Source organism: Pseudoalteromonas sp. S3431 (assembly GCF_000690035.1).
GTDB classification, from domain to species: domain Bacteria; phylum Pseudomonadota; class Gammaproteobacteria; order Enterobacterales; family Alteromonadaceae; genus Pseudoalteromonas; species Pseudoalteromonas fuliginea.
In genome coordinates this window covers 1-57671 of sequence record NZ_JJNY01000030.1, presented here as the reverse complement: position 1 = coordinate 57671, position 57671 = coordinate 1, and the positions used below count along the sequence as shown (strand labels likewise).

Sequence of the window (57671 nt, the reverse complement as noted above, 5' to 3'; positions counted from 1 at the left end):
TATGCGCTATCACATCTTTAATTACAGCTTCTACTGAGCTTGTATTAAAATAGTTATTTTCAACGTCATAATCGGTAGGGGTAGCTATAATTACAAAATCTGCGTTTTTATAAGCTTCTACTTTATCTGTAGTAGCAGTAAAATTTAAGTCACTACGTGTTAAAAACTCACTAATTTCGGTATCAACAATGGGCGATTTTTTATTATTTAATAGTGCTATTTTTTGCTCATCAATATCTAGCGCCACCACTTCATTGTGCTGTGCTAATAGCATAGCGTTAGAAAGCCCTACATAACCAGTACCTATTACAGCAACCTTCATATTAATCCTTTAAGATTATTCATAATTAATAAGTAATAAGTAATTCTACCAGAGCCACAGCCCAATACGAATAATTAAAAACTATAAACTAGAAAATGCAAAATAGAAGCCTGCTAGTATTAGCCTGTACGTAGATTGGCTTTATTAAGCATGTATACAGTTAACTCTTTAAATTAACTATATTATCTAACTTGGTACTTGTAATTGATTTTTCAGTTTTTGCATTCCAAACTAAATCGCATATGCCATCAGTAGGATTAAAACCTGTTGGCGCATCTAACAATAATTGCCGAATTGTTTCGTGATCAAAATTATGGCATGCAATATCTAATGCTTCTATAAATACATTAAGCTCAGCCAATGGAAGCATGACTTCATTGGCGGTCATTATGCGCTCATGGGTTGTTTCACCCACGTTATCGCCAATTAATAGTTCTTCATAAAGCTTTTCGCCTGGGCGAAGGCCTGTGCACTTTATTTCAATGTCGCCATGTGGATTAGTGTCACTTTTAACCTCAAAGCCAGAAAGGCGCACCATTTTTGTAGCAAGGTCTTTAATTTTAACAGAGTCGCCCATATCGAGTACAAATACGTCGCCTCCTTTTCCCATTGCGCCAGCTTGTATTACTAATTGGGCAGCCTCAGGAATCGTCATAAAAAAGCGTGTTATATCGGGGTGTGTGAGCGTTATTGGGCCGCCCTCTTTTATTTGCCTGCGAAATAGCGGCACAACCGAGCCACTAGAACCTAGTACATTACCAAAGCGGACCATACAAAAACGTGTTTTATGCTTTACGCCTTGCTCTTGCGCTAAGCCCTGCAGCACTAACTCAGCCATACGCTTAGTTGCGCCCATCACATTAGTTGGCCGTACCGCTTTGTCGGTAGAAATAAGTACAAAATTTTCAACTTTAGCATTTACAGCAGCTTTTGCGGAATAATAAGTACCAAACACATTATTGCGAACACCTTCCACCACGTTGTGCTCAACTAAAGGCACATGCTTATAAGCTGCGGCATGGTAAACTGTTTGAACTCCAAAGGCTTTCATTACCGTTTCAAGGCGGTTAATTCGTTGCACAGAGCCCATAATAGGTATTAGCTCTAGTTCTAGGGCATTATTGCAAATGTATTCGTTGAGCTCTTTTTCAATTGAATATAAGGCAAATTCACTTTGCTCAAATAAAATTAATTTAGTTGGTTTTTGCTTAACTATTTGCCTACAAAGCTCCGACCCAATAGAGCCACCCGCACCAGTTACCATAACCACTTTTTTAGCTATATTGTCGGTCATTAAATCTATTTTTGGAGCTACAGGGTCTCGGCCTAATAAATCTTCAACGCCGACATCTGTAATTTCGGCAAGTTTAGCCTTACCTTCAACTATATCGGTCATACCGGGGATTGAAAGTACTTTAATTGTTAATGGCTCTAATTGCGCGAGTATTTCTTTTCGGCGGGCACGGGTAGCACTCGGTAATGCTAGTAACACCTTACTAACTTTACGTTTAGTGCTTAGCTCATAAATGCCTTTAAACGCAATAACAGGTACTCCCTGAATTATTGATCCATGCTTTGTTACATCATCGTCAATAAATGCACTAACAAAGTACTCAGGCCCAGCACCTAAAGCAGTTGCTAACTGACGCCCAGCAGCGCCCGCACCATAAATAATAATGGACTCTTTTTTACTTGTGGTCATTTTACCAATAATGGCACGCACCAATACACGGGCCCCACCCACTGTTAGTAAACACAACCAAGCAAATATAAAGGGCATAGTACGTGGTATATTTATACCCATAAAAAAAGCAATTAACACCAAGCTAACCGTAGTTATTACCGTACCTAGCACTATCGCCCAAATGGCTTGAGAGTTCATGTACCTAAGCACAGCTCGGTACAAACCTAAACTTATAAACGTATATAAACTAACTGGTATTAGTAGCGCTAAAAGGAGCCAATTATCTAAACGTTGCAGAGGCCCAAAGCTATCGAGCCTAACAATAAGTGCTAGCCAAAAAGCAATCACAATAAATAACGTATCAATAAACAGCGTAATAATTCTTTTTTTAGCACGTGATGCATTTAAAATAGAGTGTATAAAACTATCCACTGACAGTTCCTTTTATAATTAGAGTTCTACAAACAATTGTTATCACGAGTACTTTTTAGCGATTAGCCAAAACAATATATATAATATAAAGAGCAGTGAATAAGAGCAAATCAGAGGCCGCTAAAACTCTATACAGCTTTCATTTTTAAAGCGTAGCGACCTCTTTACTTATTTGTAATTTTTTACTTAAGTGATTATATAACCCTATTTTGCTGCGAGACTAAATACTTCTTTGATTACTTGGGTTGTTTTGGCTATTTCGGTTTCAGTCAGCGTTGGATGTACTAAAAACATCAGTGATGTTTCGCCAAGCTCTACTGCATTTGGTAAGCGTTTTTTTGGGCGCCATGGTGTGTTGTCAAACGCTTTTTCAAGATAGACTTCAGAACAACTCCCTTGAAAACACGGTACGCCGCGTTTAACAATCTCGTTAACTATACGGTCACGGTCCCAACCTTCGGCTAATTGCTCAGGCTTAACAAACATATAATGCTTATATTCAGCATGTTCGCTGTACTCTGGCACTGTAACTAAACGAATGCAGTCAAATTCACCTGCGGCTTTATTAAGCTCATCACCATATGATTGACGTGTCATAGTCCAGTCACTCATACGCGTTAGTTGTATACGGCCTAATACGGCTTGCATTTCGGTCATACGCCAGTTAGTGCCAAAGCTTTCGTGTAGCCATCTAAATCCAGGTGGATGTTCACGATTATAAATTGCATCAAAGCTTTTACCGTGGTCTTTATAGCTCCACATTGCTGACCATAACTCTTTTGAGTTAGTGGTTACCATGCCGCCTTCTCCACCCGTGGTCATAATTTTATCTTGGCAAAAGCTCCAAGCTCCCACGTGGCCAATACTGCCCACTGAGCGGCCTTTATATTTAGCACCATGCGCTTGGGCACAGTCTTCAATTACATAAAAGCCATGCTCTTTACTTAATGCCATTATTAAGTCCATTTCAGCAGGCATACCCGCTAAATGCACAACAATAACCGCTTTAGTCTTTGGTGTAAGTACAGCTTTAATACTCGCTGCCGTAATTGATTGGCTATTTAAGTCAACATCAGCAAATACAGGGGCAGCGCCCGCAGTAACAATACTTGAGGCAGACGCTAAAAATGTACGAGGCGTAGTTATTACTTCATCGCCAGCGCCTACATTTAAAGCTTTAAGTGCAAGATCAAGTGCCAAAGTGCCATTACCCAATGCAATTGCGTATTTACTCTCAGACCAAGTAGAGAATTCTTTTTCAAATTCGCGGCCTTCATAACCAGTCCAATAGTTTACTTTATTTGACAAAACTACACGACTAACAGCATCAGCTTCTTCTTGAGTGAAGCAAGGCCAAGGAGAAAATGGGGTATTTAACATGTTAAGCCTTTAAATTGATCTAACCAAATGTTAGCTGCTTGAGTATAATCGCTAGTCAAAGGATGAACTCGTGTATTTATATTAATTATACCTATAGAGTCCCATCCTAATTGGTTAGGGGCAATAAAATCTTTTGTGGGGTTATCTGCAACGTATACTATAGATTTATCAGGATGCAAACGTTGAATGGCAATAAATGAATCTGGCTGAGGTTTTCCTACACCAACTTCTTCAGATATATAAATCGATTCAAAGAAAGTTTCAATTTCTAAAGACGATATTTTTAATCGTTGAGTTATACCTCTACCATCGGTAATCAAATACATCGGTATATTTTTACTCCTTAATTGCTCAAGGATAAAGATTACGCCTTCATGTAATTTAATATTAGGGGTGTGGTACCTATAAGCTAATATTAAATGTTCCTTAAGTGTTTTTGGTAAACTATGCTCTTCAATAACGTAAGAGAAAACATCTGGAACTTTCGTTTTTACAGCTTCTATAAATGTTTTATAGGTAACTTTTGAATATAACCTTTCAATTAACTCTGATAAAAAGTGATATCCAGATAAAACGTAATCCAATTCAGAATAAAGAGTATCGTCTAGGTCAAATACGACCACATCAAAATTTGAAAGATCAGCCATTCGAAACTAAAACCTCAGCATCATAACGTAGCATCACCAACTGGTCTTCCCAATCATCTGTATAATTTAATTTTTCGTTTAAAAAAACTTCTCTTAATAAAAACTCAGGGTATCTTGCGCCAGCTGCATTACTAAGAGGAAACCCACCACCAAACCTAGGGTTAATTTCTATACCATAGATTTGATCTGTTGTTTTTGACTTAAAAACTTGTAGGGTTAAACAACCAAAAGCTGTTTTTAGTTTCGACATCGGTTCTTTAAGTAAATTTACCAGTGCTTTATTAGTGCGCCCCTTACTGATTTCCCCACCTCTAACTTCAACTCTTTCTCTGGGTACCATACAAATAAGCTCACTACTTTGAGTAAAATAAACATCAACTGTATATTCATCAAAAGCTTTATCAGAAACTATTTCCATGTACATCATTTCTGATTTTGGAACATCCCAGGCATCAAGTTCATCTTGTGATTGTAAAATACGAATATTTTGACTTAAACTTCCCGATATTGGCTTTGAAAAGCATGGAAATGCTATGTTGTTTAGTGAATAGGTAACAGGAACAGGAAAGCCAATTTCATTAAATAAATCATGGGTTAGTCTTTTATCCCTACAAGGGACAACTAGCTCACTATCAGATACAACGATTGTGATCCCTAGGTCTTTAAACTCTTGCTTATGTCTAGCAAGTTTTAATAGTTCAGTATCAATTGTTGGTACAACCAATTTTATTGATTCTTTAAAGCAAAGGCTTTTTAATTCACCAATGTACTCATCGTTAAGTACGTGTGGCAATACAAAGCTTTTACACAAAACATTACAAGCTGCTGACATATTCGGATTCATATCAGCACCAAAAACTTCACCATCAACACCTAGGTCTTCAATAGCCTTATCAAATGCTCGCACTAGTGACACTCTCCTTCCAGCTGAAAGTACAAGTACATTATTTTTCATCTTTTTTTCCTGTATTATTATCACTGCCAGTAAAAAAAGGCATGGTTACATGATCATCTGCTGTAATACCTTCTTTAATAAATACTTTTTTTACTGTCAACAAGAGTATTTTCAAATCAAGCCAAAAGCTTTGGTTGTCAACATACCAAACATCATACATAAACTTATCTTCCCAGCTTATAGCATTGCGGCCATTCACTTGCGCCCAACCGGTAAGTCCTGGTTTAACATTATGGCGCCTAGCTTGTTCTGGGCTATACAGCGGTAAATAATCTACCAACAGTGGTCTTGGTCCTACCAAACTCATATCACCCTTGAGAACATTCCATAAGCCAGGTAATTCATCAAGGCTCGAGCTTCTTAATTTGCGTCCAAAAGGAGTTAATCTTTCACTGTCAGTTAAATGAACATTATCAGCATCAATAGCATCGCGCATTGAACGAAATTTGAGCATTTTAAACGTTTTACCTTTCAAGCCAGGCCTTTGTTGTTTAAACAATATTGGTGTCCCGAGGTTTGTAGCCACTTTTCGACTGACAAAAAACATAACTGGTGATAATAAAAGCAAAGCAAAAAAGGAAGCAACTATATCAAAACAACGTTTTATCATACTATGTACTCGAACTTTTAATTTGTTTAATTACTACGGCCGGAATTCCCGCCAAGATAACGTCAGAATCATCAAATGATTTTGTAACTACTGCACCTGCGGCCACAATAATATTGGAACCAGATAAATGAACACCTGGCATAATTTTAGCCCCAGCGCCAACCCAGACGTTATCATTAATGATTACATTTGAATCTTTATGATAATCTTTTGTCCTGTTTTCTTTTAAAAACTCGTCAATAGCTATTTCACTAGACAAAATCATAGCTCCAGCAGATAAGGTAACATTCCTTCCTAATTTCACCCCTCCTCTTGCATTAATATAACAATAGTGATTAATACGTAAACCAGATAATGCTGAAAAATTTTGCGGCGAAACAATTGTAAAATCTCCATACACCCTTAAGTAAGACAAAGGAATTTTAAATATAAGCGAATAATATAAGCTCCTCACAGCTGTGAGTATTTTATTAACCATCTTATTTCCTGGTCGATTGAGGACTTAACCAAAAAGGCTTTATTTTATTTGTTACTGCATTATAGAGCCCGACCAAGGTAGCTAAATGGAATAAGTTGAAATAGTAAAGTTGATAGCCTTTAGAGCCTAAAATCATTTTTTTCCCTAAAATTACCGCTACATAAAAAAGCAATTGAGTAACAATAAATATATTAAAGACTACCGAACTACCATCGTAACCTCGTAATAAAATTAAAATAGATATGAACAAAATAATAGCCTGAATTAAGCCTGCTGAATATCTTAGAAATCTATGTGAGATCATGAAAATAGAGTAAGAAAGGCCAACCTTAAAAGGGTTAAAAACATCTGGATTTTTGTACATAAAGTGCCATGCTCTGCCAAACATTCTCACTTTACGTGAATACTCGTCACTGGTTGTTTCTCCAGCTTTCTCATAAGCTAAAGCTTCAGGATTGTAGACAGAACGCAACCCTTTCTTAACAACCATGGATGGGAACACAATATCGTGACTATACAACGGATCAATAGCTTCGTAACAACTTCTTTTTATTGCGTAAACAGCACCATTCCCTGCCGTAATGCTAGACAAAGAGCTTTCTAGTTTTCTGAGCATTAGCTCGTATTTCCAATATAGGCCCTCAGAATGACTAACATGATTATCATCAGTATTTATGTAGCATAGTTTGCCAGAAACATGTCCTACATCAGTAAAAGCTAAACTTTTAACTAAATTTTCAACTGTATCTTCTTCCCAAATAGTATTGGCATCACAAAATGCAATAACGTCAGAGGTAATAGTCTCACAGGCTTCGTTATGAGCATTAGCGCGACCTTTTCTATCTTTAGTCTGTACAATTCGTACACCTGATTCTTTATACTTCTCAGCAATTTCAATAGTAGTATCTGTAGAGTGATCAGAGGCAACTACTATCTCAAAGTTAGCTCTAGAATAATTCTGTTTTAAGCATGATATTATTGTTTTTTCTATTACTTTTTCTTCATTATGAGCCACAATTACAATAGATACTGATGGGGCGTAATTATCATCTATGGGTTCCTTTCTATTTACCTTAAACTTGCTCAAAACAACTAGGTATACTGGGTATAAAAAATAACACCACAATAACAAAAAAACCATAAAGCACAAAAGTATAAACATTTTATTTAACCCTTAATCTCAATAAACTAACTAATGAATAGATAAGAAAAGCAATTATAATTGCATAATTAATTTTCAAAAAATATGTAATGTCTTCAATCATCATAGCGAACATATAAAAAGACAGAATGATACTTAAAAAATTAATGAATAAATTTGATGAGCAATATGCTCTTTTTAGAAAGAACAAAAATAAAGTTATAAATAAAACCGTAAAAACCCACCCTAAATAGCCAAATATGTTAAATAATAGCAATGGCGCAGGAACAGCGACACCCGTATAATTATGTATAAAAGGCATATTCGTTGATATGTTCGGTATTTGGGTTACTAAACTTTCTTTGAAGCATTCCATGGAACATGCTGTGAATTCATTTAAGATTGGAATTACAGCACCTACTTTACTAATATCTAAACTATAGCCAGAGTCGTAAACTAAAAACCTGTGTGCAACCCTGCCTGCTGCATGCAATAAAACCTCAAAAACTGATGACTCTCTTACATCCTCATTTAAAAAAAGTTTGAAGGATATTAAAAACAAACAGAGCAGAACTAAGACAAAAATCGATCTAAATTTGAGACCATTTGACATAAATATTCTGATGATAAGAAAAAAGCAAATTGATAGTAAATATATTCTTAAGCCCAGTATATAACTTGTGATGAATGCTAGTCCTAAAATTACGTAAAAACTTAGACCAAGCTTATTATTTTTAATTAGCATCACTGCGAGCATGAATGGAACTACTTGCGTCATGCCCGCCGTATATAAGCCACTCCCACTGTAATAGCCATTACGATACTCTTCTGCAAAAAAAACAACATAGGCAAGGCTTGGAATATGCTTTAAAACAAATACAATAAATACACAAAAAAAGAATAAACTAAGAATTAAAAAAGCGATATCGTTTATTGAATCAGTACTATTTTTTACAGCTTCAATATGTTCATTGTCGTAAGTTAGTAACCCCAGTTGCCTAGCAAAAAATAGAGCAACAATTAAAGCGGTACATTGTGAGAAGATAAATAGTGCTAAGTCCACTTTATTTTCAACTAAGTCATTTAAAAACAACAACTCTATTGCTGGAAAAAAAACCATAAATAATGACATCATACTCAAAGCAATAATTACTCTTATATTCAAGCTAACCAACCTTAAATGAAAATGCTAACAGCTAAAAATAATAAAAAAGCTGCTAATGAAGAAAATAATCGAACAAGTAGAAGCTCATTATAAACACTTAATATTAGGTTTCTATACATGCCTAACTTAGCAAGTTTTGGATCAACGAATAAGGTTAATACCAAGGTATTAACCCCATTAAAAACAGATGATAAGCCTAGGATAAAACCTCTATTTTCAGGGTAAGTATTCAAGAGTATAATTATAAATGGCCATGCCAAGTAGTAAGGAATGTAGGATAAAAAAACGACTATATATAAACCTTTGAACTTCTTGGCGGTTCTTAATCTTGAATCCGTCCTAGGTATATTATTAACAAACTTAACTTTTTTAAAGTATGATCCATGTACCTCAACCCGCTTAAGTAGAGTTAAAAATATTTTTTCTACTTCAACCCTAAAGATGAATAATAGAAACAACATAGAGGGTAAAAGTAAAAAGCTTAAGGTAACCGAATAACTATTAGAGTAAATGCTTCCCGTGTCTGATAATGCACCGATTAATGGCATAAACATGAAAATTAATGCTCTTGACAATAAGCCTAAAGAGCTCTGAAGTATTAACCCTGATGCAGCATTATTAATCGCATAGCCTGATTTTCTTGAAATAGATGTTGAGGCTTCAATACAAAAAAGAAAAGAAAGAAGTAAAAACAATAACGCGATCACCCTAATTGCTTCCCGAATAAATATAAAGTTTTTGCGCGTAGATGCCGTAAGAAACCTGTTTTATGATGACTTTCAAAAGCTAGCAAATCAAATTTTTTTAGTCCGTTAACTATAGAGTCGTTAATACAATCCATTCTGCGGAACACTTTAATTTGATGGACCGGGTAGGAAAATCTATTCACTGCAAAACTGCCGTAAAGTTGGTACTCACTAAACTGTACATTTTCATTTGCTTTTAATATATCTAAAATGGCATCAACCCAAAATTTATTAAACTTTGCCTCAATTTCATAAATAAGTTTTTCTAATATATTTCTATTAAAAACCATCTCATTGGTCACATATGAAGGTTCTTCGAAAGAATCGAGACTTAATATTAATTTATTAAAATCAGTGTATTTATTTTCAGCAAGCTTACCTGTTGTGCTTATAGAGTCAGTTTTGAATGTATCTCTCTTTACAACGCTATCACCATCTATTATATAAACATTTTCATATCCTAGATTAAGGCAAACATGTAATTTAAGAAATTGTTGGTAATACCAGCCAACACGGAGGTTAGTATTTTTTAATTTTTCTGAAAAACTCTCAAAATCAAAGAAACTTTGATCATCGAGTATATTTATCTTATCTAAATTAATATTTTCTGAATCAGGAGTTACTAAGTAGGTACTATAACCTTTAAACTCCTCACATAAAAAACTAATCAACCTTTCATCACATTCTTTCGCAATAACCACAACAGCCGATTTTTTCATAGTATTCATTTAACACAACCTCTCTTAAAAGTATAAGCAGCTTTAATAACTTCATACTTTATTAGCTGTAGCATACTAAACGACTTTCTTTGCGGTGAAATATTGTAGCCAGCCTTAACTAATTTATTTTTAACTACTGGGTTCCACTTACCTTTTACAACACCATTTAAATAAGAAAACCCTGCTTTTTTGGTAGAATAAAAATGAGGCAAATCTCGGCACCTGTTATTCCCTTTCGTTTCAAATTCCCATGCATTTTCAGAGTCAACTAAAAGTGACCTTAGTACTTCTACATTCCATAATGAAAACACAGTCGCATTCCGGTATTCAGTAGATAGATTCTTTTTTAATATTTCTCTCGTAAACTCTTGCTTTGCCCCAACTGACTTGGTGAACTGCAAATAGTCAACATTATTATCTAATGCCCATTGGCATTGACGCATAATAAAACTATTATCAACTTTTTTATTTAAAAACAAGTCATCGAATGTCAATAAAACATATTTAGCATTTATCTTATCCAAAGATTTTAAAATATTATCCGACCAAGATTTCTCTTTACCAATTTGTAGCGGTCTAAATAAATCACTCTCAAAGCTTCTATGATTACTAGTCAAAAAAATTGGGAAGTCACAGTCATTCCAATAGCATTTATAAGCCTCTTCCAATGGTTCCCATAAGTCATTCGCGCCATCATATGTTGATATTAAGACCGCAACATTATCTTTCATTTAAATTTCACTCTATTAATTATTCAACTAAATTAACTGTCGACACACTACTTGAATCCAATGAACGCTAAAAGCGTCAAAGTAGTTTCCTATCTTTAACCTAGCAACCTAGTTGCGGTAATTATTTCTTTGTTTCAAGAACCAGTCATATGTTGTCTTGAGTCCATCTTCCAATGAAACCTTAGAGTACCAGCCTAAAGAGTTTATCCGTTCCACATTCATCAATTTACGAGGTGCACCGTCAGGCTTACTAGTATCGAACTTTATTTGACCTTCAAAACCAACCACTTTAGCAACGGTCTCAACTAATTCGCGGATAGTACAATCAACTCCTGTCCCCACATTAATGTGGCTCAACATAGGTTCAGTATTTTCATCATATGTTGTTTTAGCTAGGTTTATTATATGAATTGATGCATCCGCCATGTCGTCAACGTATAAAAACTCACGCATAGGTTTACCACTACCCCATGCGACGACTTCTGTGTCCCCGTTTAATTTTGCTTCATGAAAGCGGCGTAATAATGCGGGAATAACATGGCTATTTTCAGGGTGGAAATTATCATTCGCACCATATAAGTTAGTTGGCATTACACTGCGGTAATCTCTACCATATTGTCGATTATAACTCTCACACAACTTAATACCGGCTATTTTAGCAATAGCATAGGGTTCGTTGGTTTCTTCTAATGTGCCTGTAAGTAATGCAGTTTCCTGCATTGGTTGCTCTGCCAATTTAGGATAAATACATGATGAGCCTAAAAATAGTAATTGCTGAATATTAGCTAAATGTGCACTGTGAATAATATTACATTGAATCATTAAATTTTCATAAATAAAATCGGCTGGGTAAGTATTATTGGCAACAATACCGCCAACCTTCGCTGCAGCTAAATAAACTTGTTCAATTTTTTCATTTTGGAAAAAGTCAACAACTGCTTGCTGATTAGTTAAATCTAATTCAGATCGCGTACGCGTTATGATATTTGTATGACCATTTGCTTCTAGCTGACGAACAATTGCCGATCCAACCATGCCGCGATGACCCGCGACAAATATTTTACAATTTAAGCCTGACATATTGTTAACCTTGATTTTCTATAGAAATAGCTACGTTATGACCATGTGCTTTTAAGATCGCATGTTGTTTAGCTTTATTTAAATCATTTTCAACCATTTCCGCACACATCTTTTCAACTGTGATTTGTGGTACCCAACCCAATTTTTCTTTTGCTTTAGTAGGGTCACCTAATAAAGTTTCAACTTCTGCAGGGCGGAAATAGCGAGGATCAACTTTAACAATAACATCACCTACGCTTAAAGCTGGAGCATTATCACCAGTGATAGCGGTTATAGTCGCTATTTCTTCAAGACCTTCGCCTGAAAACTGAAGTTCTATACCTGCTTCTTTAGCTGATAGCTTTACAAATTCGCGAACAGAAATTTGCTTACCTGTTGCAATTACAAAATCGTCTGCCGTTTCTTGCTGTAACATCATCCATTGCATACGGACATAGTCTTTGGCATGACCCCAATCACGTAAGGCATCCATGTTACCCAAATATAAGCATTTCTCTAAACCTTGTGAAATATTAGCAATAGCGCGAGTGATTTTACGTGTTACGAAGGTTTCACCGCGACGAGGTGATTCGTGATTAAACAAAATACCATTACAAGCATACATACCATAAGATTCACGATAATTTACCACTATCCAATAGGCATACATTTTAGCTACTGCATAAGGTGAGCGAGGGTGAAACGGCGTTGTTTCTTTTTGCGGTATCTCTTGTACTTCACCATACAGTTCAGATGTTGAAGCTTGATAAAACTTTGTCTTTCTCTCTAGGCCTAAAAAGCGAATTGCTTCTAATAAACGTAAAGTCCCCATAGCATCAACATCAGCGGTATATTCCGGGCATTCAAATGAAACGGCTACATGAGATTGTGCACCTAAGTTGTAAACTTCATCAGGCTGCACATCTTTTATTATACGCGTTAGGTTTGATGAGTCAGTCAAATCACCGTAATGTAGGAAGAACTTTTGATTTTTTTCATGGCTATCTTGATAAATATGATCTACACGTTCAGTATTCAACGATGATGCTCTGCGTTTTATACCATGAACTTCATAGCCTTTTTCTAACAATAGCTCGGCTAGGTATGAACCATCTTGCCCTGTTACACCGGTTATTAAAGCTACTTTATTCTCTTTCATTACTTAATTCCTTTATCGACGGCTAAATTTTAAAATCTAGTCACTTTATATGCTTATATTAAATTATAAATGCTGAACTTTTTCTAAACTATTTGAAACCAATTGAGTCGCTTTTAAGTATGTATCGGCTTCAGCATAACAGCGTAATTCAGGTGCGTTCCCTGATGGACGGAGGTGAATAATTTGACCATCGAGGAATGTTATTCTTAGACCATCAATAGTATTCACATTTTCAATTGTAAAATCCTTAAAGCCTATTGCTGCTAATAGTTTTTCTGGTTCTTCCGTCGCTTCAATTATAATTTTATTGCTTTTATTGGTTGAGAAATTTTTGATTCGATCACTCGCCGTAAAGCGCTTTGGTAATTTTAACTGGATAGTCGCTATGCTATCTGGTTGAGCTAGCAATGTTAATACTGGCAATAAAGCATCTCGCGTTGGCAGTGCAGTTAGTAATTTACCATTAACTTCTATATTTGAACCCAGTAAATAACCACCGTTCGCTTCAAAACCCGCAACACGGGTAAAACTTTCTCTCAATTTAGAGAACTCTGCGATTACATATGGCGAACCTATTTTTGTTCGCGTTACATACTTAAAACTTTCGGACTTCTCAATTGCTGTATTACAGCTAACTGGTACAGCCAACGCTTCGATATTAAGTAACTGACTTGTGAGTAACCCGAGCGTATCACCACTTAACCAATTACCATTCTCATCAGCTAGAAGCGGGCGGTCCCCATCACCATCAGTTGAGAATATTGCGTCAAAGTTATATTTTTTTGACCAATCCAATGCTTTTTTTCGGTCTTCTGCAGAAACTGCCTCAGTATCTATTGGTACGAATATATCACTTCGTTCTAAGCTTTTAACTTCAGCTCCTAAACTTTCAAATAGCACTTTATAAATATCACGACCCGCGCTTGAGTGCTCATAAATGCCTATTTTTTTTCCAGCAAGTACATCGTGTCTAAAGAGCTCGCTGTAGCGTTGTATGTAGGCTTTTTTGGCTGCATCACTTTTATTTAGATCTTTTAGGTTTTCATTTAACCCTGTAAATTCTATCGTGGCACCTAGAATAGCTTGCTCATCGGTTTTGCTTATTTCCCCATCAGGTCGGTAAAACTTTAAGCCGTTTCGGTCAAAGGGTATATGACTTCCTGTAACCATTATAGATGGAATATTATCCTTCATTGCTTGATGAGCGAGTGCTGGCGTAGGTATGACTCCGTAGTAGACAACATTTAAATCAAGTTGTTTCAAACCTTCTGCACACGCTTGTGCCATTGCGTAACTGCTTGGACGATTGTCAATAGCGATAGCAACAGTATCAAAACCAAATTCCATATCAATTGACTTTATAAACGCGATTGAAAAAGCTGCGCAAACGTCAGGAGTAAAGTCCGCAACTAACCCACGCGCTCCACTTGTACCAAAAGCAATACCACTTTGTTCAATTACGATATTAGTATTCATAATTTACCCTTCCACTCTGCCATAGCGATCTTCAAAACGTACGATATCGTCTTCACCAAGGTAAGAACCTGACTGTACTTCAATCAATTCCAAATCAACTTTCCCTGGGTTTTCAAGGGCATGTACTGCGGTAATAGGAATATAAACTGACTCATTTTCTGTCACAAACTGCTCTGTGTCGTCAATTTGTACTTTAGCTGTACCTGATACAACTATCCAATGTTCTGCACGGTGGTGGTGCATCTGTACTGAAAGTTTAGCCCCTGGTTTTACTGTTATACGTTTAACCTGAAAGCGCTCACCACTGTCGACTGAATCATATTTACCCCAAGGGCGGTATACTTCACGATGCATGGTTGCTTCTGAACGATTTTCAGCTTTTAATTGCTGTACGATCGATTTTACATGTTGTGATTGATCTTTGTGTGCTACAAGTACGGCATCTTTGGTGTTTACTATGACTAAGTTTTCAACACCTACGGTGGCAACAAGTTTGTCTTCACCAAATACAAGTGTATTTTTTGTATCGACTGCTTTTACATCGCCTTTGAATGCGTTACCGTTTTCGTCTCGCGCAGACACTTCCCAAAGTGCAGCAAAACCGCCTACATCACTCCAGCCTGCATCCATAGGAACTACAACTGCATCTTTTGTGTGTTCCATTACCGCATAATCAATCGATTCATCTGGGCATGCTTCAAACTCTGTTTTATCCACTCGTATAAAATCTAAATCATTACTTTGAATTTTTATCGCTTTTTCGCACGCTTCATAAATATCCGGACGAAACGTTTTAAGCTCATTTAGGTAGCGACTTGCTTTAAATAAAAACATACCGCTGTTCCAGTAATAATCTCCACTTGTGATATATCTTTCTGCTGTAGCTACATCTGGTTTTTCGACAAAGCTATTTACAACAAAGCCCGTTTGATATCGCTCACCGCGCTTGATATAACCGTACCCTGTTTCAGGTTTGTTACCAATAATTCCAAATGTAACTAATTTATCTTGCAAGGCAAGTTCTGCCGCTTGATTAACGCTGTGCTGAAATGAGGCGATATCTTCTATTACATGATCAGCTGCTAGCACTAAAAGTAGTGGGTCTTCGCCCATCTCAATGGCCTTGAATGCGGCAAGTGCGATTGCAGGTGCCGTGTTGCGACCTACTGGCTCTAGAAATATACCAGAATGCTCAGCACCTAACTGGCGAAGCTGTTCTGCTGCAATAAAACGATGCTCTTCATTACAGATCAACATTGCTGGGCTATGGTTTAAACCATTTAAGCGATTTAAGGTATTTTGCAGCATTGTATGCTGGCCGCTTAACTTTAAAAACTGTTTTGGGTAGTTGCTACGTGAAAGTGGCCATAAGCGTGTACCCGAACCGCCAGCCATAATTACTGGTGTGATCATAAATATTCCATATAAAAATTAATTAAACTTGATTAGGTCTAGCAAAATGCTTTATCGGCTTCTTTCTCTTCTTGAAAGTACCATTTAGAGTGAAGGTGCACATTTTTATCCTGCAACAGTTTATCCTCTTCAAACCATTTATAATTCGAATGTTGTTCAGTAGGTAATGAGCTCAAGTCGCAGTCCAATAATATTTCATAAGCTAGTACTATATAATGTGTTCCAAAACTTTCACCTGATACGTTATCATCGTATAAATGTTGGTATACACCTTTAAAGCTAGAGCTAATCAGAGCAGAGTTAAGTTCCGCTTTAATTAATCGAGCAAAAGCTACTTCAAGTGCTTCACCTTTTAACACTCGACCCCCTGGGACAAACCAAAAGCCTTGTGCAGGTTTATTCAATCTCTCACCTAACAGGATATTACCATCGCGATTTCTAACGATTAAATCTATCGAAATTAGAGGCGTTAACTCTACTATTTTTTTAAAGTCGTTTAGTGAAAGCATAAATTCAGTTTACTTATTCTATTTAATCAGCCTATTGCTGATTTTGATACAACCAAAAGGTCAAACTTTATATCGAAATCCGCATATTTAAGAAGGTAGAAATAACGAATAAGACTATAATAATGGAATAATGCAAGGATTGGAAAATGCATCTTTTCAACTTAGTATCTCAGTGATCATTTGACCCACTGAGACACTTTTTTCTAAATTGGGACAGTCAATTTTGACTATCTTATTGTAATACCTTGTTTTTATACTTTTTATAAAAAGTGCCCAATAGGCCCTTTATATTTTAATAATAAAGAGTTAAAAATTATTTATCACTTTTGTATTCGTAGTTGTAGTAGCCATAATACCCATAGGCGTTACTCGCTTTTTTAACTACGCCGTTAAACACCAAGCCTTTCACGTCTATGCCATTTTGTTCAAAGCGATTACGCGTTAGTTCTATTTCACGCAAATGGTTTTGACCAAAACGCGCTACAAGCAAGGTTGTACCGGTATGGGCACTTACAATGGCAGGATCGGTTACTGCAAGTATTGGCGGTGTATCTATAATTACTATGTCGTAAGCGGCACTAACTTCTGCAACTAGTTTGCTAAAGTTACTATGCATTAATAGCTCAGAAGGATTAGGTGGTACTTGTCCGCGCGTAATTACACTTAAGCCATCAACCTTGGTCGGTTTAGTAACTTGCTCTAGGTTTAAACGGCCCGATAGGTAGTCACTTAGGCCATTATCCCACTTTAAGCCAAACTGGGTTTGTAAGTAGCCTTTACGCATATCGGCATCTATAACCAATACCTTTTTGCCACTTTGAGCCAGTACAGCCGCTAAATTTACTGATACAAACGATTTACCTACGCTTGGGCTTGGGCCCGAAATTGCAATAATATTATTTTTAGATTCCATCATCGCAAAGTGTAAGCTAGTACGCAGACTGCGTAGTGCCTCAATAGCTAAATCGGCGGGGTTATCAAGTGCAAGTATCGACTTAGGTTTATTTACTTTGTTTTTGCGTACCTTTGCGGTAAAGCCGCTTAGTTTATCTTGGTAATCTGAGTGCGGTACACTTGCGTAAACAGGTATACCCAAGGCTTCTATTTCAGCAGGGTCTTCTACCCCTTTATGTATGGCTTTTTGTATAAGTACAATAGCTATAGCCAACATGCCACCTAGCATAGTTGCCATTACAACAATTAATGCTTTTTTAGGTTTTACGGGTTTACTGGTATTTACCTCGGCGTAGTCAATTACTCGTACATTACCCACAGTGCCTGCACGTACTATATCAAGTTCCTGTGTTTTACTAAGTAATAGTGTGTAAATTTGGTTACTTACTTCAACATCACGCTTTAAGCGCAGTAGCTCTTGTTGAGTTTCGGGTAGGTTACCTACCTCACCGATTAGCTCGTCTTTTTGCTTATTTACAGCCGCTACTTGCTCAATAATACTTTGATATGCGGGATGGTCCTTTTTAAATTTGCGCCCTAGCTCTAAGCGTTTTAAGTTAAGCTCTTGTAGTTTAGTTTCAAGCTTTACAACTTGCTCAAGCACGCCTTGCGTTTCAAGCGTTATATTTATTGATTGGCGTTTTATTTGGTAGTCGTTAAAGCGTTGCTCGGCAAACTCAAGTTGTTTTTTTATCTCTGGCAATTGCACTTCTAAAAATTCGAGTGACTTTTGCGCCTCTGCGCTGCTACGCTCAACATTACGGCGTACATAAATAGCTGCCACTTTATCTAGCACTTTTTCGGCATAGCTTGGTTTAGTACTTTGTAAGCTTAAGTTAATAATGCCTGAGTCTTTGCCTTTTTCACTTGCACCTATTTCTGCTTGAAGGTCTAAAATAGTATTCAGGCGATCTTTACGGGTAATTATAAACTCCGTACTTGGGCGTGCATTTAAACTGCGTATGGTTAAGTTAAATTTACCATTAGTGAGTTCTTCACCTACTTTGCCACTTAATATTTGTTCGCCATTATCATTTATTAGCACAACACCGTTGTTATTTTGCACTATAAGCGTAAATTCTTGCTCTATAGCGGTACGTGGTACATCAAACCTAAATACGTTTATGCTCTCTCCGCCCCAGGCGTAGCTGTTAGCGCCAAAACTTGGCTGGGCTAAATCGCCCTCTTCCATTGGGGTATATTTACGGTAAGCGCGGCTACCTATAAACGGGAATAACTTAGGCTCTGCTGTTACATCAAGTTTTAATGTATCTACCGCTTCACCTATAATACTGCGCGACTTTAATAGCTCAATCTCTGTTACCGCAGCCGATGTACTTTCAAACATGCCAGCCATGTCGTCAAAGCCCGGGACTGAGCCACCGCCATCTTCAACTTGTATCATGGCTGTTGCTTGGTACACTGGCGTGCTTAACACGGCATATACAACACCTATAAACATAAATAGTGCGGTAATTCCCACAATAAAGTATTTTCGGTCGAGCAATGTACCTAACAATGCCATTAAATCAATTTCTTGCGATGGCTGTGCTGTGTTATTAGTGCTTTTATTATTCGCGCTATTAGCGCTGTTATTCGGCTGAGCATTCATTAAATTAGCCATTCCTTATAAATACTTTTGCCAAGCGCTACACGCGCTGTCGATTAATGTATAAACGTGCTCAAAAGCCTCTTGGCTTTGGCGGTATGGGTCGGGTATTTCGGCGTTATTAATCCATTTTCCTAGTAAAAATGTTTTACCGCGCGCCTCGGGGTAGCGCGCATGTACGTCGTTTAAATGGCGCTCTTCCATCACTAGTATTACGCTGTTTTGCGCTACTAAGCTTGATGTAAGCTGCTGCCCTTGGTGAGCATCCATATTAACACCATGAGCGAGTGCTATTTGTTTGGCTTTTGCATCTGCGGGTTTGCCTTCAAGCGCTGTTAAACCCGCTGATGATACTTTAATATTTTTACCTTCGAGTTTTGCTTTTAATACATACTCACCTGTTGGGCTACGGCAAATATTGCCGGCACACACAACTAAAACAGAATCAAACATCTTAATAAATCCTTAGTTGTTAATGTCGTTTAAATTATCAACAGTCGCTACCGATGGTAATAATAAACTAATTACACGGTTCCAACGCGCAAGTGGCGCTGATGTTACATAAACTATATCGTGCGGTTGTAGTTCAAATTGCTCAGCCAATACCATTGCGGCTATATTTTTTGCATGCAACTGGTAAACATTAGCAATAATACCGGTTTGCTCAACATTACTTTTACGCAGTACAAATACACCATTAGCATCGGCTGTATTTTCGTTCAAACCGCCCGAATCGCTTAGCGCTTCGGCCAAGTTTAAGCCATAACGATTAAGGGTTACTGAACCGGCTCTTTTTACATCACCTAATACAAACACTTTTTGTGCGTCGTTACGACTCACATGCACTATATCGCCGTTTTGTAATAATCTGTTTTGCGAAATGTCACCATGGGCATAAAAATCATCAAGTTTAATAACTTCTGTTGTATTGCCACGGGTAAACGTTACTGTTCGCCAATCTGCTTCTTCTGTTAAGCCACCGGCTTGGCTTAGAGCATCTATTAAGGTAAGTGGAATTTCGGTTACTGGGTATACACCGGGCTGTTTTACTTCACCAGTCACATACGCTTTTTGGCTTTTAAAGCCAACTACTTTTACGTCTACTTGAGGATCTTCTATTACGCGGCTTAAACGTTTTACCAGCTCATTACGAACCTCACCAACCGTTTTACCTGCGGCAGGAATATTGGGAGCGTATGCGTAGGTTATTGTGCCATTTTTTTGTACACGGAAACCGTCAAATTCGGCCGTTCGCTGTACAGCAGCTGGTATTGTTAGCTCAGGATGATCCCATACACCAATGGTTAGTACGTCACCAACACCTAGTTTATATTCGTAGTTATTTACATTTAAACCCGCGGTACTCGAAAGTGGTTTAGCTGCTATACGCGCTTGATTTTGTTTATTTATTAGTAGCGAGTCAATTATTTGAATGTTTACTTTTTCGAGATCTTGTTCAAGGTTTTGTGTTTGCTCGCCTGAGTCTATACCTTCAAAGTGGCTGCCAGGTACTATTGTACAGCCGGTCATGCTTAGTATTGCGAGTATTGATGCGAGTGATTTACAGCTTAACGCCATTGTAGAATCCCAATTTTTTAATATTTCACTTACTCACCGACCTTGGTGAGCACTTGTATTTTTAACTGGCTAATTAAAGCATGGCTATAGTAGCGGCGCAAGATACGACTGTTCAGTAAACACGCAACCAGTTAAATAAATGTGAAAAGCATACCCGCAAAAAACCTCACTAGTATATTATTCTTAGGTTTTCACTTTCGGTTAATCTTTCTATCTGTAGTTAAGAGTTTGCGTACTGATTTATTTTAAACCTACAATCTCAGTGCTGCGTTTACCTTTTAACTAATATATTTACTGGTACTGTTAAATGAGCTGGTATACATAATTTTAAAATAAAATAGCTTTTTTAGCGCCACAAGCTTTAACCAGTACTTTAGTGAACAACTTAAAGACACTTTAACCTATTGATTATAAAAGCCGATTATTATTATTTCTTATTAATCAGGGTTACATAAAACAAAGTGCTAACTTTCTATAGTAAAGATTTAATTTGGTGGGGGCAGATTGTACTTGGTTGGGTCAAACTGCGCAAATAACACAGAGAGTTAAGTTTGGGGGTTTATGTGTAGGCAAGCTAAGCTTTTGTAAAAACTCTATCTCAACAGGCTACTTTCACACTAATTCACCTGAACTCTGGTTAATAAATTTGCTAAAACACTGAGTTAAAAGTATTTAAATTCATTTATTTCTAACCAGAGATTTTCAGTGAAAACAAGGCTGCATATATTTGCAGCCCTATATACTATATTGGTTTAAATATAATACTCATTAGAAAATTTCAATGCAGCTACAACTAATTTTTTTGCTACCGTTAATGACGATGCTTCTGCGTAACAACGAAGTTCGGGGGCATTACCTGAAGGTCTAAGGTGCACTATTTCATCATTAATTAACGTTACTCTTAAACCATCGGTTGTATCAATTGCTGAGTGTACTTGCAATCCTAATCCAGAAGTCAGTACTTCAACATTTTGTGTTAACACACTAATCAGCTCACGACTTTTATCGGTAGGGAAGTTTTGTAACCTATCACTTGCAACAAATCGATTTGGTAATGCTAATAGCTGATTTGATATACATTTGTTTTGAGCCAAAACTAACAACGCTGGTAGTAATGCATCTCGCGTTGGCAATGCCGTTAATCTTTTACCATTAACCTCAATATCAGAACCAAGTAGGTAACCACCATTTGCTTCAAAACCAGCAATACGAGTAAAATGTGCTTTTAATTCATTAAACTCTGCTATTACATAAGGCGAGCCTATTTTTGTGCGCGTAACCTGTTTAAAACTATTTGATTTTTCTATCGCAGTATTACAGCTTACGGGTACTGCCAGTGCTTCTATATTTAATAGTTGGCTTGTAAGCAACCCTAGAGTATCACCACTTAGCCAGTGACCTTTTTCATCAGCTAATAATGGACGGTCTCCATCTCCATCGGTAGAAAATATTGCATCAAAGCTGTGCTCTTTTGACCAGTTGAGCGCTTTTTCTCTATCCTCATCCGACACAGCTTCTGTATCAATAGGTACAAAAACATCACTTCGCTCTAAACTAATTACATTGGCACCGAGGCTTTCAAACAATGGTTTATAAATATCGCGCCCCGCACTTGAATGCTCATATATACCTATTTTTTTACCTGCCAATGCGTCGCTATTAAATAATTCGCTGTAACGCTGTATGTAAGCACTTCTTGCTGCCTGACTTTCACATAGCTCTGCTAAGTCTTGACTCAGCGTAATAAATTCTACCGATGCACTTAAAATACTTTGTTCATCTATTTTAGTAATTTCACCATCAGGGCGATAAAACTTTAGGCCATTTCTGTCAAATGGTATATGGCTGCCTGTTACCATTATGCATGGCATATCATCCAGCATTGCTTTATATGCTAAGGCTGGTGTAGGTATTACGCCGTAATATATTACGTTTACATTAAGTTGTTTTAATCCTTCAGCACAAGCTTGTGCTATGGCGTAGCTGCTTGGACGGTTATCAATTGCTAGCGCGACTGTATTAAAGCTAAATTTTGTTTCAATCGATTTAATAAATGCGATTGAAAAAGCTGCACATACATCTGGAGTAAAGTTAGTAACCAGCCCACGTGCGCCACTTGTGCCAAAAGCAATATCACTTTGCTCAATTATGATTTTTGTATCCATAATTTATCCTTTTACTCGCCCGTAACGATCTTCAAAGCGCACTATATCATCTTCACCTAGATACGAGCCTGATTGAACTTCAATAAGCTCTAAATCAACTTTCCCTGGGTTTTCGAGTGCATGCACCGCTGTAATGGGAATATAAACCGACTCATTTTCTGTTACAAATTGCTCTGTGTCGTCGATTTGTACTTTAGCGGTGCCTGATACAACAATCCAATGCTCTGCGCGATGATGATGCATTTGTACACTTAGCTTAGCGCCAGGCTTTACCGTTATACGTTTAACTTGAAAACGCTCACCATTATCAACCGAATCATACTTACCCCAAGGACGATATACTTCACGATGCATGGTTGCTTCTGAACGATTTTCAGCTTTTAATTGCTGTACGATCGATTTTACATGTTGTGATTGGCCTTTGTGCGCTACAAGTACGGCATCTTTGGTGTTTACTATGACTAAGTTTTCAACACCTACGGTGGCAACAAGTTTGTCTTCGCCAAACACAAGGGTATTTTTAGTATCAACGGCTTTCACATCACCAGTAAATGCATTGCCATTTTCGTCTTTAGTTGATACTTCCCACAACGCAGCAAAACCACCTACATCACTCCAACCTGCATCCATAGGCACAACAACCGCATCTTGGGTGTGTTCCATTACGGCGTAATCTACTGATTCATCAGGGCAAGCTTCAAATGCAGCTCTATCTACACGAATAAAATCTAGGTCGTTAGACTGTATTTCAATTGCTTTTTTACAAGCATTATAAATATCAGGACGAAACGCTTTTAACTCGGCTAGATAACGGCTCGCTTTAAATAAGAACATACCGCTATTCCAGTAATAATCACCACTGGCAATATAGTGTTTTGCAGTTTCTAAATCTGGTTTTTCAACAAAGCTGTCTACTACAAAACCTGTACTAAACTCTTCGCCACGTTTTATATAGCCGTAACCTGTTTCTGGTTTATTGCCAACAATACCAAATGTGACTAACTTACCTTGCTTTGCAAGCTCTGAGGCTTTGTTAACGCTTTGATGGAACGAAACGATATCATCTATTATATGATCGGCAGCAAGTACAAGCAGTAATGGGTCTTCGCCTTTTTCAATTGCTTTAAAGGCAGCGAGTGCTATTGCAGGGGCTGTATTACGCCCTACTGGCTCTAAAAATATACCGCTATGCTTTACACCTAATTGACGTACTTGCTCTGCGGCAATAAAACGATGCTCTTCGTTACAAATTAGCATAGCTGGACTATGCACAAGACCATTCAATCGACTTAATGTATCTTGCAGCATCGTATGTTCGCCGCTTAGCGATAAAAACTGTTTTGGGTAATTGCCACGAGAAAGCGGCCATAAGCGCGTGCCTGAGCCACCCGCCATTATAATAGGTGTAATAGTCATAATGCTGCCTATATTATTTAAAAAGTTCGTCCAACCAAAGGGACAAGGTAAGAGGTACTGTGGAAATATTGCCATTCGATAACTGCTTAACAAACGCGCTTTTTTTATTTGTACTCCACAAATTACAATGGGTTCTATCTAGAATATCAACGGCTGTAATAGGTTGATGTAATAATATATAAGGGTTAGTAGTTAATAAATTATAATTTAAGCTTAGAGTCTCCCAAGTCCTCATTGTTAGACCTGATTGTCCTTTATGATGTATGTCTATAATAAAACAACTATTAGAAAAAACATCACTCATCTTATCTCTAGTAATAATATCAAATGTAAACCACTCTTTAGGGCACTTCCTTATGTAAGGGTCAAGCAAATAAAATACAATAAATTGTATTTTGCTCTGAAAGTAAATTTTAATAAAGGATGTAGTTAGAGCGTTTTTTTCATTTTTTAACAGATTGTATAGTAACTTTGCTCTATCACCATGGTGGCTACCGATGAAACTAAACTGATAAGTATAGCTAGATTTTTCACATGAAGGTGCTTGCGTATTATCATCCGAATAAAATAACGGTACGTAATCTAACCTATATTGCTGGCAATCAGCAAAATCGAATGACATAGCTTTATCTGCTAATTCAGCCAATTTAACAAAGCCTTTCGAGTTAGCAATAGAATCCCAACAATACACTATGACACGAATATTAGGATTCAAACTCTTTATACTCTGTATAAAAAATGGAGAAATAGAAGTACCTTTAATAATAAAGATAGTAGTAATATCATGTATTAAAGAAGTTAATTGGTCGAGTAATTGTTGACTATAGCGACGTGAAATATAATCGTTATAGTTAGCTACGTTATATTTAATTAATGCTTTTTCAATAGAAGAGCATAACGGCCTGTCCGAAAAAGAATGAACCTTAGCAAAACGTTTTTCAAGTTGGTTTTCTATTAATGCTTTATAATCAAAAAAATCAGGGCAAATTAATACTACATGACTATTTTTATTCATGAATTGCTAACCATTTTTTTTGTTCAAAGTTATAAGTTTTAATAACTTTTGCAGGGTTACCTACTGCAATTGAAAAAGCTGGAATGTTTTTAGATACCACTGCATTAGCGCCAATTATTGCATTTTCTCCAATAGTAACACCAGGCAAAACAACAACACCTTCTCCTAACCATACATTTTGCTCTATCACTACTGGTGTACTCGTTAGTGGTCTATCTTTGCATATGACTAAAGGATCTGAGTGTAAGTTACCACTGTAACCACCATGATTAAGATCAGTAATAAACACTCGACTAGCTATTAAAACGTTGTTGCTAATTATCACACTTTTTAGAGCGGCTATATGTACCGAGTCATTAACTTGGCAATTATCACCAATAGTAATGTTAATTTCACCATGCTTCCCATGTGCTTCAAAGCGACAATAGCGACCAGTCGTAAATTCTTTACCAACAATAATATTTTGTTTACCACGGCACTCAAATGGACGCCGAATTATTTTTGCTTGCTTAAATAAAAAATAAGTTAATACTTTCTCATAAATTAATGACAAAACACCAAAAACACCATAGTGTTTAATTAAATCAACCAAAACCTGCTCCTTTACAAAGGTAGTGTATTAAGTTCGTTATAAACAGCAAGAGTGTCTTGATAGCATTTCTCCCACGAAAAACGATTAGCCTGCTCAAGCCCTCGGAGAATAATATCCTTGCGTGTATGTTCATTGTTCAATGTACAAAATGCTTGGTTAAAACTCGCTAGGTCGGCTTGCTTAGTTAGTATAGCGGCAGAGCCTGCAACTTCAGGGATAGAAGAAACATTGACTGCAATAACAGGACAACCTGAACGCATAGCTTCGATAACTGGAATGCCAAAACCTTCATAACTAGATGGATAAAAGAGGCAATGAGCGCGATTGTATACTTGATTAAGCTCTTCATCGGTTAAACGACCAAGCCATTTATAGCGTCCTGGAATTTTTGATTCGAGCAACTGAACTTCCTCGTCCGATAACTTTCCCCCACCAACAATAGATAGCATTAATTCAGGTTGGTGTTTTAAGGTTTCTACGGCTAAGGTAAAATTTTTATACCACCCACGAGCACCAATAAACACTACTTCATTAGTTTTTTCTACACTACTTAGACGATGGTAATCAGGAGAAACCCCATTGTAAACTACTCTAATTTTTTTGGGGTCAATAGGGCAAAATTTCATTAGATCATCGGCGGTGTTTTGTGACACACAAATAACTAAATCACTATTACGTATAGCCCTGAATTTTTGCCAAGAGTGCATCCATTTAGCAGGACCTTTTCTATAAAGCTCATAAGTAAAATCGTGTACCGTGGTCACTGTTTTCACTTTTTGTTTGGCTAAACGATAGTGAGTAGAGTGAAAAACCGTATCACTAGTAACATCCTTAAGTACTACATCTCGCCATCGTTCCTGCCATTTAGGAATATGACAACTCACTTTAGTATTTTCACCAAATAACGGGATATTACCTTCTTTATCTTTAAATTTAATATAGTTAAGATTGATTTTATTTTTTTGCAACAAAGTCAGTATTTGAGCGAAATAAACCGTACAACCTCCATTATCTTGTAAGTTTTCGATTATGCCATCAACAATTACTTTCATTTTTTTCCAACTTAATTTTTGATTTTTGAACAGTGAAATAAAATATACTTATCAAAAAAATATACATCAAAGGACTAAAGTAGCCTACGCCACGAATAAAAAACTCAAGAAAACTAGCTAAAAAAATGGCATAAAAAAATATATCCATTTTATCAAACGATTTTTTCTTTCTCAGCCTTAAGAATATTCTTAAATAAAACACTAAATAACAACATAAGAATGCTATACCAAATACACCAAACTCCCCAACAAGTTTAGGTGCAGTTGCCCCTCCATCAAACTGGTTAATGTTAAAACCAAGCAATGAATAAAGTTTGTCCGATACAGACCCCGAAACGGTTGTAACGCCAAATTGCTGAAAGCCTCCACCAAGATATGACTGAGTAGTTAATGTTTCAATTGCATTTTGCCAACCCTGAAATAAAACCAATACAGACAAATTATCGTTATCACCAGAAAGCACAAGCCGGTCAGTAAAATAACTCAAACTATCAATACCAAATATGGCAATTAAAGCAGCTAAAAACAGAATGAATAACGAGATTGCAAATATCAGATTGTGTCGTGTCGAAATAGTAAAAGCTAACATTACCCCTATAAGGAGAGTTAAATTTTGAATATATCCAGCCCATCCACCTACAACGAGTAGCAGCAACAAAGCTTTATATCGAGAAAGTGTTAAACAGAAATAAATTAAAAATGGAGTAAGAACTAATGCAAAATGCGAGGGTTCTAAAAACAAAAATGTTGGCTTTGCTAATCCTGTAGCTAAAAAATCTATTTTTGTAAGACTAATCAATCCATTTATTAACAAAATTATAAAGCTAACTTTAACAGCACCATAAAAGTGACTGTTCTGGGAGTTATATTTTAAATATAAAGCAGCCAAAAATGCTGACAGCGCCACAATAAATAAGCAAGCAAAGCTGAAGATAAACCGATTAGTATCAATTTCAACCAACATTGGTAGTTGTTGGTTTACAATAAACAGATGTAATGTGATAGAAAAACAACAAAAAAAGATCATTAACAATACAAAAATAGTACTTCGTTCGAATTCTAGCGTTCTATTTAAATAAAAATAAATACCCAGAATAAATATAATGCACAAAGAAGCGGCAACAATACCAGGCGTAAAAGATGATTGTCCGAGTAATATCATTGTCAATGAAGGAAAAAATAGCACCATTGAAAATATAAAAAACATTAACAATGCTTCTAAATTACTATTCTTACATTTTAAAACCATCCGCCATCCCTTTTTTAATCGCCTTTTTTATTTCAGAGGGGGCTGACATCAACCTAATACTTCGGGTTAAGACTGTATAGGCTAAACTAATATATTTTTTTATACCTTTAATATTTTTACGGATAAAGTAAATTCGATTGCGTGAAAGGTGATAGGCACCAAAATAAGATAAACCACCTCCAGTTGAACTACCTACTTTATGATGAATAACTACATTAGGTAATAGCTCAACCTTATATCCAGCTTGGTTACAACGAAATAAAAAGTCTGTGTCATCATAATAGGCAAAATATTTTTCATCCATACAGCCAACTTTCCCAAGTAAAGATGCTGTCACTATTAAAAAACAAGTTGGAGCATAATCAAATGCAGCCCGTTGAATACTGTTCGGAATATACTCGCCATCTATATTATAATGCGGGGCTACAGCTTTAATAGTGTCGATATACCCGCCAGCGTACCATATTTTTTTTGCAGGATAATTTAGAATAACTGGACTACACATATCAAGCATATCGGAATCCATACTGTTTACTAAACTCGAAAGTACATTTTTATCATCGAAGATTAAATCATTGTTAATAAATAATATCAGGTCACAACCATCATTTAAGGCGGCATTTACTCCCTGATTGTTTCCCGCAGCAACTCCTACATTGTCGCCTTTATTATCAATAAATGTTACTGAGATTTGATAATGCTCGGCTAACTCACGAGCCTTTGCCAAAGGTTCAGGGACTGTACTATTATCAACAATATACACTTGGTACTGTTCATAACTTTGACAAGATAAACTAGTGAAAAAATCATCTAAGACATCTGGTGCATTAAACAAAACAGTGACTAAACCCAATCTTTTATATTGATTCATAGCTAACTTTTTTCCAAGATTTACTTTCATGACAATAACGTTTGATAATTTTTGCAGGAGCCCCTGCTACGATACAGAAATCAGGCACATCTTTTGTGACAACTGAGTTTGCTGCGACTACTGAATTTTTACCGATACAAGCACCAATAATACATACATTTTCACCGATCCAAGCCCCTGATTTAATAAGAACATTACGATGGTATTTTACAGGTTGGTGAATTATCGGTACTGAAATCGATTCGTAGTTGTGTAAATTATCTGAAATATAAACTTTATCAGCAACTAACACTGAATCTTCAATTATCACCTTCCTAACAGCAACAATATGAACATAATGGCCAATGTAACAATCATTTGAGATAACAAGCTGTGGATCATTATCATCAATTTTAAGCGCTAATAGCCAAGCATCAGGCATAAATGATGTTCTACAACCTAAATCAATATACTTCGCACCTTGAATATTTCTAGGCTTGTAGATAGTCGTTTTTTTACCAAATGACTTGAAATCTCGCTTAAATAAAATATTCCATAATAATAGGTAAATACGACGATTTACTTTATAGATAAACTCATACATGTGAATTATCAACCTTGGATAAATATTCATTTAAGCTAATATCATCGAATTCCCACCACGGAATATTAGTTACCTCAGGTTGAGTTCGATACTTAATTATCTTTGCAGGGACTCCGGCGACTATAGCGTAGTCATCAACATTCTTAGTAACGATAGAACCGGCAGCAATAACAGCACCATTACCTACAACAACACCATCCAAAATGATTGCATTTAATCCAATCCATACATCGTTACCTATAGTGACGGTTTCTGATTCGAGAAATGGTTTTGATCTTGAAAAATGCCTATAAGGAAAAATAGTATTACTAGAGAAGGTTGATGGGTGTGTAGAAACCCAATCAAGCGGGTGTAATCCAATGCCAATTTTAACGCCATCAGCAATAGAGCAATAACTACCAATTATTGCGTTGCTCACAGTTCCCTTACCAGCAAAGTAAGTGTATTTCCCTATTGATGAGTGGGATATATCTATTTTTTCAAAAAGTATTGTCTTGTCCGCAAAAATAGAACTTTTATTTAACTTTTTATAATAATTAGACTTTATCACAACTAAGGAATCTCTAATTAGTTGCTTTAGTTTCATTAACAATACCTTTAACTTTCGCAAAATATTTACTCATATAGTACCCAGCAGCAATACTTACAAAGACCTGTGTTAATTGCAAATAGATGCGATATTCATCACTTACATAATCAAAGGAGAAAATTGAGATTACAGCTACTGAAGGTATTAGCAGAAATGACAAGAATATAAATAAAGCACTTTTATCTAAAATAGTTTCTTTTGAGTATTTTATTGCATACACCAACATAATGACTAGTGCAGACAGTATTGTTGAATATGCGATACCTATAGCTCCAAATTCTTTCACAAAACATATTGAACAAACTAAATTTAATACACCTTCAATAACCGGGAAGTGTGCAATTTTAAGCTGATGGCCATTGGCAACTAACTTCATACCATAAGGAGCAATAACCATTCGAATCGAAAATGCGACTAATAAATAGTTGAAATAGTTATTAGCAAGTTCACCATTACTGTCGCCAACCCAAAGCTGAAGAATTTGCAAAGAAATATAATTAGAAATGTTAACACCCAAAAATGTTGCCAATGCAAAAATTATTGACAATGACATAACAAGCTCATCAACTCCCTTTTTATTATCTGCCCCATTCAACTTTACTATTGGTTGAATAATCGGGTTAACAATCGCACCTAATAGACCAACGATTGCATTCACCATGGTCATTGCTAATACAAAATAGGGGAGATTTTCAAAGTCATAAATAGAAACAACGAAAATACCTATTCCTGATATAAGAAACTGAGCAAAATTCCAAATAGTTAGCCCACCGAAGAACTTAATAAGTTCGTCAATTTTACCTTGCAAACCAAATGAAAAATGATGTTTTTGAAAAGTACGAAACTGTTTGTACATAAATAGATATGAAAGCACATTAATCACAAAGTAACTGGATGCAATGGCAATTAAGCCATAGTCGGCTAAAAATACTACTGCTATACCAATAAACACTCTGGATATAAGATTAATATTTGCCGTGACATAGTTTTTTTCTATGCCTATGAAGTAACCAATGACTACTGTAGAAAATATACCGAGAATAAATGAACTGAAAACCAATATGAATGAGATTATTGAATCAAAAACAATATCATTTGGGATGTTGGCGAATATAGATTCAAAGTTTACTATAATGACAGTTAACAACAGCAAGAAAAATACAAAAATACACAAAATGATATTAAAGTAGTTATTAATAACTCGATTTAACCCTAGCTCATCATTGTTAAACTTGAACTGAGAGGTAAAGCGGCCTATCGTTATTTGCCCCGCCACACCAAAAATGCTCACAGCAATACCCGCCTGTAGGCATATTGACCAAACTGAAAACTCTTCAAAGCTTAGTGTATTTATCAAAAATGGGGATATAACAATACCTAATATTACATTAGAAAAACCATTGATTATATTAGCTAAAGAATTTTTCAATAAACGATTAAACCCACTCATTAATTGATACTTAACACTTTTGTAAATTCAACAATCATTTCTTGTAAATCCGCTAATACATTTTTAGGGCTGTAGTTTGGAATTATATGACTTATTAATGCTATATCAGTTGGTGGAAAGACCTCATTTGGAAAATCTATTTCATGCCATACAATTTCACATTGTGTATGTTCTTGTAGCATGTCTGCAATTTGTTGTGCTGTTATATTATAACCCGCAGCAATGTTAATTATTTGGTTATCGCATTGTTCACTTGAGGCAATTGTAATACAACAAAAAGCAACGTCTTCCACTGAAACATAATCTTTAGCATACCCCTTAGGAATATACATATCTACTTTTCTATGATTAATAGCATTACGTGTGATAGCAGGTAAAAAAAGAGGACTGTTTAACGCCACGCCATACACATTACTCGGTCTTACGATACTAACGTTACGACCACTTTTAAGGCATAGCTCTTCTGCTACTAACTTTGTCAAATTGAATAGTCGCCTATTATCATCTACACAAACAGTTAAGTTTTCATGTTCACTTGATAGTGCCTGGTTCATGTATACGCGAGTAGAGGAGACGTAAAGTAAGCGCTCAAACTTTGCTTGTTGTAAAATCTGCGCAAGTAAACTGACATTGGCCTCCAAAACAGAAAATGGTGTGTTTTTACAATCACCAACACCAGAACAGTAAATTACAATTCCTAAGTCGGATTCAAAAATTGCACTATCACCTCTTTTGGGAACGTTAACTGTATGCCCTAGATCATTTAGCTGATTCACTATTTCAGAACCAATAAAACCACGCCCGCCAAATACCGTATACAATGCCATTATTTATCCCACCCATTTATTAGCTTGTCTTTAATCTCGCTAAATGTTGGCTGAATTTTATCTTTATCAGACAATAGTGGATTATTAAGTGGCCAATGTATTGCTAATTCAGGGTCATTCCATAATAAGCCACTTTCGTCATTTGGATCGTAATAGTCGGTACACTTATACTGAAAGTCAGCGGTTTCACTTAATACACAAAAGCCATGAGCAAAACCAGGTGGAACGTAAAATTGTAGTTTGTTCTCACCAGTTAATAAAACAGCTTCGTGCTGACCAAATGTATCTGAGTGTGGACGTAAATCAACGGCAATATCAAACACCTCACCTTCGGTAACGGATACTAATTTCCCTTGAGGTTTGTTTTTTTGAAAGTGCAGGCCTCTTAATACCCCTTGAGTTGAGCGGGAGCGATTGTCTTGCACAAAATCTGCATTTATTCCAGCGGCTTTATAGCGTTCTGCTTGAAACATTTCATAAAAAAAACCTCTTTCATCACCGAAAACTTTAGGCTCTATGATGACTAAATCTTTTATTTTGGTCTTAATAACGTTCATATTTTTATCTTTTAATAACTATTTTGTGATGTTCAATAAATATTGACCATAACCAGTTTTTGCCAAGTCATTACCTATACGATAAACTTGCTCTCTAGTTAACCAACCTTGCTGTAATGCAATTTCTTCTAGGCAAGCAATTTTAAAGCCTTGACGTTTTTCAACTGTTTGAACAAATTGGGATGCTTCTAGTAGCGAATCATGAGTACCAGTATCAAGCCATGCAAAGCCTCGTCCCAATTGTTCTACGTTTAAGGTACCTTGTTCTAAGTAAGCTTGATTTACGCATGTTATTTCTAGCTCACCACGTGATGATGGCTTAACATTCTTAGCTATGTCGATAACTGAATTATTATAAAAATATAAACCAGTTACTGCCCAATTCGATTTAGGATTTTTAGGTTTCTCTTCTATGGACAATGCTTTAAAGTTTTCGTCAAACTCTACAACACCAAATCGTTCAGGATCCATTACTTGATAACCAAAAACACTCGCGCCAGTTAAATTTTCAGCAGCATGTTTAAGCTGTTTACCAAATGCCTGTCCAAAAAAGATGTTATCACCTAAGGCCAAGCACACGTCATCTGTGCTAATAAAATCTTCACCTATAATGAATGCTTGTGCTAACCCATCAGGAGAAGCCTGAACTTTGTAAGTAAGGTTTATACCAAACTGAGAACCATCTCCCAATAAACGAATAAAGCCCTCTTGCTCTTCTGGTGTTGTGATAATTAATATTTCATTAATACCAGCCAGCATTAATACTGATAATGGATAATAAATCATTGGTTTATCGTAAATCGGTAATAGCTGCTTCGATACACCTTTTGTTATTGGGTGCAAACGCGTACCAGAGCCACCCGCTAAAATAATCCCTTTCATATTATTCCTCATTCTTATTAATTAAACTTCCTAAACGTTCACGCTGATAAGAACCATCTTGAACATTTTTACACCACTGCTGATTATCCAGATACCATCGAATAGTTTTTTGTAAGCCTGTTTCAAATGTTTCAACTGGCATCCAATTTAACTCACTACTCATTTTTGATGAGTCTATAGCATAGCGTCTATCGTGACCTGGCCTGTCTGTAACATACGTAATTTGATCAGCATACTTTGCTTCTTTCGGCACTAAAGTATCTAAAATACTACAAATAGTTTGTACCACTTCAATATTTTGCTTTTCGTTGTGACCACCGATATTATAGGTTTCACCGACTTTACCTTCAGTTACTACTTTATATAAAGCACGCGCATGATCTTCTACATACAACCAATCTCGAATTTGGTCACCTTTACCGTAAATTGGTAATTCTTTACCTTCAAGTGCATTCAAAATAACCAGTGGTATTAATTTTTCAGGGAAATGATAAGGTCCATAATTATTAGAGCAATTAGTAACTATTGTAGGAAAACCATATGTTCGTAACCAAGCTCGTACAAGGTGGTCACTCGATGCTTTACTCGCTGAGTAAGGACTACTTGGAGCATATGAAGTTTGCTCGGTAAATAAAGGTAGTTCACCCGTTTGCTCATCAGGATGTGGTAAATCCCCATACACTTCATCAGTCGATATGTGGTGAAACCTAAAGTCTTGTTTAGCCTTATTTTCTAGCGAATTCCAATAATCACGTGCTGCTTCCAATAAATTATAAGTGCCTACAATATTAGTTTGAATAAACTCGGCTGGCCCTGTAATAGAACGATCGACATGGCTTTCTGCGGCTAAATGCATTACTGCATCTGGTTTGTGCGTTACAAACAACCGATCAAGCTCTATCCGGTTACAAATATCAACCTGCTCAAAAGTATAACGTTCACTATTATCCACCGATTTAAGCGATTCTAAATTACCTGCATAAGTGAGCTTATCAAGGTTAATAACTGAATCATTTGTATTATCAATGATATGACGGATAACAGCCGAACCAATAAACCCTGCACCACCTGTAACTATAATTTTCATACAACCTACTTTTAATTCGTAAAAACTTAACGACCCATTCCAAATATTACTGTTTTAACTGTCAGTAATAATATTTTCAGATCTAACATACTCGAATGATGCTTAATATAATAAATGTCATATTTGTGTTTCCAAACAGCGTCCTCAACTGACGCTCCATAAGGATATCTAACCTGAGCTAAACCAGTAACGCCCGGCTTAACAGCATGACGGAAACGATAATATGATATCTCTTTTTCCAAGTCTGCTATAAACACCTCTCGCTCAGGCCTGGGCCCTACTATAGACATTTCACCTTTGAGAACATTAATTAATTGTGGTATTTCATCAATACGTGTTTTTCGAATAAAATTTCCAACTTTTGTTACTCGCGCATCATTTTTACTAGCCCATTGAGCGCCATTTTTCTCTGCATCGTTCCGCATAGAACGAAACTTATACACACAAAACTCAACATTGTACTGACCCGTTCTTTTTTGTTTAAAGAAAATAGGGCCGGGGCTTTCTAATTTAATAAAAAGAGCTGTTAATAATGATATAGGTAAAGTAACAATCAAAATTAATATTGAACTAACTATATCTGTAAATCTTTTTGTTATTTGAGTTCGCTTTTGAGACAAAATTGAAAAAGCTTTTTGATGTAAAAAGTAACTGCTGTGTAATAACCTTACTTCGGTATATTTCAATCTATCATCTAAATAACTTACTAAAGGTTCAACCCATGCTCCACATTCGGTAGCTTTAACTAAAAAATCCCTCTCTTTTTCACCCAAGTCTCCGCTTTTATAATGACAAATTATTTTTTTACTAAAATCTAAAATATCATAATCATTAACAATTATATCAAAACCATAATCGTCAATAACTTCACCTATGTTGAAGGCACATTCAACTGGACAATATACATAAATAATCTTTTGTGTAAGTGCTTCTTTTTTTGATTTAAAGCGTTTGTTTAAAAAAAAGGGAATTTTTTTCATTTCACTATCATCTCGTTTTTAATTGGCATATCACTCTGCCTCATAGATTAACTTTATTATATAAATCATAATGATATGATAAAAATAGGATTGACTAATCATTTTTTATAAAGTACCGAGTTAAAACAATCATTATTGAAAAGAAAGCACCTATCATTGTACCAAGTATAATTATCAGTACTCGTTTAGGTTTAGACTTCGTTTCAGGAACTAGTGCTGGATCAACTGTTTTAAAAACATATTCATCACGCACTTCAGCAAACATGATGGTTTTAGCTTGTTCTTCAACCAGCTTATATAAAACAGCGCGTATATCTGCAATTTTAGTTTGTTCTAATTGCCGAGTTAAAAACTGAGTGCTTTTATTAGCCTCAATAACATCTCGTGCTTTCATGGTTTTATTTATGTCTTCAACTAACCAATTAATCCATTGTTGTGCAATAAAAGGTGATACGTGTTCAATGGAGAGAATTACCATCCCAGTTTCTTTATCCGTCTTTATTGCAATTAATTTAGTAAACTCTTTGTATGCTTCTTGCATTGACGGCTTTGGTTTATAGGGTGCTTCAACTTCTCGTACCCATTCCCTTAAATTCACGTCATAAATTTCATCATCGTAAATCACTTTATTTTCTAATAGATTCCAAGATTTAGCTGCCATCAAATCACGTAAAGCATCGTGATTTTGTATAAATTCAGTAGTGAATTTACGTGATTTCAACACTTCAATCGCCAACTTGGTTTTAGTATCTGAACTTCCACCCAGACTAACGCCAGCCAAACTTGCTAATCCACCAAATTGACCTGCCAGACCACCTAAACCACCTGACTGCTCTTCTTCAGCAGGCGCTAATAAAGCCTCTGATTTGTAAATATTCGGTTGGCTTATTGCATATATTACTGATGCAACGGAAAATGCAGCGGTAATACTTATTATTAACCATTTTCTTTTCCATATTGCAGAAAATAGTCCATGCAGATCTAATTGCTCTTTCGTAGTATTTTGATTGTCAGTCTTTTGCATTTTTTCACTTACTTTATTTTGTATATAAACACCTCCAAAGCATATAGCAAGGAGGCCTAATTATAATAAATTAAAGACTACCAATCGCAGCAACTGCTACACCTAGCTGATAAAGAATCTGCGTTGCTGTGCTCCATAGCGTTAGCTTATCCATATGCCCTGCATCCATTGGTATTACTATTGTGTCACCTGGTTCTAACTGGTCAGCATTATTTGCTGCAAACCAGCCACCTGTATTAGGGATTTTTACTGAACCATTGGCTTTAATAATATAAATACGGTCTTCAGCCGCACGCTCTTTAAGGCCACCACTTAGCGCTATATAATCATCAACACTCACACCAGCTTGATAAAGGTGAGACGTAGAGTAATTAACTTCACCTATGATGCTTATAGAATCACGCTTACTTGGTACATAAAGCGTATCACCATCTTGTAATACTAAATTTTGCTGATTACTCACTATACGAGGAAGATCGATAACTAAACGCCCTACAGCTTCAACATTTGCTAAATCGTTTAACAGTTTATCCATTTCATCATAAGAAAGGGTATTGCCGCTTACGGAGTTTTGGAAGCTTTTTGATGCAATATCTCGTCGAAGTTCTGTAGACAAACGAGCTAGTTGCTCTTGTTCCTGTTTTTTAATCGATTTACGTGTAAATACCGCAGCTTTTTGCTCTGCAAATTGAGAGAAGCCACCTGCACGCTCTAATAAATCAGTTAGTTTTTCACCGCGACGAATAGTATAAGTACCAGGGAATTTGAGCTCACCTTTTAATTCTACTTTTACGTTTTCTTGCCAGTTGGGAATGGCGAAAATATTAATGCTATCTTTACTGCGTAGTATAATATTATTTTGTAAGTCACCTTTCATGGCGCCTTCAAGATCAAACCTTACATGTTCAACCTGAGATGCATTACCAGACACGATGCGTGTAATTTCTGCTTGCTTAATAAAGGCAGACTCTAATAACCCACCTGAGGCTGTCACTAAATCAACAACTTCGCCGCCCACCGTTAACGGGTAAATACCTGGATAAGTTACATTGCCACTAATTTCAACCAATTTCATTGCTTCGCTAACAGAAGCTTGTTGTTTAAATTTAGCAATAATAGGCGCTAATAAGTTATGGCGACTAAATGACGCATACTCTTGAGCTTTAAGCTCTTGTTCTTCTTCTTTTGCTTTACGTTTAGATATTTCAGCAATAGTTAAAATTTTATTGTCTTCAAGTACAAGCTCTTCGTCTTTTTGATTTATACCTATATATTTTTCGAACTCTTTTTGTTCAAACTTATGCCATTGCTCTGCTTTAGTTTGCTGCTCTTGTTGCTCTTGGCTTAATGCCATATTTGCTAGCGCAGACAACTCAGCTTCTTTCTCTTCAAAGCGGCTAAATACAATTATTTTATCGTTTGCTTTAAGCTGTAGGTTATTTGCGGTGTTTTTAACTATTGCTTGCGCTATATCAAATTGGTGCGCTTCTATGTCACCATTAATATTTGTTTCACGAATAAGTAAGCCGTAACTTAAATCTGCTTGTGGGAGTAAGTCGCCACGTACTGATTTTAGAACGTCGGAAATACGTTTTCCTTGGTACCATTGATAATTACCCGGGCGCGCTACTGCGCCAATCAAGCTAATAGTGTTTTGGTATTGAGAGCTAACAGTGTTAAAACGAATGCGGTCGCCATCTTGTGGAATATAATTAATTTGCGGTTTTGAAAAATCTACCGATAGCACTTCTTTACGATCATAGTTAAAGCGCTCTACCACTGCATTTTTAGCATAAGCGTCTGCCTTAAGGCCACCTGCCATAATTAGCAATTGCTGAGCAGTCTCACCTTTTTTAAGTTCAAATATAGCGGGACGTTTTACTGCACCTTCAACGATGACCTGTGATCCTACTGATGGTATAAACACAACATCGCCAGGCTTTAATACGATGTCGTTACTGCTATCGCCATTAATAAGTAAGTCGTAAAGGTCAAAATTTGCTACAACCTTGCCTGCGCGTTTAACTTGAATATTACGCAGTGAAGCAATATCAGACACGCCACCACTTACAAATAATGCGTGCGAAACAGTTGTTAATGAAGAAACACTGTAGCTACCAGGCTTATACGCTTCACCTAGCACTAAAATGCGCATACTGCGAAGTTGACCAAGCGATACAAATGCTTTTACACCAATAACTTCTTGCTCTACTTTTGCATTAATTAACTCTTTTACTTCAGCAAAAGTAAGGCCAGCCACTTGAACTGGACTTAAGTCAGGAATATTAAGTCGCCCTTCACGGTCAACGGTTATGTCGAAGCTTTCACTTTCTTTACCATAAAAATTAATTCTTAGTTGATCGCCGCGTCCAATTAAGTACGTATCAGGAACAGCTGCATTTTCACTTGGCATGAATGTTGTAGGTTCACCTGCAAATAACGCATAACCAAAAGGCTTTATTTCGTCTACTTTTGGTTTAAAGCGCTCTTCATCTGTAAGCTGTTCCGGCTCAGATTCTGAGCGTTGGCCGATAGTCGGCTGTTCAGTTTCAACCTGTTCGCTTGATTGATTTGTACCTGTGATTGTAGATAAGTCAACACCGTACTGTTTTGCGAGGGCTTCTTGTTGCGATTTAGGCAGCTTTTTAAACTGCTCCAATTGTGACGCTGTTGGCGTTAAAGCCAATGCACTAAAACTGCACAATAGAACAAAAGCACTAAAAAATTGAGTAAATACTTTCACGAGTAGGTATATCCCTAGGTCTACAACCAAAATTGGTCGCCATAATACATTATTTAGTAGCAAATAAAAAAGGGACTTTCGTCCCTTTTTGTCACTTAAATGTCATTTCTTTAGTTACATTGGTTAAAAACTGTAAACTAACGTGAATGACGTTTCAGTATCAGTGCTTTCTTTATCATCAGCAACATCTGAGTTGTTGGTAACATTAAAAGCAACTTTCATTTGTAATGAGCCATTAATTTTTGCAAGTAGTGCAGTTTCTGAACGCGTTTTAGTGTTTGTATCACCATACTCCACTGCAATTAACTGAGTAAAGCGCGCATTATCAGAAATCTTCCAGTTATAATCTAACTTACCTAGAGCAATCACCTCACCTTCAAACTCACCAGCAAGTAAATCGCCGTTGTCGTCAATTTCAGTGCTGTCATCTGGGTATTCGAAATATTTATAACCTGGACCAATTTCAGCACTTAGCCACATGGTTTTTTCGTTTAATAAACGTAAACCATAACCAGCAGAAATTACTGATTCACTTCGGTATGCGCCAAAGTAATCTGACACGTGTGAACCATAAATGAATAAGTGAGCATGCTTTTCATTTAATTTGTAATTACCTTGCGCAGAAATAGAGTATTTTTCGTTGGTACGCTGCTTATCTTTATTACCGTCAGCATCTTCAACTTCATCTTCTTTGAAGATTCCATCGATTTTATACTCATTGTTCCAGTTTTCTAGATTGTGCTGTACTTTAATACCACCTTTAAGCGTGGTTGTTTCTGTATTACCACTGGTAATAATAGCACCAAGCTCACTGGTAACTTCCCACGTTTTTTGCTCTGCATCTTCGGCAAATGCGTTAGTTGCAGCAGAGGCTGCAACTAACATTGATAAAAGCTTTAATTTCATTAAAAAAATAACCTATTTAAAATTAGTCTTGCTTGTGTAAATGAACATCCATTTGTGGAAATGGAATTGAAATGTTTGCGTCGTCTAATGCAATTTTAATATTTTCCATTAGCGAGAAATATGTTGGCCAGTAATCCGCACTGTTAACCCAGGGACGCACTACAAAATTAACACTCGAATCACCTAGCTCAGATACAGCAACTGTATAAGCTGGATCTTTAAGTAGACGTTCTTCTGCATCTAACACTGATTTTAATACTTCTTTTGCTTGACGTAAATCAGCATCGTAACCAACACCGATAACTAAATCGATACGACGAGTAGACTCACGTGAGAAATTTGTAATAGCACCCGACATAATTTGTGAATTTGGCACAATTATTACTTTATTATCTGGAGTGCGTAGTTCAGTTGAGAATATTTCGATTTTTTTAACAGTACCCATTTTACTGCCTGCTTCAACAAAATCACCTGATTTGAATGGACGAAGTAAAATAATTAGTACGCCAGATGCAAAGTTAGACAATGAACCTTGAAGCGCTAAGCCAACAGCTAAACCTGCGGCACCTAAAATAGCGATGAATGACGTAGTTTCAATACCAATTTGCGAAAGTGCCATTAAAATAGTGACAGCAAATACAAGTGTATACACAATGCTTGAAACAAATGAGCCAACCGCTTTATCTACGTTCTTTTTAGCAAAACCTTTTTCAGTTAAGTTAGAACAAAACTTAGCAATACGACTACCAAGTAAAAAGATAACAAGCGCAACAACCGCCTGTATACCGTAATGTAAAATTAGGCCTGAGTTTTCGTTCAGCCAGTTTAATATTGAATCCATAATCACTCCAAATAGTTTTCATTAAGCGTTTTTCCAGCCAACATTATACATTCATTTACAATTTATTCTCAAAAAACAATGAATTTTCACTATAAAAAACGCTATGTTTATATAAATTAATATATAAAAGCGACAATATGTTTCATATTTATTGAGTATTTATCGGTTTTTTAGAAGGTATGCGCTGTTTCTTAATCATTCGCACTTACTAAGAAAGAAAGTAAGACTTAAATATTTCTTCTCCCTTTACTAATCCCGTTCGTTACACGTTTTGCCCCCAGTTAAATGGCCTAAAGTAGCCATATTTAAGCACTAATCAATCACCACCTTACATACTGTATTTTACGCATTAATTATTTTTTTTGATTTTTTTCACTTTTAGACTTCACAAGATTTATTATTTTATGTATTATGCGCGCCACACCAAACAAGGTGTGTTGTGGCGGTTGTAGCTCAGTTGGTAGAGCCCCGGATTGTGATTCCGGTTGTCGCGGGTTCAAGCCCCGTCAATCGCCCCAATTTTTCTCCTTTTTTATTTTTTGTATAATCATTTTCATATTATTTCCCCAGTAATTTTAAATAACTAAAAATACAATCTATTCCCCCCTGCACTTACTTGTCTGAACAGCTAGACCAGTTCTAAACCAATTTTATTAAAACATGACTAATTTACCGAATTAAATTACTCTAAAATGTTGTTAAATTTTATTTAGAATAACGAAATTTATGCTTTGTTATCAAGCTGTTTTATTATCGCTATAATAGGTCACTAATTTTATGCTATTGATTTAAAAAGCTGGAAGATATTAACATTTACATTTTTGAAATAATGTTTTCATTTGCTTTACATGCCTATAAAAAGTGCTAAATTATTACCTACTACCATCATTTTATTAGGGCTTGTTTATCTTTCGAGGTTAGATTTGCAGCGGCGTGTTTGGTTTTTAAATAAGGCCCGTGAGCATGACTGGGCTGCTTTGCTCGGTTTTGATTTATTCTTATAGGGGTGTAAGCCATTAGAGTAACGCAGGAGCAGTTACCGAGCCCACTAAGCTACAAACCTTGCGCCGCGATTAAGTCGCCCCTAGATAGAACAAATTTCAATCCGCAAAGGTCAACTGACCCTAATGGCAATAAAGCAAAAAATTTCTTATAGGATATTCGATAAAACATGATTAAACAGGCTCTAGCACATTTACTGTGTGGTTTTTTAACTGTAGTTAGTGTTAGTGCTCTGGCTAAAAATGACGAAAGCTACGCTAAATTGTTAACTGAACTACAACAATTAATTTCTGATCATAAGTTTCAACAAGCCTACAAAATAAGTCATATTGAAAATCAATATTTAGGCGAGCCTGCTTTTGACTTTTTATTAGGGATTTCCGCACTTAAAACAAACCAACCAGCTACAGCAGTCTTTGCTTTTGAACGTGTAGTTGAGGCAAGCCCGCAATGGTACGAAGCTCGCCTACATTTAGTTCGAGCTTATTTAATGGTTAAAAACTTACCCGCAGCAGATACTCAAGCGCTAATACTTATTAACGCGGCTAATACACCTAAAAATATAAAAACGAGCGCGCAATCACTACTTGATGCTGCCATTGTTGAACAGCAACGTGCAGGGCGCTCTTATACACAAAATATTCAACTGGCTTTTGGTGTGGATGACAATGTAAATGCAGGCACAGCCGAAGATACTATTATCATACCTAATTTAGGCGAATTTTTACTGTCGCCAGACAGCAAAAGTACTGATGATAACTATATGCAGCTTAACTATAGAGGGAGCTATTCTCATCCTCTGGACCAGCAAAGCTTATTAACGTTAAGTGTTAATACTGCATGGTATAAGTTTGAAGCGTTAGAGCAATATGACCGCGTTAACACACACATAAATGCAGCTTATAAACACAAACAAGATAAGCTAAGTTGGTATGTACAAGCTGGTGTAACACCATTAATACTTGATGGCGAACTTTATAGAACAGAATCGTCGCTCGTAACAGGGGCTGATTTTAAATTATCTAAAAAGTCTCGCTTATTTGGGGCTGTTTCTTTTGGTGTAATGAATAATAAACTTGATGAAAAACTCGATAACACATTTATTGCACTAAACGCAGGAACTAGTTATGTATCTCAACGCTGGTTCCAAAGTGTGAGTATTAATATCAAAACTGAAAATGCGGATGTACCTGCGGGTAAATCAAATAGTCGTAATATACTTGGCATGTATTATCAGGCTAATTCTCAGCTTGCTGAACATTGGCAACTACTAACACTTGCAGGATATCAGTGGATTGATTACCAAGATGAACATCCTTTATTTTTAAAAGACCGTGAAGACAATTTACTGATGCTTACAAGCACCATACGTTATTTAATAAACGACGATTTAGCTATACAACTGGCGGCCAATTACCAAGATAAAACCAGTAATATATCTTTATTCGAATATGACCGCTTAGATGTTAACTTAAGCGTTTCTTACTCATTCTAATTTAAGGTACTTATGAAACTTTTACTCCCTGTGATAACAACCTTACTTTGTGTGAGTTTTAATGCACAAGCCGTCAATCCTGCTGGTAAAACGATTCTTGCCCGAGGTACTGTTTTAGCTCTAGATGCTAACTCCGAACAGCAAAGACAATTAAAACGCAGAGACACTGTATTTGGTGTAGATCGCATAACTACTGGTGAAAGAAGTAAAGCTCAGTTTTCAATGTCTGACGGTGGCTTGATTGCGCTAAAAGAGAATTCGGTGCTCAATATTGCTAATTATGAGTTTGATAGTAATACCCAACAAGGCTCTGCGTCAATTGAATTACTTAAAGGTGGTTTGCGTTCGATTTCGGGAGTGATTAAAAAAAATGGTGGCTCTTATAGCGTAAAAACCCCTGTTGGATCTATTGGTATTCGCGGTACACATTTTGAAGTTCAGTTGGTTGAAGGCGATGTGTTTTTAGCTGTTTGGGACGGCGCAATAGATTTAACACTCGAAAACCAGCAAGTTGTTTCTTTAGGCAGCGATGAAGCGTTTTCCTTTGCGCAAATAACGTCTTCTGGTGAAGTATTCACAAGTATTAGTGCGTCGCGCGTTTTTGATCAAAATATAACAAGTATCGATAGCCCAAGTGAAAGTGAGGATGAAGAAAGTGAACAACAAACGGCTACTGCCTCGCCCGATCCTGTTACTGAGATTGTAGTAGAAAGTAACTTTGATTCAGAGACAGTTATTATTGCTGATGTTTATTCTGAACAACGATATCAAACGGTTAGTGATGTATCTTTGGTTGATCAAATAGCACAACGCCAAGGCGTTTTTAACTATCAAGCGACAAGCTTTGGAGTGAATTCTAGTTTAGGTGCAGTGACTGACTTTGCAATGACCATGGCGGTTGATTTTGATAATGGTACGGTGCCCGAGGGTGAAATTAGCTTTAGCGATACTGGTGGTAATTGGTATGCAGCTTACAGCGGCCTAATAGATATAAGTAAACTTGATTTAGCTGTTACCTTTGCATCTCATGGCAATAACAAAGCGGCTGGCGATATTGAGGCGATTTTTTTGAATGGTTTAGATACGATTACCGGCAATTTTAATCTCAATGAAATAAATAATCCTAATGTAAATGCTAATGGCTCCTTTAGGTTAGAACCATAAACACATTGGACACAGCGCTTTTTATTATGGAGTATTTAAAATGATAGCAAAAAATATATTTTTGCTTGGTGCCATGGCGTTTATATTAAGCGCCTGTGGTGGCTCAGAAGACACCACTGCACCAGAAGCTTCACCAAGTTCGAGTAACGAAGCAACACCTCAGCCTATTTCAAGTAACCTCAACTTAACGGGAGTTACTGCTAGTAATCAATCGACCAAATTTAAAGTTTCAGGTGTTTCGACGTCAAGTAGAGCATTTGTTAGCGATGTAGTTGCTAATTCACAGGCTGATATTATATTTGCGCAAAAAAATGAAGTTGTGCAAGGTAATGTAACGTTTTCACTTGCGGTTTCAGATCCCGATGGTATTGCTACAGTAAGCTTGGTATTACCAAGTGTAGATAAAAGCATCGCACTTTGTTCTGAACTATGTGGCTTAAGCTTTGAACAATCAATTATCGGCTTTAACCCTTATTTTTATGGTGAAAAAGCGGGCGATCTTCGTTTAGAAATATGGATAACCGATAATTTAAATAACCAAGTACTTGCTGACGCGACTACATTTAGCTGGCAACCCCATCAAATTGAAGGCGTTACGGCGCAGCGTAATGATCAAAGTATTGATCTTTCATGGCAAGCCAATTCAGACCTCAATCGCTATAACGTTTATTTAGCAACTCAAGCTGGTGTGACTCCTGAAAATATTAATACGCTCGAAAATGGGCAACAATTTCTAAGCTTATCCAATTCAGCTTTTAGCTTTGATGGATCGCTTGTTGATAAAAGCTATCAAATACTGATCACTGGCATTGATGGCGGTGGCGAAAGTGGTTTCGCTGAAGCAATAAATATAGCCCCTATTGGTGGAGAACTAAATTTTGCCCCGAATGCGCAACCCGATCAATTTCTAATTAATGAAGATGAAAGCCTACAAGGCAATGTAGTTGCTAATGATACCGATCAATATATGGGTGAATTGCGCATAAATTTAGATGCGCTAGTGCAACCACAGCACGGTACGTTAAATATAAATGAGTCTGGTGAGTTTAATTACACACCAACGGCCAACTTTAATGGTGAAGATGCTTTTAGCTATCAAGTGGTTAATGAGCTTGATATGACAGACATCGCTGTTGTTGAAATTGTTGTTAATCCGATAAATGATGCACCTATTGCACTTGATAACAGCTATAGCATTCCACTTGATGGTAATTTGAATATTGCATCACCAGGCTTACTTGCCAATGATAGTGATATTGATTTAGATAGCTTAACGGTTGATACCTCACCTATCACTGAACCAAAAAGAGGACGTTTGACTTTACGCGCAGATGGTAGCTTTGAATACCTTGGTGAAGTAGATATGCGCGGGGAGGATAGCTTTCAATATCGTATTGTTGATAGTCAAGGTGAGCAAGCTATTGCCAATGTAGTTATCATCGGCGCAGCTGAAAATATGCCACCGATTGCGACTAACGATAGTTATAGTTTAAGTGAAGACAGTACATTAGTTGTTGAAGCTATTGCTGGTTTACTTAAAAATGATACAGATCCTAATAATGACAACTTTTTTGTTGATGAAAACTTTATTGTTGCGACTGTTCATGGCCAATTATTACTTGCAACTGATGGTAGCTTTACTTATATACCCGATGCTAATTTTTTTGGTGTAGATCAGTTTCAATATCAAATAATTGACTCTCAAGGTGCTACAGCTCAAGCCAGCGTAACGTTAACAATTAATAGTGAAGCTGATAATCCGATTGCCCAAAATGATGAGTATTTATTCAGACCGAATAAGTTGCTTGAAGTTAACGTTGAAAGCGGCCTGCTAGTTAATGACATTAATATTGAAAGCGGTGATCTTTATGTTAATACCGTACCGGTTGTGGCTGTAAAAAATGGCGAGCTTAATCTTAATACTGATGGCTCTTTTACTTATCAACCGAATCAAAATTTTGTAGGTGTTGATAGCTTTACTTATTTAGTTTCAAATGAACAAGGCCTTGCGGCGAGTGCTCAAGTAATATTAAGTAAAAGTGGTGTGAATACTTTGCCAAGCGCAAATAATGATACCTTTACACTAAATGAAGATAGTCCAGCGACGTTACTTGATGTACTGGCTAACGATAACGACTTAGATGGCGATGTAATTAGTATATCTCGTATTGAAAACACGATTGGCCAAGCTGTTATTGTCGATAAAAAAATAGAATTTACACCACCAGTCAATTTTAATGGTGATATAACGCTAACTTATAGTATTACTGATGGAAACACCTTAGAAAGCACCAATGCTAATGATACAACCGCAACAGTAACAATCACGGTTATCCCAGTAAACGATGCGCCTATTGCGAACGCAGATACAGCAACAATGGCCGAAGATGCCGCCCCACTACTAATTAATGTGCTCGCCAATGACACCGATATTGACGGAGATACCTTAACAATAACCTCTGCAGCTACTGACTCAGGGTCGGTATTAATTGTTGGTAATCAACTTCAATATACACCTGCTATAAATAGTTATGGCGCAGCAACCGTTTTATATTCTGTAAGTGATGAAAACCAAGGCACTGCCTCGGCAAATTTGTCGATTACAATCACACCTGTAAACGATGCGCCCATTGCAAATGCTGATACAGCAACAATGGCCGAGGATGCCGCCCCGCTATTAATTAATGTGCTCGCCAATGACACCGATATTGACGGAGATACCTTAACAATTACCTCAGCGACCGCCGACTTAGGGTCGGTATTAATTATTGGCAATCAACTGCAATATACACCCGCTGTAAATAGTAATGGCGTGGCAGCCGTTTTATATTCTGTAAGTGATGGAAACCAAGGCACTGCCTCGGCAAATTTGTCGATTACAATCACAGCTGTAAACGATGCACCTACTGCATCAAATCAAACATTTAGTGTTAGTGAAAATTCGACAGACGGTGACGTTGTCGGCACCATTGTTGCCAGCGACATTGAAAACGAAAATTTAAGCTACACACTGGTCAGTGGCGACATAGGTTTGTTTAACATTAACAGCAGCTCTGGCCTATTAACAGCAAGCGGCCCGAGCCCTTTTAATTATGAAAATGCGACTCAGCATTTGATAACAGTAGCCGTTGCCGACGATGGTACTCCTAATGAAACAACTTCTATTAATATTACTGTTAATGTAATTAATGCTGACGACTACCTCATACCTGTCGAAAATGAAACTTTTGGACGCCCTGTGACTGGTGAGTTAGAGCTGTCTAATGTTTTTTCAAACGGTGAATTTAACGACAGTATTGAGTTAAATAATAATCTTTATTTTGTCGGATTTAGTCAAAACACAGACCAAGATATTGTCATTGCTTCATATACTAATAATGGTGCGGCCAATAATGCGTTCGATGAAGATGGCATAAAAATACTGGATTTAGGGCACGATGAAAAAGCAACGGCCATAATTTCAGGTGGCGGTGACTTGTTTATCGCCTTTTCTAGTTTTGATGGTACCAACACCGAAGCATGTTTATTAAAAATGAGCGTTACAGGCGTGATAAGCAACACCTCAGGTGACAATAATTCAGGTATTCACTGTACTAAAATGGCAAGTACGCTGGTTATTAATGATCTTGAATTTAGCGACAATAAAATTCAAGCTGTTGGCAAACAGTTTAATGGCAATGACGATGATAGTTTATGGATAAAATATGACATTTCGACATTAGCTTACGAAGCGTCTAGCCCTAAAATTAAAGATGTAAGTGGTCAACAACGCGATGATGAAGCATTTGCCATTAAAAACTTTAATGGTTCTGATCTTATGGTTGTGGGGAGTGTTACCAGTGCAAACGGTGATAAAGATGCATTAATCCGTTACCTTATTTCAGATGGTGAAAATAACGGTAATTTTAATGATTATAATGCACTTAGCATCGATTTATCTGGGAATAACACCGACGATGAACTCTTTGCACTTGGCGGTTTAAATACAGCTGATTTTACCGCCTTTGTTGGCGGATATACCACTCGCCATTCAGGTGAAAAAGAAGCTGTTGTTCTCGCTATTGATAAAAAAGGCGATTTGGTAACGAGTATAGGTAATCATGGTATTGCCGTTTATGACATTGATGGTAATACAGGTGCTGGCAATGGTGGTGCTGAAATTACTGGCGTAAAATATGAACCTATAAATAATCAAATTACTTTATCGGGCACAACGGGGAAAGGTGAGACTGAAAAGCTGTTTTCTACGCGTATTTTAGCAACCGATGGGGCACTTGATGACACCTACGGCATTAATATTATTTCGGATATTAACGGTAAACAAATAGCTAATGCTGCAACAATAGATTTAAACGATACGCTTTGGGTATCAGGCATCAGCGATGATTCAAGTAGTCAGCCATTTATTGTAGCAATAGACAATCACGCGGCATTGTTTACTGGCTTAGCAGGATCAGGTTACCTTACATTGAGCAACTTAGGGACTGACTCTAACGATCAATCAAAGCAGGTGATACAGCTTAGCCATGGCACCCATGCTGGTAAATATATTATCGCATCAACAGCTCAGCAAGGCTCCGTAATTAAACTAGTATTAACGCGCCTAACCGTTGCCGGGCTGTTAGACACTAGCTTTAGTGAAAGTGGGCACAAGCAAATTGCAATCGACTTAAGTACATCTAATTTTGCATTAATTGAGCAAAATGATGGCAAACTTATTATCGCGGGTTCGCGTAAAACTGAAAATAATGAAGAAGGTTTTGTAGCAAGAGTAGATCAAAATGGTTATTTTGATACAGACTTTGCAACAGAAGGGATTTACGCCACTACAGCCGTAACGACGCAGAAGCTCAATCTAACTGACGCAGCACTGGATAACGATAACGATATTATTGCCGTAGGCTCGTTAACAGTGGCAGATACACCGAGCTCATTTGTTATGAAGTTAACGCCAGAAGGCTCACTGGAGAGCGACTTTGGTAACAATGGTAAAATTATTGGAACCGCTTTCGAATCCTATAAAACTGTTTACATTGATAATAGCGATAAAATTTTTATTGGCGGAAAAGTTGTTTCGGGTTCTGATTCTCAGATACTAGCAGTAAAGCTAAGTGTTGATGGTGAACGCGAATTTAGCTATATAGACTCTGTAATGAGTTTAGATAACGACGATAGAATAGTTAAAATATTTGCTGATACCTTAAATAATCTGTATTTAATTGGTAATGAAACGAATACGCCAAACCAAGCTGTCATTGTTAAATTATCATCAGCAGGAATAAAAGAGACTAGTTTTGCTGAAGGTGGAGCTGGGCAGTACATACTGACGCAAACCGGTGACACTAAGGTAAAAGATGCCGCGCTTGATAGCATGGGTAACATTGTACTAAGTGGTATGGGCAATAATAAAGGTGTGTTAGCGCGCATTTTAAGTAATGGTGTATTAGATGGCACATTTGGCCACAACGGTGTTGGTTTTTACAAGGCCGAGCAATGTGCAAATGAACAAGTATTTACATCAATGATTTTACAAAGTGATACCCAAGTTATTGTTAGCAGCACCTGTAATAACGGTACTTCTAATAATATAAGTGCATCTAAGTTCAATTTTTATGTTGATGGAGTTACACCTTAATTTATGAGAGTTGAACTTTTTGGTGTTAGGGGCTCAATGCCCTCAACAGGAAAACATACGCACATTTTTGGTGGTAACACATCTTGCGTATATATAGAGCAGAAAAATGGCAAATCCCTTATTTTAGACTCAGGTACAGGTATTGTTGAACTAGGTAAACGTTTAGTGGTAAAAGCGGAACCTATCGCTATATTACTGACACATAATCATTGGGATCATATTCAGGGTTTCCCCTTTTTCACCCCTATTTATCAATCTAACCAAAATATAACAATAGTGGCTGGAAATGTAGATGACGAAGAAAGTAAAGATGCCATACTAAAACAAATGAGTGGCTCTCAATTTCCGGTTAAATACCAAGAGTTACCTGCAAATATTACGCTAAATACGACATTGTCGGCTAAAAAAACATTTAGCCTTAATAGTTTTTCAATTTCGACTGCGCCGCTTAATCACCCCGATGGCGGTACTGCGTATTGTGTTAACGCTGACGGCAAGAAAGTAGCATATGTTACTGATAATGAATTAAACCCCCCAGAAGATCTAAGAACCGATATCAACGAGTGGATTCACTTTATTAAAGGCGCTGATTTACTGATCCATGACGCACAATTTATAGATATCGACTTACCACTTAAGCATGGTTGGGGACACAGCACGATTAATCAAGTTGCCGATCTCGCCGTAAAGGCGAACATCAAAAACATTGTTATTATCAGCCACGACCCTGCAAGAAGCGATGATGAACTTCTAGCAATAGAAAACTCATTGCAAGCTAAATACGGTGACAAGTTACTGATAGAATGCGGCCGAGAAGGACGAGTTTTTGATTTTTAATCTATCAAGGATAAACGCCCATTAGATCTTTAAAGCCTATAATTTCCAGGCATTTTTTTATTGGTGCCGTTATAACTTTATTCATTGCATCAATAGAGTTATTTGCGACAGGAACATTAGCCAAATTAGTTAATCGTGTGGAAGGCATCATTTATGATTCTCGGCTCTTATTAACAACACCTGCAACACCTAGACATATCGACGAATCAGTAGTTATTATCGATATTGATGAAAAAAGTATGCGAGAGCAAGGTCGATTTCCTTGGAGTAGATCGAAAATAGCTGATCTTGTAACAAAACTCACCGATGCAGGTGTTATTGTTATCGCTTTTGATATATTTTTTGCCGAGCCTGAAGTAAATCCAGTTACACAAATCATTTCTGAAATACCTAACTTATCAAAGCAATATAGCTTACCACTTGCCAAAATTAAACAGCAAGTAGACGCCGATACCAAGTTTGCTAACGCACTTGCTAAAAATGATACCGCCCTTGGGTTTTTACTAACCGATGACCAACTTGCAGCCCACAGTCCACCCAAAAAAAGCAGCGTTTTATGGCAAAATGCTGAACATGCGAACTCACAAATAAGTGAGTTTTCGGGGGCTATTGTAAATATCCCACAATTACAAAATGCCGCTGCTGGTATTGGTTTTATAAATGCGCATAGCGACAACGATGGCTTTATCCGCAGAGCCGCACTTATTAATCGGGTCGGTGATAAACTTTATCCCTCTTTAGCACTTGAAGTGGCTCGACTGTATGTCCTTGCTAATAAAATTGAAACGCGCTCAAATATTTTAGATGGTATTACTTTGTTTGAAGGAATTAAGTTTCAAGATAAATGGATTCAGACAGATGAGCACGGCCAAATACTCATTCCCTATAAAGGCCGAGCACATAGCTTCCCTTATTATTCAGCAACCGATGTGCTGATGCAAAGAGTTGGCTCTGATGAACTAGAAGGAACAGTTGCCTTTATTGGTACTTCAGCTGTGGGCTTAGCTGACCTAAGGTCAACCCCAGTTGGTATGCAATATCCTGGTGTTGAAGTGCATGCCAATATATTTGAAGGACTGATGCACCCAGAGATACTGCCAGCCAAGCCCAACTGGTCTTTAGGTGCGAGCCTATTTATTATTGCGCTAACGGGTGTCGTTTTATCACTTTTTAGCCACGGCAGAAGTGCCCGATTTATTATTTTTCTTTCGTTAACTATTACGATAGCTGTTATATCATTTAACGTGTATTTATGGTCAGTACAAAAAATTAGTTTGCCATTATTAATGCCTCTCTTACTCATAATATTATTAGCTGGTTATTACATTATTGTTGGCTCTATCGCCGAGATGCACCACAGCCGAAAAATTAAATCTATGTTCAATCAATATGTCCCCCCTGCGCGTATTGAACAACTTATAAAACAAGGCAATGAGCTATCTCAAAGCAGTGAAAAAAGAAACATGACAGTATTATTTGCGGATATTCGCAGTTTCACCTCATTATCTGAAAACATGACTGCGCATCAATTAAGCGAGTACTTAAACCAATACCTTACTTCAATAACGCAAATAATATTTGATCATAACGGGACTATCGATAAATACGTTGGTGATATGGTGATGGCGTTTTGGAATGCTCCATTAAAAGATGAAAACCATGCACAAAACGGCGTTGAAGCAGCAATGGCTATGATTAACGGTCTGACTCTCATTAATAAATTATTTGCCGAACAAAAACTACCGGCGGTCAAAATTGGTATAGGCTTAAGTACCGGTGATATGAATGTTGGCGATATGGGATCCGTTTATCGTAAAGCTTATACCGTACTAGGTGATACAGTTAATTTAGGTGCAAGAATTGAAAACTTGACCAAGTTTTACGGCGTAGCTATTCTAGTAGCTGAAGAAACAATGAATGCATGTCCACATATAACGTTTCGCTTGATAGATAAAGTGCAGGTCGTTGGAAAAACGACCGCAACGCAGCTATTTGAGCCCATTGGCTTAACAAATAAATTAGATACAAAACAATTCGCTGAAATAAAAAAATCATTTATCGCCATGACCCATTTTTATAATAAAGATTGGCCGCAAGCACTAAGTTTATTTACTGAATTACAAAGTACTACACTGTTTAGTTCGCATGTGTACGGTGTTTTTATCAAACGAATTCAAAATACTGATTTACAAGCACTCGCAAAGGATTGGAATGGTGCCTTTATTCATACCAAAAAGTAGTGGAAATATGCCGCAGCACATCAAAGATAAAATAAACCTGCATCACTTTATTGATATCAGCGTTAGGTTAACAACCGAAAAAGATTCGAGTAAATTACTCGATGATATACTGCAAGTAATTATGTCTATAGCTAATTCAGATGCTGGGACTATTTATTCGATTACAGATAACAAACAACTTAAGTTTGAAACGGTTATTAATGAATCATTGGATCTGTATTTAGGCGGTCGTTTAGGTAAGCCTGTTGATTTTCCTAATATAGATCTTTTTATCGACGGAAAAGAAAATAAAACAGCGATTGTTGCTCATGCGGTTAATTCTGGGGAAGTTATTAATATTCCTGATGTTTATGCTGCACTGCCTTTTGATATGAGCGCAGCTCGCGCTATGGATGCTCGTACAGGTTATCGTACCCAGTCAATGTTAACTATTCCCTTAAAAGATCATGCTGATGATATTATTGGCGTTATCCAGCTTATCAATGTAAAAGACGACGAAAATAATAATATTCCTTTTAGTGAGGAGCTTGTTACGCTAGTTCGTTCTTTCGCCTCTTTAGGTGCTATTTCGTTAACAAACTCTGCATTAATTAAAGATATGGAAGAGTTGTTTGCAACTTTTGCTGAGGCTATTGCCATGGCGATAGATGAAAAGTCACCTCATACAGGAGGTCATTGCAAACGAGTACCCGCATTAACATTGATGCTTGCCGATGCTGTTCATCTAATAGATAAAGGCCCACTTGCTACATTTAAAATGAGTGATGCAGAGCGCCATGAGTTAGATATTGCAGGATGGCTACATGATTGTGGAAAAATTGCGACTCCCGACCACGTCATGGAAAAATCAACAAAGTTAGAAACTATTTTTGATCGAATCAAATTTATCGATGCAAAATTTGAAATAATTAGCAGAGATTTAAAAATAGCGTATCAGCAGAAAATAATCTCTGCGATGAAAAAAAATAAGCCAATTGAAGTACTCCAATTTGAACGATTACTTGATACCGAACTGAAACAACTCGCATTAGATCGTGCATTATTACAACGCGTGAACGTTGGCGGAGAGTTTTTAGGTGAGGAAGAACAGGCACATATCCAAAGAATATCAACCCAATATCAATTAAAAATTAATGGCGAAAAAATCCCATTACTTTCTGATAATGAAGTTGAAAACTTAATGATTCGGCGTGGTACGCTTACTCAAGGTGAACGTGACATTATGAAGCGCCACATGGATATAACTAAGAATATTTTAGATATCTTACCGTTTCCAAAGCATTTAAGTAATGTATCTGAGTATGCTCTAGGGCATCATGAAAAACTTGACGGTACAGGCTATCCTCGCGGATTAACAAAAGAACAAATGTCAGTACCTGCTAGATTAATGGCTATCGCTGATATTTTTGAAGCTCTTTCGGCTGTAGACCGACCATACAAAAAAGCAAAACCAGTAAGTGAATGTTTGCATATTTTAGGCTCTATGGTTAATCAGAACCATCTTGATGCAGACATTTTTGCAGTATTTATTGAATCCGAAGTGTATAAACATTACATCAATGAATATGCAAAACCTGAGCAGCTAGATGAAGTCGACCTCGATAACCTTCCCGGTTACTCACCTATCCGTTGATCTATTTATTACAAAAGCTGGTTTGTGTGATTTAAATAATACAGACCAGTTTGTAATAAAATTAAAAATCCTCACACGTTATACCAATTCGCTTATATAGGGTCTATTTAACGTTAAGAAAATCACGCTAGAACTAGGCAAAAATTTATTATCCAAAGATCTGATTATTGGATGCTTTATTTAAAATTCTCTACCAGTTATTTTGCTAAAATTAACCTTTTTAAATTTTGAACAAAAAAATGCCACCTTACGGTGGCATTTACACACGGGGTTATTTCTACTTATAGAAATCCTTTTACTTTTTATTAGTTTTTGTCTTATTTTTTTAACAAAAAATATACTGCCAAAGGTAGCATTTAGTGCCTTGTGTGGCAACAGTAAAGGATAAAGATCATATATCTGCCACATTACTGTAATAAAAAATTGATTATAAAGATTTGCGTTTACAATCACTTGTACCCATATTGACAATATAGCTGTTAGTTTGTTTTTTGCCATAAATTAAGCGTTATAAGCAAATAAACCGCGTAAATAAGACGTTATTAAATTTTAATACACACGTACTTTTCTTCTAAGTACTCATCAAGCCCTTGATGGCCACCTTCACGCCCTAAACCTGATTGTTTAACGCCACCAAATGGCGCTACTGGATTTGATATAACACCTTCATTTACGCCGATCATACCAAATTCAAGCCCTTCACTAATTCGGTAGACTTGCTTAATGTTTTGGCTGTAAAAATAAGCTGCTAGACCAAATGGTACATCGTTGGCAAGCGCAAGCACTTCACTTTCTTCATCAAAAGGAATAACCGTTAACACTGGCCCAAATACTTCTTCGTGGTAAATATCCATTTCTGTGGTGACATTATTCACTATTAATGGGTTTTGAAAGCTACCACCTAAGTCACTATTATCACCAATCAGCGTCGCGCCTTTATCGAGTGCGTCTTGTACTAACTGCTGCACTTTCTCTTTGGCTTTAGGGTAAATGAGTGGGCCAATATCTACATCGTCTTCAAAACCATTTGCCACTTTTAACCCTGCAACCTTAGGCGTGATTTTTGACAGTACCTTGTCGAGAATATTACGCTGTATAAAAATACGGTTTGCAGCAACACACGCCTGCCCACTATTTCTAAATTTAGCCGCCATTAGCCCTTCAACAGCTTCATCTAAATCTGCATTATCAAAAATGATAAAAGGCGCATTGCCGCCAAGCTCCATTGAAGTACGCTTGATTGTGCTTGCACACTGCGATAGTAATTGCTTACCTACACCGGTAGAGCCAGTAAATGTAAACTTACGCACAACGTCTGAGTCGGTTAACATTTTGCCCACTGTTTTGGCTTCTTGTGATACAAGTACGTTAAATGCGCCTTTTACAAAACCAGCTTGATCGGCCAGATAAGCGAGTGCAATGGCGCAAAGCGGCGTATGTTCAGAAGGTTTAAGTATAAAGCTACAACCCGCAGCGTAAGCTGGCGCTACTTTACGAGTAACCATAGCAATAGGAAAGTTCCACGGCGTAATACCAGCTACAACACCTATAGGCTGCTTAAAGCTGGTTAAACGATGAGAGTCATCTGTTGGCGGAATTACATCTCCGTAACTACGTTTGGCTTCTTCTGCAAACCATTTGATAAAGCCTGCACCGTAGTTAATTTCGCCAAGGGATTCTTTGAGCGGCTTGCCTTGCTCTTTGGTCATTAACTCTGCAAGTGTTTGTTTGTGCTTTATAACTAGCTCATACCAGCGCATCAACGTTTCGCTTCGCTCAGTCGCATTCGTCTCTTTTAACTTAACAAAAGCCCCTTGAGCTGCAGTTATTGCGCTATTTACACCCTGCTCGTCAATATCGCTTACTTCAACAATACTTTTTTCGGTAGCGGGATCGTTAACACTAAAGCGCGTGTCAGTTTTATAAAATTCGCCGTTAATAAATGAGTCTGAAAAAATAAGATTACTCAAAATAAACCTCCAAAATTACGTTTTAAGTTCGTCACGCCAGCAAGCTGTGCGTCTACAACATAAATATATAATTTAAACTTTGCTGTAGACGTTGAGCTT

General features: G+C 36.9%; 46 protein-coding genes and 1 tRNA gene (1 of these 47 running past the window's edge). 7 read left to right on the top strand and 40 right to left on the bottom strand.

Annotated elements, in window-relative coordinates; translation table 11 throughout:
* The 39 genes from DO88_RS11635 to DO88_RS11805 all read right to left on the bottom strand — a co-directional run.
* On the bottom strand, positions 1–322 hold the 5' portion of the coding sequence (locus tag DO88_RS11635) for a nucleotide sugar dehydrogenase (RefSeq protein WP_033038767.1). The gene continues 845 nt to the left of window position 1, outside the view; the window shows 322 of its 1167 coding nt (coding positions 1–322); its start codon is at positions 320–322; its stop codon lies beyond the left edge, outside the window.
* 160 nt (positions 323–482) lie between these two features.
* Entirely contained in the window at positions 483–2438 is a 1956-nt protein-coding gene (locus DO88_RS11640) for a polysaccharide biosynthesis protein (RefSeq protein ID WP_033038764.1), read from the bottom strand.
* A gap of 204 nt (positions 2439–2642) precedes the next feature.
* A complete protein-coding gene (locus DO88_RS11645) occupies positions 2643–3818 on the bottom strand; it encodes a DegT/DnrJ/EryC1/StrS family aminotransferase (protein ID WP_033038763.1) in 1176 nt (391 codons plus the stop codon).
* A complete protein-coding gene (locus DO88_RS11650; RefSeq protein ID WP_050482435.1) occupies positions 3812–4465 on the bottom strand; it encodes an HAD family hydrolase in 654 nt (217 codons plus the stop codon). Before DO88_RS11650 ends, DO88_RS11645 begins: the two co-directional genes overlap by 7 nt.
* Entirely contained in the window at positions 4458–5420 is a 963-nt protein-coding gene (locus DO88_RS11655) for an ATP-grasp domain-containing protein (protein ID WP_033038761.1), read from the bottom strand. The genes DO88_RS11650 and DO88_RS11655 overlap by 8 nt, the downstream gene beginning before the upstream one ends.
* On the bottom strand, positions 5410–6030 hold the full coding sequence (locus tag DO88_RS11660; protein ID WP_157600361.1) for a sugar transferase: 621 nt from the start codon (positions 6028–6030) through the stop codon (positions 5410–5412). The genes DO88_RS11655 and DO88_RS11660 overlap by 11 nt, the downstream gene beginning before the upstream one ends.
* 1 nt (position 6031) lies before the next feature.
* On the bottom strand, positions 6032–6508 hold the full coding sequence (locus tag DO88_RS18565; protein ID WP_050482434.1) for an acyltransferase: 477 nt from the start codon (positions 6506–6508) through the stop codon (positions 6032–6034).
* A 1-nt stretch (position 6509) separates the two neighbouring features.
* Positions 6510–7670 (bottom strand): glycosyltransferase family 2 protein, encoded by a 1161-nt coding sequence (locus DO88_RS0118260; RefSeq protein ID WP_050482433.1) that lies wholly within the window; start codon positions 7668–7670, stop codon positions 6510–6512.
* Between the two features lies 1 nt (position 7671).
* On the bottom strand, positions 7672–8814 hold the full coding sequence (locus DO88_RS11665; RefSeq protein WP_033038760.1) for a hypothetical protein: 1143 nt from the start codon (positions 8812–8814) through the stop codon (positions 7672–7674).
* Between the two features lie 11 nt (positions 8815–8825).
* Positions 8826–9521 (bottom strand): hypothetical protein, encoded by a 696-nt coding sequence (locus DO88_RS11670; RefSeq protein ID WP_157600360.1) that lies wholly within the window; start codon positions 9519–9521, stop codon positions 8826–8828.
* Positions 9518–10288, bottom strand: a complete 771-nt coding sequence (locus DO88_RS11675) for a DUF6492 family protein (protein ID WP_033038756.1) — start codon at positions 10286–10288, stop codon at positions 9518–9520. Before DO88_RS11675 ends, DO88_RS11670 begins: the two co-directional genes overlap by 4 nt.
* Positions 10285–11010, bottom strand: a complete 726-nt coding sequence (locus DO88_RS11680) for a hypothetical protein (protein WP_033038754.1) — start codon at positions 11008–11010, stop codon at positions 10285–10287. The genes DO88_RS11675 and DO88_RS11680 overlap by 4 nt, the downstream gene beginning before the upstream one ends.
* Before the next feature lie 108 nt (positions 11011–11118).
* Positions 11119–12090, bottom strand: a complete 972-nt coding sequence (gene fcl, locus DO88_RS11685) for a GDP-L-fucose synthase (protein WP_033038751.1) — start codon at positions 12088–12090, stop codon at positions 11119–11121.
* 4 nt (positions 12091–12094) lie between these two features.
* Positions 12095–13228 carry a GDP-mannose 4,6-dehydratase gene (gmd, locus tag DO88_RS11690; RefSeq protein WP_033038750.1) on the bottom strand — a complete coding sequence of 378 codons (1134 nt, stop codon included), beginning with the start codon at positions 13226–13228 and terminating at the stop codon, positions 12095–12097.
* A gap of 63 nt (positions 13229–13291) precedes the next feature.
* Complete coding sequence (locus DO88_RS11695; RefSeq protein WP_033038748.1) at positions 13292–14704, bottom strand: phosphomannomutase; 1413 nt, start codon at positions 14702–14704, stop codon at positions 13292–13294.
* Between the two features lie 3 nt (positions 14705–14707).
* A complete protein-coding gene (locus DO88_RS11700; protein WP_033038746.1) occupies positions 14708–16117 on the bottom strand; it encodes a mannose-1-phosphate guanylyltransferase/mannose-6-phosphate isomerase in 1410 nt (469 codons plus the stop codon).
* Positions 16118–16155: 38 nt separating this feature from the next.
* Positions 16156–16626, bottom strand: coding sequence for a GDP-mannose mannosyl hydrolase (locus tag DO88_RS11705; RefSeq protein WP_033038743.1), 471 nt, complete (start codon positions 16624–16626; stop codon positions 16156–16158).
* A gap of 313 nt (positions 16627–16939) precedes the next feature.
* Positions 16940–19192 carry a polysaccharide biosynthesis tyrosine autokinase gene (locus DO88_RS11710; protein WP_033038786.1) on the bottom strand — a complete coding sequence of 751 codons (2253 nt, stop codon included), beginning with the start codon at positions 19190–19192 and terminating at the stop codon, positions 16940–16942.
* Between the two features lie 15 nt (positions 19193–19207).
* Positions 19208–19642 carry a low molecular weight protein-tyrosine-phosphatase gene (locus DO88_RS11715; protein WP_033038741.1) on the bottom strand — a complete coding sequence of 145 codons (435 nt, stop codon included), beginning with the start codon at positions 19640–19642 and terminating at the stop codon, positions 19208–19210.
* 12 nt (positions 19643–19654) lie between these two features.
* Positions 19655–20767 carry a polysaccharide export protein gene (locus tag DO88_RS11720; protein WP_033038739.1) on the bottom strand — a complete coding sequence of 371 codons (1113 nt, stop codon included), beginning with the start codon at positions 20765–20767 and terminating at the stop codon, positions 19655–19657.
* A gap of 752 nt (positions 20768–21519) precedes the next feature.
* Positions 21520–22932 carry a phosphomannomutase gene (locus DO88_RS11725; protein WP_033038737.1) on the bottom strand — a complete coding sequence of 471 codons (1413 nt, stop codon included), beginning with the start codon at positions 22930–22932 and terminating at the stop codon, positions 21520–21522.
* A 3-nt stretch (positions 22933–22935) separates the two neighbouring features.
* Entirely contained in the window at positions 22936–24348 is a 1413-nt protein-coding gene (locus DO88_RS11730) for a mannose-1-phosphate guanylyltransferase/mannose-6-phosphate isomerase (RefSeq protein WP_033038735.1), read from the bottom strand.
* A gap of 13 nt (positions 24349–24361) precedes the next feature.
* Positions 24362–25363 carry a hypothetical protein gene (locus tag DO88_RS11735; protein ID WP_033038733.1) on the bottom strand — a complete coding sequence of 334 codons (1002 nt, stop codon included), beginning with the start codon at positions 25361–25363 and terminating at the stop codon, positions 24362–24364.
* The gene (locus tag DO88_RS11740; protein ID WP_033038731.1) at positions 25356–25955 is read right to left on the bottom strand and encodes a DapH/DapD/GlmU-related protein; all 600 of its coding nucleotides are present in this window, start codon (positions 25953–25955) and stop codon (positions 25356–25358) included. Before DO88_RS11740 ends, DO88_RS11735 begins: the two co-directional genes overlap by 8 nt.
* 11 nt (positions 25956–25966) lie before the next feature.
* Positions 25967–27007: a glycosyltransferase family 4 protein gene (locus DO88_RS11745; RefSeq protein WP_033038728.1), complete on the bottom strand. Its 1041-nt coding sequence runs from the start codon at positions 27005–27007 to the stop codon at positions 25967–25969.
* Complete coding sequence (locus tag DO88_RS11750; protein ID WP_033038726.1) at positions 26991–28256, bottom strand: hypothetical protein; 1266 nt, start codon at positions 28254–28256, stop codon at positions 26991–26993. Before DO88_RS11750 ends, DO88_RS11745 begins: the two co-directional genes overlap by 17 nt.
* Positions 28240–29157 carry a glycosyltransferase family 2 protein gene (locus DO88_RS11755; RefSeq protein ID WP_198022404.1) on the bottom strand — a complete coding sequence of 306 codons (918 nt, stop codon included), beginning with the start codon at positions 29155–29157 and terminating at the stop codon, positions 28240–28242. The genes DO88_RS11750 and DO88_RS11755 overlap by 17 nt, the downstream gene beginning before the upstream one ends.
* Complete coding sequence (locus DO88_RS11760; protein WP_033038722.1) at positions 29114–29710, bottom strand: acyltransferase; 597 nt, start codon at positions 29708–29710, stop codon at positions 29114–29116. The genes DO88_RS11755 and DO88_RS11760 overlap by 44 nt, the downstream gene beginning before the upstream one ends.
* Positions 29703–30128 carry a CatB-related O-acetyltransferase gene (locus DO88_RS11765; RefSeq protein ID WP_232224792.1) on the bottom strand — a complete coding sequence of 142 codons (426 nt, stop codon included), beginning with the start codon at positions 30126–30128 and terminating at the stop codon, positions 29703–29705. The genes DO88_RS11760 and DO88_RS11765 overlap by 8 nt, the downstream gene beginning before the upstream one ends.
* Positions 30129–30273: 145 nt before the next feature.
* A complete protein-coding gene (locus DO88_RS18560) occupies positions 30274–31749 on the bottom strand; it encodes a lipopolysaccharide biosynthesis protein (protein ID WP_050482432.1) in 1476 nt (491 codons plus the stop codon).
* Positions 31749–32576 carry an NAD-dependent epimerase/dehydratase family protein gene (locus tag DO88_RS11770; protein WP_033038717.1) on the bottom strand — a complete coding sequence of 276 codons (828 nt, stop codon included), beginning with the start codon at positions 32574–32576 and terminating at the stop codon, positions 31749–31751. The genes DO88_RS18560 and DO88_RS11770 overlap by 1 nt, the downstream gene beginning before the upstream one ends.
* Positions 32576–33133 carry a dTDP-4-dehydrorhamnose 3,5-epimerase gene (gene rfbC, locus DO88_RS11775; RefSeq protein ID WP_033038715.1) on the bottom strand — a complete coding sequence of 186 codons (558 nt, stop codon included), beginning with the start codon at positions 33131–33133 and terminating at the stop codon, positions 32576–32578. The genes DO88_RS11770 and rfbC overlap by 1 nt, the downstream gene beginning before the upstream one ends.
* A gap of 18 nt (positions 33134–33151) precedes the next feature.
* Positions 33152–34015 carry a glucose-1-phosphate thymidylyltransferase RfbA gene (gene rfbA / locus DO88_RS11780; RefSeq protein WP_033038713.1) on the bottom strand — a complete coding sequence of 288 codons (864 nt, stop codon included), beginning with the start codon at positions 34013–34015 and terminating at the stop codon, positions 33152–33154.
* A 1-nt stretch (position 34016) separates the two neighbouring features.
* Complete coding sequence (gene rfbB / locus DO88_RS11785; RefSeq protein ID WP_033038711.1) at positions 34017–35102, bottom strand: dTDP-glucose 4,6-dehydratase; 1086 nt, start codon at positions 35100–35102, stop codon at positions 34017–34019.
* 26 nt (positions 35103–35128) lie between these two features.
* Positions 35129–36082, bottom strand: a complete 954-nt coding sequence (locus DO88_RS0118250; protein ID WP_033038710.1) for an exopolysaccharide biosynthesis polyprenyl glycosylphosphotransferase — start codon at positions 36080–36082, stop codon at positions 35129–35131.
* Positions 36083–36176: 94 nt separating this feature from the next.
* Entirely contained in the window at positions 36177–37106 is a 930-nt protein-coding gene (locus DO88_RS11790; protein WP_033038708.1) for a Wzz/FepE/Etk N-terminal domain-containing protein, read from the bottom strand.
* A 70-nt stretch (positions 37107–37176) separates the two neighbouring features.
* The gene (locus DO88_RS11795; RefSeq protein ID WP_033038707.1) at positions 37177–39849 is read right to left on the bottom strand and encodes an SLBB domain-containing protein; all 2673 of its coding nucleotides are present in this window, start codon (positions 39847–39849) and stop codon (positions 37177–37179) included.
* Positions 39850–39972: 123 nt separating this feature from the next.
* The gene (locus DO88_RS11800; protein ID WP_007376723.1) at positions 39973–40755 is read right to left on the bottom strand and encodes a DUF481 domain-containing protein; all 783 of its coding nucleotides are present in this window, start codon (positions 40753–40755) and stop codon (positions 39973–39975) included.
* 22 nt (positions 40756–40777) lie between these two features.
* The gene (locus tag DO88_RS11805) at positions 40778–41596 is read right to left on the bottom strand and encodes a mechanosensitive ion channel family protein (protein WP_008133554.1); all 819 of its coding nucleotides are present in this window, start codon (positions 41594–41596) and stop codon (positions 40778–40780) included.
* 442 nt (positions 41597–42038) lie between these two features.
* Here DO88_RS11805 and DO88_RS11810 point away from each other — a divergent pair.
* The 7 genes from DO88_RS11810 to DO88_RS11840 all read left to right on the top strand — a co-directional run bounded on the left by DO88_RS11810 (position 42039) and on the right by DO88_RS11840 (position 55602).
* Positions 42039–42114, top strand: a tRNA-His gene (locus DO88_RS11810).
* A gap of 653 nt (positions 42115–42767) precedes the next feature.
* Positions 42768–44093 carry a DUF2860 family protein gene (locus tag DO88_RS11815; protein ID WP_033038706.1) on the top strand — a complete coding sequence of 442 codons (1326 nt, stop codon included), beginning with the start codon at positions 42768–42770 and terminating at the stop codon, positions 44091–44093.
* Between the two features lie 12 nt (positions 44094–44105).
* Entirely contained in the window at positions 44106–45257 is a 1152-nt protein-coding gene (locus DO88_RS11820) for a FecR family protein (RefSeq protein ID WP_033038704.1), read from the top strand.
* A 40-nt stretch (positions 45258–45297) separates the two neighbouring features.
* Positions 45298–50892, top strand: a complete 5595-nt coding sequence (locus DO88_RS11825; RefSeq protein ID WP_033038702.1) for an Ig-like domain-containing protein — start codon at positions 45298–45300, stop codon at positions 50890–50892.
* A gap of 36 nt (positions 50893–50928) precedes the next feature.
* On the top strand, positions 50929–51729 hold the full coding sequence (locus DO88_RS11830) for an MBL fold metallo-hydrolase (RefSeq protein WP_008136291.1): 801 nt from the start codon (positions 50929–50931) through the stop codon (positions 51727–51729).
* Between the two features lie 137 nt (positions 51730–51866).
* Positions 51867–53969: a CHASE2 domain-containing protein gene (locus DO88_RS11835; protein WP_232224791.1), complete on the top strand. Its 2103-nt coding sequence runs from the start codon at positions 51867–51869 to the stop codon at positions 53967–53969.
* A complete protein-coding gene (locus tag DO88_RS11840) occupies positions 53941–55602 on the top strand; it encodes an HD-GYP domain-containing protein (protein WP_033038700.1) in 1662 nt (553 codons plus the stop codon). The genes DO88_RS11835 and DO88_RS11840 overlap by 29 nt, the downstream gene beginning before the upstream one ends.
* A gap of 542 nt (positions 55603–56144) precedes the next feature.
* Here the strand turns inward: DO88_RS11840 and DO88_RS11850 are convergent.
* Positions 56145–57572 carry an NAD-dependent succinate-semialdehyde dehydrogenase gene (locus DO88_RS11850; RefSeq protein ID WP_033038694.1) on the bottom strand — a complete coding sequence of 476 codons (1428 nt, stop codon included), beginning with the start codon at positions 57570–57572 and terminating at the stop codon, positions 56145–56147.
* Positions 57573–57671 lie beyond the last annotated feature (99 nt).

Bases quoted from the DNA above. Each gene is read 5' to 3' on its own strand.
- DO88_RS11645 (WP_033038763.1), bottom strand. From the start codon at position 3,818: ATGTTAAATACCCCATTTTCTCCTTGGCCTTGCTTCACTCAAGAAGAA.
- DO88_RS11650 (WP_050482435.1), bottom strand. From the start codon at position 4,465: ATGGCTGATCTTTCAAATTTTGATGTGGTCGTATTTGACCTAGACGAT.
- DO88_RS11655 (WP_033038761.1), bottom strand. From the start codon at position 5,420: ATGAAAAATAATGTACTTGTACTTTCAGCTGGAAGGAGAGTGTCACTA.
- DO88_RS11660 (WP_157600361.1), bottom strand. From the start codon at position 6,030: ATGATAAAACGTTGTTTTGATATAGTTGCTTCCTTTTTTGCTTTGCTT.
- DO88_RS18565 (WP_050482434.1), bottom strand. From the start codon at position 6,508: ATGGTTAATAAAATACTCACAGCTGTGAGGAGCTTATATTATTCGCTT.
- DO88_RS0118260 (WP_050482433.1), bottom strand. From the start codon at position 7,670: ATGTTTATACTTTTGTGCTTTATGGTTTTTTTGTTATTGTGGTGTTAT.
- DO88_RS11675 (WP_033038756.1), bottom strand. From the start codon at position 10,288: ATGAATACTATGAAAAAATCGGCTGTTGTGGTTATTGCGAAAGAATGT.
- DO88_RS11680 (WP_033038754.1), bottom strand. From the start codon at position 11,010: ATGAAAGATAATGTTGCGGTCTTAATATCAACATATGATGGCGCGAAT.
- fcl (WP_033038751.1), bottom strand. From the start codon at position 12,090: ATGTCAGGCTTAAATTGTAAAATATTTGTCGCGGGTCATCGCGGCATG.
- gmd (WP_033038750.1), bottom strand. From the start codon at position 13,228: ATGAAAGAGAATAAAGTAGCTTTAATAACCGGTGTAACAGGGCAAGAT.
- DO88_RS11695 (WP_033038748.1), bottom strand. From the start codon at position 14,704: ATGAATACTAATATCGTAATTGAACAAAGTGGTATTGCTTTTGGTACA.
- DO88_RS11700 (WP_033038746.1), bottom strand. From the start codon at position 16,117: ATGATCACACCAGTAATTATGGCTGGCGGTTCGGGTACACGCTTATGG.
- DO88_RS11705 (WP_033038743.1), bottom strand. From the start codon at position 16,626: ATGCTTTCACTAAACGACTTTAAAAAAATAGTAGAGTTAACGCCTCTA.
- DO88_RS11710 (WP_033038786.1), bottom strand. From the start codon at position 19,192: ATGAATGCTCAGCCGAATAACAGCGCTAATAGCGCGAATAATAAAAGC.
- DO88_RS11715 (WP_033038741.1), bottom strand. From the start codon at position 19,642: ATGTTTGATTCTGTTTTAGTTGTGTGTGCCGGCAATATTTGCCGTAGC.
- DO88_RS11720 (WP_033038739.1), bottom strand. From the start codon at position 20,767: ATGGCGTTAAGCTGTAAATCACTCGCATCAATACTCGCAATACTAAGC.
- DO88_RS11725 (WP_033038737.1), bottom strand. From the start codon at position 22,932: ATGGATACAAAAATCATAATTGAGCAAAGTGATATTGCTTTTGGCACA.
- DO88_RS11730 (WP_033038735.1), bottom strand. From the start codon at position 24,348: ATGACTATTACACCTATTATAATGGCGGGTGGCTCAGGCACGCGCTTA.
- DO88_RS11735 (WP_033038733.1), bottom strand. From the start codon at position 25,363: ATGAATAAAAATAGTCATGTAGTATTAATTTGCCCTGATTTTTTTGAT.
- DO88_RS11745 (WP_033038728.1), bottom strand. From the start codon at position 27,007: ATGAAAGTAATTGTTGATGGCATAATCGAAAACTTACAAGATAATGGA.
- DO88_RS11750 (WP_033038726.1), bottom strand. From the start codon at position 28,256: ATGGTTTTAAAATGTAAGAATAGTAATTTAGAAGCATTGTTAATGTTT.
- DO88_RS11755 (WP_198022404.1), bottom strand. From the start codon at position 29,157: ATGAAAGTAAATCTTGGAAAAAAGTTAGCTATGAATCAATATAAAAGA.
- DO88_RS11760 (WP_033038722.1), bottom strand. From the start codon at position 29,710: ATGTATGAGTTTATCTATAAAGTAAATCGTCGTATTTACCTATTATTA.
- DO88_RS18560 (WP_050482432.1), bottom strand. From the start codon at position 31,749: ATGAGTGGGTTTAATCGTTTATTGAAAAATTCTTTAGCTAATATAATC.
- DO88_RS11770 (WP_033038717.1), bottom strand. From the start codon at position 32,576: ATGGCATTGTATACGGTATTTGGCGGGCGTGGTTTTATTGGTTCTGAA.
- rfbC (WP_033038715.1), bottom strand. From the start codon at position 33,133: ATGAACGTTATTAAGACCAAAATAAAAGATTTAGTCATCATAGAGCCT.
- rfbA (WP_033038713.1), bottom strand. From the start codon at position 34,015: ATGAAAGGGATTATTTTAGCGGGTGGCTCTGGTACGCGTTTGCACCCA.
- rfbB (WP_033038711.1), bottom strand. From the start codon at position 35,102: ATGAAAATTATAGTTACAGGTGGTGCAGGGTTTATTGGTTCGGCTGTT.
- DO88_RS0118250 (WP_033038710.1), bottom strand. From the start codon at position 36,082: ATGAAAAAAATTCCCTTTTTTTTAAACAAACGCTTTAAATCAAAAAAA.
- DO88_RS11790 (WP_033038708.1), bottom strand. From the start codon at position 37,106: ATGCAAAAGACTGACAATCAAAATACTACGAAAGAGCAATTAGATCTG.
- DO88_RS11800 (WP_007376723.1), bottom strand. From the start codon at position 40,755: ATGAAATTAAAGCTTTTATCAATGTTAGTTGCAGCCTCTGCTGCAACT.
- DO88_RS11805 (WP_008133554.1), bottom strand. From the start codon at position 41,596: ATGGATTCAATATTAAACTGGCTGAACGAAAACTCAGGCCTAATTTTA.
- DO88_RS11815 (WP_033038706.1), top strand. From the start codon at position 42,768: ATGATTAAACAGGCTCTAGCACATTTACTGTGTGGTTTTTTAACTGTA.
- DO88_RS11820 (WP_033038704.1), top strand. From the start codon at position 44,106: ATGAAACTTTTACTCCCTGTGATAACAACCTTACTTTGTGTGAGTTTT.
- DO88_RS11825 (WP_033038702.1), top strand. From the start codon at position 45,298: ATGATAGCAAAAAATATATTTTTGCTTGGTGCCATGGCGTTTATATTA.
- DO88_RS11830 (WP_008136291.1), top strand. From the start codon at position 50,929: ATGCCCTCAACAGGAAAACATACGCACATTTTTGGTGGTAACACATCT.
- DO88_RS11840 (WP_033038700.1), top strand. From the start codon at position 53,941: ATGGTGCCTTTATTCATACCAAAAAGTAGTGGAAATATGCCGCAGCAC.